At 57.6% G+C, this 43038-nt stretch carries 36 protein-coding genes and 2 pseudogenes (1 of these 38 cut by a window edge); 21 read left to right on the top strand and 17 right to left on the bottom strand.

Annotated features, from left to right (window positions below):
• Positions 1–228: hypothetical protein (locus J2W17_RS25110; protein WP_307341015.1), on the top strand; the 228-nt coding region annotated here is incomplete at its 5' end.
• Here J2W17_RS25110 and J2W17_RS25105 read toward each other — a convergent pair.
• On the bottom strand, positions 225–2816 hold the full coding sequence (locus J2W17_RS25105) for a glycosyltransferase (RefSeq protein WP_307341013.1): 2592 nt from the start codon (positions 2814–2816) through the stop codon (positions 225–227). The genes J2W17_RS25110 and J2W17_RS25105 overlap by 4 nt on opposite strands.
• 270 nt (positions 2817–3086) lie before the next feature.
• Here J2W17_RS25105 and tcdA point away from each other — a divergent pair, with 270 nt between their 5' ends.
• Positions 3087–3905, top strand: a complete 819-nt coding sequence (gene tcdA / locus J2W17_RS25100) for a tRNA cyclic N6-threonylcarbamoyladenosine(37) synthase TcdA (protein WP_150766012.1) — start codon at positions 3087–3089, stop codon at positions 3903–3905.
• A 154-nt stretch (positions 3906–4059) separates the two neighbouring features.
• Here the strand turns inward: tcdA and J2W17_RS25095 are convergent, their stop codons facing one another.
• The 8 genes from J2W17_RS25095 to J2W17_RS25060 are packed head-to-tail and all read right to left on the bottom strand — an operon-like array spanning position 4060 to position 12675.
• The gene (locus J2W17_RS25095) at positions 4060–5163 is read right to left on the bottom strand and encodes a DegT/DnrJ/EryC1/StrS family aminotransferase (RefSeq protein WP_307341005.1); all 1104 of its coding nucleotides are present in this window, start codon (positions 5161–5163) and stop codon (positions 4060–4062) included.
• Positions 5150–6388, bottom strand: a complete 1239-nt coding sequence (locus J2W17_RS25090; RefSeq protein WP_307341002.1) for an MFS transporter — start codon at positions 6386–6388, stop codon at positions 5150–5152. The genes J2W17_RS25095 and J2W17_RS25090 overlap by 14 nt, the downstream gene beginning before the upstream one ends.
• The gene (locus J2W17_RS25085) at positions 6385–8649 is read right to left on the bottom strand and encodes a glycosyl hydrolase family 65 protein (RefSeq protein ID WP_307340999.1); all 2265 of its coding nucleotides are present in this window, start codon (positions 8647–8649) and stop codon (positions 6385–6387) included. The genes J2W17_RS25090 and J2W17_RS25085 overlap by 4 nt, the downstream gene beginning before the upstream one ends.
• Positions 8643–9692 carry an NAD-dependent epimerase/dehydratase family protein gene (locus J2W17_RS25080; protein WP_307340995.1) on the bottom strand — a complete coding sequence of 350 codons (1050 nt, stop codon included), beginning with the start codon at positions 9690–9692 and terminating at the stop codon, positions 8643–8645. The genes J2W17_RS25085 and J2W17_RS25080 overlap by 7 nt, the downstream gene beginning before the upstream one ends.
• Before the next feature lie 20 nt (positions 9693–9712).
• A complete protein-coding gene (locus J2W17_RS25075) occupies positions 9713–10363 on the bottom strand; it encodes a hypothetical protein (protein ID WP_307340993.1) in 651 nt (216 codons plus the stop codon).
• 3 nt (positions 10364–10366) lie between these two features.
• Positions 10367–10861 (bottom strand): adenylyltransferase/cytidyltransferase family protein, encoded by a 495-nt coding sequence (locus J2W17_RS25070; RefSeq protein ID WP_307340990.1) that lies wholly within the window; start codon positions 10859–10861, stop codon positions 10367–10369.
• Between the two features lie 7 nt (positions 10862–10868).
• Positions 10869–11372 carry a GNAT family N-acetyltransferase gene (locus tag J2W17_RS25065; protein ID WP_307340987.1) on the bottom strand — a complete coding sequence of 168 codons (504 nt, stop codon included), beginning with the start codon at positions 11370–11372 and terminating at the stop codon, positions 10869–10871.
• Positions 11362–12675, bottom strand: a complete 1314-nt coding sequence (locus J2W17_RS25060; protein WP_307340984.1) for an aspartate aminotransferase family protein — start codon at positions 12673–12675, stop codon at positions 11362–11364. Before J2W17_RS25060 ends, J2W17_RS25065 begins: the two co-directional genes overlap by 11 nt.
• 700 nt (positions 12676–13375) lie before the next feature.
• Here J2W17_RS25060 and J2W17_RS25055 point away from each other — a divergent pair.
• Positions 13376–13651 (top strand): annotated as a pseudogene (locus tag J2W17_RS25055) (tRNA threonylcarbamoyladenosine dehydratase); the annotation flags it as partial.
• A gap of 116 nt (positions 13652–13767) precedes the next feature.
• Here J2W17_RS25055 and J2W17_RS25050 read toward each other — a convergent pair.
• The 4 genes from J2W17_RS25050 to J2W17_RS25035 all read right to left on the bottom strand — a co-directional run bounded on the left by J2W17_RS25050 (position 13768) and on the right by J2W17_RS25035 (position 16934).
• Positions 13768–14172, bottom strand: coding sequence for a SufE family protein (locus tag J2W17_RS25050; RefSeq protein WP_307340982.1), 405 nt, complete (start codon positions 14170–14172; stop codon positions 13768–13770).
• Positions 14169–15374 carry an aminotransferase class V-fold PLP-dependent enzyme gene (locus J2W17_RS25045; protein ID WP_307340979.1) on the bottom strand — a complete coding sequence of 402 codons (1206 nt, stop codon included), beginning with the start codon at positions 15372–15374 and terminating at the stop codon, positions 14169–14171. The genes J2W17_RS25050 and J2W17_RS25045 overlap by 4 nt, the downstream gene beginning before the upstream one ends.
• A gap of 128 nt (positions 15375–15502) precedes the next feature.
• Entirely contained in the window at positions 15503–16537 is a 1035-nt protein-coding gene (gene dapD, locus J2W17_RS25040) for a 2,3,4,5-tetrahydropyridine-2,6-dicarboxylate N-succinyltransferase (protein ID WP_307340974.1), read from the bottom strand.
• A 34-nt stretch (positions 16538–16571) separates the two neighbouring features.
• Positions 16572–16934: an ArsC family reductase gene (locus J2W17_RS25035; protein WP_064676097.1), complete on the bottom strand. Its 363-nt coding sequence runs from the start codon at positions 16932–16934 to the stop codon at positions 16572–16574.
• 89 nt (positions 16935–17023) lie between these two features.
• Between J2W17_RS25035 and J2W17_RS25030 the strand changes: the two are divergent.
• A pseudogene (locus J2W17_RS25030) lies at positions 17024–17302 on the top strand (Na+/H+ antiporter); the annotation flags it as partial.
• An 18-nt stretch (positions 17303–17320) separates the two neighbouring features.
• Here the strand turns inward: J2W17_RS25030 and J2W17_RS25025 are convergent.
• The 4 genes from J2W17_RS25025 to map form a co-directional block, all read right to left on the bottom strand.
• Positions 17321–18025 (bottom strand): M12 family metallopeptidase, encoded by a 705-nt coding sequence (locus tag J2W17_RS25025; RefSeq protein ID WP_307340969.1) that lies wholly within the window; start codon positions 18023–18025, stop codon positions 17321–17323.
• Between the two features lie 187 nt (positions 18026–18212).
• Positions 18213–19412, bottom strand: a complete 1200-nt coding sequence (dapC, locus tag J2W17_RS25020) for a succinyldiaminopimelate transaminase (RefSeq protein WP_307340966.1) — start codon at positions 19410–19412, stop codon at positions 18213–18215.
• Positions 19413–19570: 158 nt separating this feature from the next.
• On the bottom strand, positions 19571–22273 hold the full coding sequence (locus tag J2W17_RS25015) for a [protein-PII] uridylyltransferase (protein ID WP_307340963.1): 2703 nt from the start codon (positions 22271–22273) through the stop codon (positions 19571–19573).
• Between the two features lie 47 nt (positions 22274–22320).
• Complete coding sequence (gene map, locus J2W17_RS25010; RefSeq protein ID WP_307340960.1) at positions 22321–23103, bottom strand: type I methionyl aminopeptidase; 783 nt, start codon at positions 23101–23103, stop codon at positions 22321–22323.
• 377 nt (positions 23104–23480) lie between these two features.
• Here map and rpsB point away from each other — a divergent pair, with 377 nt between their 5' ends.
• The 17 genes from rpsB to J2W17_RS24925 form a co-directional block, all read left to right on the top strand.
• Positions 23481–24218, top strand: a complete 738-nt coding sequence (rpsB, locus tag J2W17_RS25005; RefSeq protein WP_007907989.1) for a 30S ribosomal protein S2 — start codon at positions 23481–23483, stop codon at positions 24216–24218.
• Between the two features lie 193 nt (positions 24219–24411).
• Positions 24412–25275, top strand: coding sequence for a translation elongation factor Ts (gene tsf, locus J2W17_RS25000; protein ID WP_154997187.1), 864 nt, complete (start codon positions 24412–24414; stop codon positions 25273–25275).
• Between the two features lie 211 nt (positions 25276–25486).
• Positions 25487–26230 carry a UMP kinase gene (gene pyrH, locus J2W17_RS24995; protein WP_064676102.1) on the top strand — a complete coding sequence of 248 codons (744 nt, stop codon included), beginning with the start codon at positions 25487–25489 and terminating at the stop codon, positions 26228–26230.
• Positions 26227–26784, top strand: a complete 558-nt coding sequence (gene frr / locus J2W17_RS24990; protein WP_007907979.1) for a ribosome recycling factor — start codon at positions 26227–26229, stop codon at positions 26782–26784. The genes pyrH and frr overlap by 4 nt, the downstream gene beginning before the upstream one ends.
• Before the next feature lie 13 nt (positions 26785–26797).
• Positions 26798–27553, top strand: coding sequence for a polyprenyl diphosphate synthase (uppS, locus tag J2W17_RS24985; RefSeq protein ID WP_307340951.1), 756 nt, complete (start codon positions 26798–26800; stop codon positions 27551–27553).
• Positions 27553–28359: a phosphatidate cytidylyltransferase gene (locus J2W17_RS24980; RefSeq protein ID WP_307340948.1), complete on the top strand. Its 807-nt coding sequence runs from the start codon at positions 27553–27555 to the stop codon at positions 28357–28359. The genes uppS and J2W17_RS24980 overlap by 1 nt, the downstream gene beginning before the upstream one ends.
• Positions 28356–29546, top strand: coding sequence for a 1-deoxy-D-xylulose-5-phosphate reductoisomerase (ispC, locus tag J2W17_RS24975; protein WP_307340945.1), 1191 nt, complete (start codon positions 28356–28358; stop codon positions 29544–29546). Before J2W17_RS24980 ends, ispC begins: the two co-directional genes overlap by 4 nt.
• A 53-nt stretch (positions 29547–29599) precedes the next feature.
• Entirely contained in the window at positions 29600–30952 is a 1353-nt protein-coding gene (rseP, locus tag J2W17_RS24970; protein ID WP_307340943.1) for a sigma E protease regulator RseP, read from the top strand.
• A gap of 74 nt (positions 30953–31026) precedes the next feature.
• Entirely contained in the window at positions 31027–33402 is a 2376-nt protein-coding gene (bamA, locus tag J2W17_RS24965; RefSeq protein ID WP_307340940.1) for an outer membrane protein assembly factor BamA, read from the top strand.
• A 45-nt stretch (positions 33403–33447) separates the two neighbouring features.
• Positions 33448–33951, top strand: a complete 504-nt coding sequence (locus J2W17_RS24960) for an OmpH family outer membrane protein (protein ID WP_064676108.1) — start codon at positions 33448–33450, stop codon at positions 33949–33951.
• A gap of 2 nt (positions 33952–33953) precedes the next feature.
• Positions 33954–35009 carry a UDP-3-O-(3-hydroxymyristoyl)glucosamine N-acyltransferase gene (lpxD, locus tag J2W17_RS24955; RefSeq protein WP_307340934.1) on the top strand — a complete coding sequence of 352 codons (1056 nt, stop codon included), beginning with the start codon at positions 33954–33956 and terminating at the stop codon, positions 35007–35009.
• A gap of 108 nt (positions 35010–35117) precedes the next feature.
• Positions 35118–35558: a 3-hydroxyacyl-ACP dehydratase FabZ gene (gene fabZ, locus J2W17_RS24950; RefSeq protein WP_007907157.1), complete on the top strand. Its 441-nt coding sequence runs from the start codon at positions 35118–35120 to the stop codon at positions 35556–35558.
• Positions 35555–36331 (top strand): acyl-ACP--UDP-N-acetylglucosamine O-acyltransferase, encoded by a 777-nt coding sequence (gene lpxA / locus J2W17_RS24945; protein WP_307340928.1) that lies wholly within the window; start codon positions 35555–35557, stop codon positions 36329–36331. The genes fabZ and lpxA overlap by 4 nt, the downstream gene beginning before the upstream one ends.
• 2 nt (positions 36332–36333) lie before the next feature.
• Positions 36334–37464 (top strand): lipid-A-disaccharide synthase, encoded by a 1131-nt coding sequence (lpxB, locus tag J2W17_RS24940; protein ID WP_307340924.1) that lies wholly within the window; start codon positions 36334–36336, stop codon positions 37462–37464.
• Positions 37465–37475: 11 nt separating this feature from the next.
• Positions 37476–38102: a ribonuclease HII gene (gene rnhB / locus J2W17_RS24935; protein WP_307341032.1), complete on the top strand. Its 627-nt coding sequence runs from the start codon at positions 37476–37478 to the stop codon at positions 38100–38102.
• Between the two features lie 1023 nt (positions 38103–39125).
• Positions 39126–42647 (top strand): DNA polymerase III subunit alpha, encoded by a 3522-nt coding sequence (dnaE, locus tag J2W17_RS24930; protein ID WP_307340921.1) that lies wholly within the window; start codon positions 39126–39128, stop codon positions 42645–42647.
• Between the two features lie 153 nt (positions 42648–42800).
• Positions 42801–43038, top strand: partial view of an acetyl-CoA carboxylase carboxyltransferase subunit alpha gene (locus J2W17_RS24925; protein WP_307340918.1) — the beginning only. It continues 710 nt past the right edge of the window; only the first 238 of its 948 coding nucleotides appear in the window; the start codon lies at positions 42801–42803; its stop codon lies off the right edge, out of view.

The following is a 43038-nucleotide window of genomic DNA, read 5'->3' as shown; positions in this document are numbered from 1 at the left end:
CTACTTGTAAACCTCCGTAAAATTTCAATTTGGCAACGAGCACTTGGGGGCGCGGGCTTGCTCGCGACGATTTTAGCGACCGTGATGCCCCCAACGCTAGAACCCCCGCTCCCACAGTTATTGAGTTCGGCCGTTAAACCGAATTCCGCCGAGCCCCGCAAAATGGCGGTTATCTTAAAGCAAAACGGCAGCCATTGGCCGCCGTTTAGTGCATCCGCAGCGATTTAGACCGCTGGTAGCGGCTCGGCTTCGGCCGAAGGTTTGGGCAGCGAAGACAGGAACGCCATGATCAGCGCGGCCAGGTACGGCAGCGACTGCACCAGCAACATGGTCACCCAGAAGCGCATGTCGTTGCTCGGCATACCGTTCACCAGGAAGATCCCCAGCGCCGCACCCCATAACAGCAGCATGATGAACACTTCTTCGCGCGCTTCCGAAATCGCCACCCAGAAGCCGTGGTTATCGGCGTTTTTCGGCGTGCGGAAGAACGGAATGCTGCTGGTGAAGAAACCGTACAGCACCGCTTTGGCGATGGTGTGCGACAACGCCAGCCCGGCCAGTGCCGCGCAGAACGCATCCTTGAGGTTAACCCCCACCGCGCGACGGTAGAGAAAGATGATCTTGCCGACCTTGAACACGAACAGCGCCAACGGCGGGATAGCGAAAATCAGCAAGGGTGGGTCGACCCGTTGCGGCACGATGATCATTGCCGCCGACCACAACAGGGCGCCGACGGTGAAGAAGATGTTCATGCCATCCGCCACCCACGGCAACCAGCCCGCGAGGAAGTGGTAACGCTGGCCACGGGTCAGTTCGGTGTCCTTGCCGCGCAGCAGGCTGGCGGTGTGACGCTTGATGATCTGAATCGCGCCGTACGCCCAGCGGAACCGCTGTTTCTTGAAGTCGATAAAGGTATCGGGCATCAGGCCTTTGCCGTAGCTGGTGTGGTAATACGCCGCCGACAGGCCTTTTTCGAACACGCGCAGGCCCAGTTCGGCGTCTTCACAGATGCACCAGTCGGCCCAGCCGAGCTCCTCCAGCACCGAGCGCCTTGTCATGGTCATGGTGCCGTGCTGGATGATCGCGTCACGGTCGTTGCGAGTGACCATGCCAATGTGGAAGAAGCCTTTGTATTCCGCGTAGCAGAGCTTCTTGAAGGTGCTCTCGTTCTGGTCGCGATAATCCTGTGGCGACTGCACCACGGCGATTTTCGGATCGGCGAAGTGCGGCACCATATGCTTGAGCCAGTTCGGATCGACGCAGTAGTCCGAGTCGATCACCGCAATCACTTCGGCATCCTTGGCGGTGTGCGGAATCAGGTAGTTCAGCGCGCCCCCCTTGAAGCCAGCCAATGGTGCCACGTGGAAGAACTTGAAGCGCGGGCCGAGGGTTTCGCAATAGGCCTGCACCGGCTCCCAGACCGCCGGGTCCTTGGTGTTGTTGTCGATGATCAGGACTTCGAAGTCCGGATAATCGAGGTTGGCCAGGGCGTTGAGGGTCTGTTTGACCATCTCCGGCGGCTCGTTGTAGCAAGGGACGTGAATCGAGACTTTCGGTCGGTAGTCCGAATCGCCCACTACCGGCAGGAATTCGCGCCGGCGCTTGTGGGTCCAGACCGCTTCGGCCAGTTCGTGGGCCTCGGTCAGCAGCACGATAAACACCCCGAGCGCGCCGAGCCCGAGCAGGAAACCCACGGTCAGGCTGAACCAGGTGCTGTATTGCAGGCTGTAGTCGTAACCGATCCACACCAGCACCGAACCGCAGAGGAACGCGATGAAGGTCAGGAAGGTACGGCCACGTTGACGCAGGGCCGAGCCGTCGATCATCAACAGGGTCAGGGACAGCAGGGCCAGCACCACCGATCCGACAGCCAGCACCCGCCATTGCGGAATCGCGACGACCGGGCCTTCGAAGTTGAATTTCTGCTGGCGCGCGGCGTTGAATACACCCCAATACGCGCCCACCGAACCTTCATCGCTGGCCTTCCAGGGTTGGTCGAACGCTTCGATCACGAAGTAGTTGAAACCCTGGCGATTGAGCTTGTTGACCAGTGTGCGCAGGTAAATCGCCTGGTCTGCCGGTGACGCATCGGCGCCGCCGCGCATACGGCCGTTGCTCGGCCAGCCGACTTCCGACAGCAACAGCGGTTTTTTCGGGAACATTTTCTTCAGGTCGCGGGCGCGGTCGAGTACGAACTGCCCGGACTGCTCCATCGGCACGTGTTCCCAGTAAGGCAGGACGTGCGCGGCGATCAGGTCGACGTGCTTGGCCAGGCCGGGGTTTTCTTCCCAGACGTGCCATTGCTCGGAAGTGGTCACCGGCACTTTCACCGCCGCGCGGACGCGATCGAGAATAATGCTGAGTTCGGGGGCGGTAATTTCCTTACGGAAGATCGCCTCGTTACCGACCACCACGCGTACCACACTGCGCGAGCTGTTGGCGATTTCGATGGCACGCGTGATCTCGCGCTCGTTGCGCTCCTCGTCCGGGCTGATCCAGATCCCGAGGGTGACCCTCAAGCCGAATTCTTCCGCCAGTTTGGGGATGTTTCCCAGGGTGCCATCGACAGAGTAAGTACGGATGTTGTCCGTCAGCTTGCTCAGGATCTCCAGGTCGCGACGCATTTCATCGTCGCTCGGGTATTGCTCTTTCTGCGGGTACTGGCCTTGTTGAAATGGCGAGTACGAAAATCCGGAGATCTGTTCGGGCCAATCGGGGGCGGTGACCGGGCGGTTGATCAGCGCCCAGAAGCCAGTAAACAAGGCGGCGATGGCGAGCACCACCACCAGGTTGAGTCCAAATTTACGCGATGACATAGCTATTTCGGGTTCCAAAGGCTGTGGAACTAAGGACCGGTCGGCGAGAACCAAGGGGCGCGCATCCTACACCGGGCATTCCCTGAGCGTACAGCTGACAGGAAAATGCCCTACATTTGGCACTCCAACTCGACTTAAGTTCTTTCGTTGGCGTTCGTAGGCTAATTCTTGTTTGCGCGTAGCCTGATTAAAGAAACCAGGAGGTCATTCAGAGTCCAGAGATGCTCTTGGCCGTCTTCGGCCCTATAATGCGCGCCGGTTTTTGGGGTAATGGTCATGAGTACAGAAGATCCGCGGTTTGCTGGCATCGCCCGCTTGTATGGCATCGAGGGCCTGGAGCGCTTGCGCGCGGCCCATGTGGCGATCGTCGGCGTCGGCGGCGTCGGCTCCTGGGCGGCGGAAGCCGTTGCCCGGTGTGGCGTGGGCGAAATTTCGCTGTTCGACCTGGACGATGTCTGTGTCAGCAACGCCAATCGTCAGTTGCACGCGCTGGACAGCACCGTCGGCAAGCCCAAGGTCGAGGTGATGGCCGAGCGCCTGCGCGGGATCAACCCGGACTGCACGGTGCACGCGGTGGCGGATTTCGTCACCCGCGAGACCATGGCCGAATACATCACACCGAACATCGACTGCGTGATCGACTGCATCGACAGTGTGAATGCCAAGGCTGCGCTGATTGCGTGGTGCAAACGGCGCAAGATCCAGATCATCACCACCGGCGGGGCGGGCGGGCAGATCGACCCGACGCTGATCCAGGTGTGCGACCTGAATCGTACGTTCAACGATCCGTTGGCCTCGAAAGTACGCTCGACCCTGCGCCGCGATTACAACTTTTCCCGCACCGTGACCCGCCATTACAGCGTGCCCTGCGTGTTTTCCACCGAGCAGCTGCGCTACCCGAAACCGGACGGCAGCATTTGCCTGCAGAAGAGTTTTGTCGGGGATGGGGTGAAGCTGGACTGCGCCGGCGGTTTTGGCGCGGTGATGATGGTAACGGCAACGTTCGGCATGGTCGCGGCGACCAAGGCTGTGGACAAGATTGTGGCTGGGGTGCGGCGGCCGGCGGACAAAGTAAAGCCGATAGCGTAATAGCTTTCAGCAGCTCCTTGTCCGAGCTCGGCAGCAATTGCTGCTGGTTATCGACTAAGTTGTTGCGGACCCTGGTTTGCCTTGACAGTCTTTGGATTATGACAGGCCCCGTGTGCGGGCTTAGCGTATTCGCACTTGATCGCGCCCGCACAAGTCATCGGATTTTCATGAGCTCAAAGCGCTTTATTGCGCCCACGACCTTCTCAACATCACTGTCTGTCAAATGATGGTGGCAAGGAAGAGTGAGCATTTCCCGGGACAAACGCTCTGTATTGGGTAAAACAACCTGAGGTTGGTTCTTTAACCAGGCTTTTTGCCAATGAATAGGCGTAGGGTAGTGAATTGCCGCTTGGATATCATATTCGGTTAGGTAGCGCTGTAGCCTGTCTCGGTGCTTCGACTGCACTACGTAGTGGTAGAAGGACCCGCCGGGCTTGCCACCGCCAAGGTCTACGGCCGTCGCCGTCCCGATAAGGGCCTGATCGTAGAACGCAGCAATTTCCAGTCGCCGCTTCAACCATTGGTCCAAGTACTGAACCTTTATGTTGAGGGCTGACGCCTGTAGCGAATCGAGGCGTGAATTGATTCCGAACAACACGGATTCGTTGCGGGTTTCCAGCCCGTGGTTACGTGCCCTCCTGGCATAGTCCGCGATTTTAGTATTGGTTGTTACCAGCATCCCCCCATCTCCCAAGCCACCGAGCGTCTTTAGTGGATGCATGGAGAAGGCTGATGCATCGCCCCTAGTGCCCACTTGATGCCCGTCGAGGGTAGTACCAATAGCCTGGGCGCAGTCTTCGATTACCGCAACACCGCGAGGGCGACACAAGTCGATTATCGCGTTAACGTTCAATGGACGGCCGCGCAGATAAACCGGTATGACTGCTTTTGTGCGGGCGTTCATGAGAGGCTCGATGGTATCGACGTTGATGAGTTCATCATCGCCCACATCTGCTAGAACGGGTTTGGCGCCGGCGGCAACTATTGCCCCCACCGTTGCGACGAAGGTATTTGCGCAGGTGATAACTTCATCGCCAGGCCCAATTTCAAGGCCCCGCATCGCCAGTAGCAAAGCGTCGGTGCCGGAATTGAGGGAAATGGCATAGGCACCGTTACATCGCTCGGACATCCATGCTTCGAACTTCACGACTTCCTCGCCAAGCACAAAGTCTCCGGCCGCCAAAAGCTCCTGCCAATGTTGCAGAATCAAGGCGGAAAGATCTTGGGCTTGCTCTTGCACATTATTACACTTGATCATTTCGAACACTCCTTGGCATGAACGTAAAGGACGCTAAAACAATTAATAGTGTGCCTACGGCACTGAGGATTGCCGTGAGGGAAAGTGTCTGCGAGTACCCGACCATCCCTCCGACAATTCCACTACCGAGATAAATGAAGGGGTGCACGCCACTGGTAAATAACGTATCGACTGCCACCACTTTGCCGAGGTCCTTCTCGGGAGAAAGTGTCTGCATCGCTGTGGCCCATCCCGTCAGCCAGGACGCTTCGACGATACCCACGAAGGTCGCTCCCAGTATTGCCATCCAAGACGAGCTTCCCATGCCGAGAAGAGCCATCGCGCCAGCCAAGAACAAGCCACAGGTCACAGCAAGACCGATCAGGTGTTTATGCCCGGAAGCGAGCACGGTGATGATTGATCCAATGCATGCGCCGAATCCCGAAGCGGCCAGACACAGCCCCCACATTTCTTCGCTGAAGCGATCGCTGATGGCATAGGGTGCAACGACTAGGAAAATCGGGAAACACAGTACATTCACCACGAGGGTGGCCGCGAAACCAAGCAATAGCGTGGAGTTGCCAGTAATGACGGTAATGCCGTTGATCGCTTCCCGGATCGAGAACTCCTCCTCGAACTCATGGCGCTCCACATTGGGCAGCATCGCCGTATAAATGGCGGCACAGAAGAATGTCAGACCGTCGATCAATATGCCCCAGACCGGATCCCAGAAAATGATGAACACCCCCAGCGTTGCGGGAAACAACACAGCGACCAGGTTATCGACAAAGTTCATCGCACCATTGCCAGCTACCAATGCTTGTTTGGGCAGTAGATTGGCGAGCAATACCTGAGCACACGGACGAGAAATCCCGATGCCGATGCCGAATATCAGATAAGCAATGACCAGGCACCACCAAGGCGAACCGGAGACGAGCAGCGCCACCGCGGCCAGTTGCGCAAATCCCCGCGCCGTATCGGTGTAAATCAGAATTTGCTTCGGTGACTTTCGATCCGCCAGCAAACCGCCGGCCAGAGCCCCAATCACGGTCCCGACCCCGACTGCCGCCATAATAAAACCGAATACGTCTCCTCCGAAGCCGGTCCGAATAAGTGCTATTGGCAGAGCGGCCAGACAAATAGCGTCGCCAGCCATCGAGAGGCTTTGCCCGATGAGCAACTTGCGAAAAGACGAGACACTCAGGGCATCTGTGTAGGGTGACAAACGATCAGCGATAGAGATCATAAGTACTCCTCCTTGAGGCCTATGCTTGCGTCATGGTTGAAGTGTGTGTCGAGCTTTAGTCCCCCTCTCCTGACCACTAGCTCTCCTTGACCGAGGATCGAGACCTTGAGCCGCTGGCCGCGAAAGTAAAGGGTGAAATGGCAGGAGTCCCAATGGAGAGGTAACTGCGGCCGGAAGGACAATCGCCCCTCTTTGATCTCAAGGCCGGCCAAACCCTCGACAAGTCCTTGCCAAGCACCGGCATAGGCGGATAGATGTAATCCATTGCTGTAGTCGACCACGGGAGTGAAGTCCAGGTTATAACGACTTGCCCGTTGTATGAAGTCGACACAAGTTCCCGTATCGCCCAAATGAGCTGCCACTACGGCATGGGGACCATAACTCAACGAAGACTCATGTACCGTACGCGGTTCATAATAGTTAAATGCAATGCGTTTAACGATTTCTGAAAAGTGCTCGGGAAATAGTGACATTAGCAAGACGATGTCTGCTTGCTTTACCAAACGTGAATTGAAGTTTTGCAACTTTTCGGCCTTTTCCCGTTCTGCTTCGTCAACAAACTGAGGGCCCCGTTTTTTATCCACTCTGAGTCGGGCGTCCGGCAGGGAAGCATATCCCTCGAACTCCTCGGGGATAGAAACACCCTGCACCATCATCCAAGGCAGGTAGACGCTATCCGATAAGGTTTGCCAACACTCTATTTCCGCCGCCGGCACAAGTGGGAAACCACAACGTCCCACCAACGACAGCGCGAGCCTGATGCACCACCTGAGCATATAGTTGGTAAAGAAACTATTATCCACATGATAGTGATATTCATCTGGCCCCATCACCGACTTCAGGACATATGCCTGCTTGTGCTCTGACCAGTTGAAAGCCGACGCAGCGAACCTTGCGCTTTCAACAATTATTTGGTATCCCCGTGACTCCATGTAATCATCGTCACCAGTGGCCGCCCAGTATTTATTTAGCGCATAGCAAATATCTGCTGATATATGCAGGACCTCCTTGACACTCCATTCTCGTCTTATTTCCGGATCTGGGTATGACAGCACGTAATGGGGCCCATTTTCGGTGCCCATGTCGTTGGAGGCTTCAGGGTAACGAGCGCCAGCGAAGCCGTTGGCTTTCGCAAACAACCGCGCCTCATCTATGAAATCATAGCGATAGTCGATCAAGGCTTTTGCCTGTACTGGATCGTTCCAGATCCAGAAAATACACTTATGCAACTCAGTATCGAAGAACGTGGCGCCAGAATGATAAGTGCTGGTTAGTCCTCGTGCCGGTGAAATCACGCCTCGATCATTGATCTTCGAGCCGACACCATGTTGCAAAAGTTGGAAAACGGCATATTTCATACCGAGTTCCGCAGGACTGCCTCTTGAACTAATGATGACTTCATGGTCACCCCAAAGGATATTCCACTTTTCCTGATGTGCGCTTTCGATACCAGTCGGGTCGGTTGCGGATGGGAAACACGCAAAAGTCGGATTGGGCGAATCTCGTTTTAATTGCCAGTGAGCAGAAAACTGTTGGTGTCTGGTCGTGGAGAAATCAAAAGTTATCGAGGCGACGCAGTTGCTCTCGTTTGTATCCCAGTAAATAGCGGAGCTGGCGGCCAGATGGGATCTTTCGAGGCGAAGGTTGTAGCCCAATCGGTTTTCTCGCGTTTCCACTATTAAACTTAAATCGCAGTCATCGCAAAGACTCTGCTTGATACTGTAGTGACGAGCAGTCAACCAATCGGAGGCGCCTAGGTATTCATTCAGCGCCGAGTCATCCATGCCAAAGTCCAAGCGTACCCGATGTGGCTTTTTCCAGGCGCCGACCCTGCACAACCCTATGTACGTAGAGGCGGCGGTGACATCAGGCGCATCGATGAATTGTCTCACCGTCAGTTCATATATGGCACTTCCGATCCGCACCCGTTCGGTACTGGTGACGGTTGCCTTGTCGAGCGACAAGACAACCGTCGGAGCGTCCAGCATCTGATGGGCGCGCTCGCCGGTATCGACATCATAGAGTCGGATAATCCTTGGCGCCGGCAGTGAAACTATCTCCCGTGATACCCCAAGCCCGGCAGCATAGATATCTCTAACCAACAACTGTGTGCGTTTCGTTCGCGCCGATGACTCTGGTACATAGGGACGTACCCCTATATGAGCATTGGCAAGGGTCGCCACGCAGGCCACAAAGGCGGAAGATTCTGAGCTGACCTCTACGATCTCTTCGACCTGCTTTCCATAAGTAATGGTTAGCACGATGAGGTGTCTCCGCAAGGCGGAAAGGACCAATCGTTGTGCTGCATGTTTCGAACGTTGTGGTAGCGGGTGTCCGAGAGTACATCAACGCTGTCTGTGAATCTCCCCGACTGCCATTGCTCGCATATCTCCAGGACGGCATCCCGAATCGAGTAAATGAACTCGAACCCGAGTTGCTGCTGGACCCGGCGTGAATCCAGGCGGTACGAGCGGACATCATTACTGGCGGTGGTGGTGATCGGTACGTTGGTCGAAAAGTACTTATCGACGATATCTTTTACCCGGTTAGCGATATCGGTGACTGTATGGTTTTCATAACCGACGTTGATGGCCATGCCACAGACCGAACTCAGAGACTCTCGCTGAACGAGCATCATATAGAGTCGAGTGAGATCACCAATATGAACATTTGGCCGGTACTGACTGCCTCCAAACACGGTGATTTCACCCCGAGCAAGCGCACTTGCAGTCAGGATGTTCACCGTAAGGTCAAGCCGCTGTCGAGGCGACCAGCCGCAAACCGTGGCAGCTCTAACGGCCACGGTCTGGAAAGTTGAATCGGTCAAGTCGAAGAGTATCTTCTCTCCTTGCGCCTTGAATCGATTGTAGTCAGTGATCGGAACGCAGGCTTGGTTCTCATCAACAAAGGGTTTTGCACTGATTCCGTAAACGCTCGCCGACGAGGCGTAAATGAAACGCTGGCAACCTAGTCGCCTTGCGCTGCCCATTAAATGGGGCAGGCAATCAATATTGATTGACTGGCCAAGTTCAGGAGCTGAATTGAAACTCGGATCATTGGCCACTGCGGCAAGATGGACTACGGTCCGAGCGTTCTGTAATGCCTTCTCCACGATCAGTTTGTCACGGATATCACCTTTTATGAATTCCAGGCCAGGGTGACTCATGAGCAACTCAAGCCCATTGGAGAAGAACAGCGCGTCCAAGACCCTGACTTGGTAACCTGCGGCCAGCAGTTTTGGAACTAAGCGGGATCCGATGTAGCCCGCTCCACCAGTTACAAGAACAACCGATTCATTACTCATGTCTATTCTTCCCTAGGCTATTATTTTGGCAATATAAACTCATCGAGTGATGAAATTATCGAGACACGTGGGTCGCCGGCCTTGGGCTCAAGGACGTTGCGGTGAATCTGCCAGGTATGGATTCCAAGGCCGCATGCGAGATCAGCAGCGTATGGGCTATCGTCGATGAGATGGATATCCTTCGCAGCCCGCGTGCCGATCAACTGCTGGAACAACTCGCCTCGACTCTGATTGTCAGATTGCTGAAAAACCATCTTGGGTTGTTTTAGCAATAAAGCTGACTGATGCATGGTCCTATCGAACAAGTCAGAGGCGTTCTGTGAGGCCGTATAGAAGATGACTGTCTGCCGGGCATCGTTAATACGCTCTAGTAGGCGTAGCGCGTCGTTGAAAAGTTTGGTGTTGGCACACAGGCGCTGAAATTCGCCCTGCTTGTAGTCGGCAAGCTCACAGGCATTAAATGAGTGGAGCGTGCCTTGGCTATGAACTTCTCTTTTCAACTTCAGAAGGCGTGAAGCTCCTTCCATTCGGGGACGCCCAGCAATGTGATTGATGTAGTCTTCATGAGTAAGTTCTGTGCCTCCCATTATTAAGGCGGTGTTGCGCCAGGCCTCGAAATGCGGTGTATCGATCAGTGTTCCGTCAAGGTCTATCATTATGAGAGATTGCATTGCTCAATCACCTCGTTGGGCATTTTTGGACATAACTAATTTCGCAATTCGAGTGGTCGAGTCGAATATCCCGTCGTCGGTCAGGACCATACGTCCGCCAGAGCTTTCAACCATGGCTTGTTCTGCCCGTAGTCTCACGTCTGAACTGTCGCTATAGTCCGCTCCCTTGAAATACACATCAGGTCGCAATGTCTTGATCATGTACTCGGCTGTCGGTGTGTTGTTGACAATCACATGATCGCAATAGCGGATGGAGGCAATAAACTCAGCCCGTTTACAGTCAGAGAAAACCGGTCGATCTGGCCCCTTACTGACAAAGTTGTCAGCCGTAATTGACACAAACAAGCGATCGACCATAGTACTGGCTCGCTTGAAATGATAAATGTGTCCGGGATGGACTATGTCAAAACAGCCGTGGCAAAGCCCTACGACGAGACCATTAGCACGACAATGCCTCAGGATATCCTGCAATTCTGCGATGTTGGTTAGAACGCCCATGATAGTGTCACTTCCTTGAAGTCAGAAATTTCGCCATTATGTTCAAGTGTTCGTAGTCGCACCAATAGTCGGGTAGTTGCCCGATAATCTGAAAGCCATTATTCAGATGAAACAGGTAGGCCGCCCGCTCCTTATCTATATTTCCGATGTCCAGGCATAAATAACGCTTGCCACGCTCAAAGGCATATTTTTCGATTTCCGAATACAACAACGAGGCAATTCCACAACGTTGATAGTCGCTATCAACGATCAACCAGTCTGCCCAGAGTGCCTGACTAGATGGAATCGGGCCGCGCGCACAGCCCATGGTTCCGACAACTAGCCCATCCAAAGTCGCGACAAAACGACTTCCTTCATGATCAGGACTCGCGAGTTCGTTGGAAAATTGGATATGTGCAATTTTCGTCAGGTCTTCTGAGGATGCAATTTGAGCAATCAAATTCAGTAATGCTGGTATATCGGCTTCTTTGAAGTGACGAATATAAATATCTTTATTGTATTCACTTTTCATGAAACTTTAACCTCTTCAGCGCCGAGTCCAGGCGATCACAAGCATCTTCGATCATCTTGGGGGTGTGAGCGGCCGATAACGTGACGGGTTCGGGACAATAACTAAGGGGCATCAGGAATCCGTACAGGTTATACTCCCTAGATAATATGTTAAACAATTTCTTGGCGAACTCTACAGGGTAGGAATTCTCTATTTCCCTCATTGTCCGAGGTCGCTCGTACGCGCCAATATGAACCCCGATCCGTCCGCCATAACTGTCGAGATAGCAGGGTATTCCGTGCTTGTCGAAAATATCCCTCAGGCCCTTCTTCAACTGGGACTCCAACGTCGCGATATATCGAAATACATTGCCGTCCGCAAGGTGCTCGATAACAGCAAGAGCAGCGGAAACCGAAAGATAGCGGCCTGTATTGGTACCGCTGACCTGTACAGGTCCCCGGGGGGCAATAATGTCCATGTACTCGGCTTTTCCGGCGATTCCGGCGATCGGCATGCCGCATCCGAACGCTTTACCGTAGGCCGCGATGTCCGGGACGACACCGTAGTCTTTCTGAGCCCCGCCGAGGTTGGCACGAAATCCGGTTAATACCTCATCAAAAATCAATAGAGCGCCATGTTGACTCGTAAGTGCGCGTAACTCCTGCAGGAATCCTTCGTCCGGTCTTATGCAGCCGATATTCAAGGCCACGGGTTCGAGAATGATACCGGCTATATCCTCCTTGTATCGTTCAAACGCCCTCTGAACAGCTTGTGAGTCGTTCCAGGGAATCGGGACAGTCAGCGTGCCGTATTCATCAGGAATACCGACGGTTCCTGAGAGGCGCTCCAACTCGGAACTGGCCAGTATTTGACCTGAGCGCGGAGATGAATCCACATTCCAAGTCAGAGAATCATTGAGTCCATGGAAATGCCCCTCGAACTTCAAGATGATACGTTTCCCGGTCACTGCGCGGGCTATGCGAGTGGCATACATGGTGGCTTCAAGCCCGGAATTGACCAAGCGTAATTTTTCCGCGCACGGCACAGCAGCGCAAAACTTTTCACTCAAAAGTCTATGTTTATCCGTTTCGTATTGCTGAAGAAATCCTTGCGACAAAGAGCTCGTTATAGAATCTTTGATAATGACACTATCGTGCCCTAAAAGACACGAACCCCACCCCATGATATAATCATCGTACCATTCCCCTGTGTCCAGTTGAACGCGCGCACCAGAGGCGTTTTTAATATTAACTGGGCCGACAACCGATAAATGATTCCACCCTGCTAGCACATTTCCTACACGTGTTTCCGTTGTGCATTTCATATATTTTGGCTCCTTCGGATAATCAGTGAACAGTTGGTGAAGGCTGGGCTGCGTGCGGTTCAAAAAATAATAGTCAATTGAAGTTGTGATCTGGTTACTCCTCTAGTCGCGCTTTTTATTGGAGTTTAGCCGACAGATTTGTGTTTTTTGAACCTCAGGTGGTGAGGGATTTAAAAATCGGTGGCCACTCCAGGTTAGCCTTAATTTCTATTTTTTATGGGTCGGTGCTTGCTAGTAAACGCCGCACATGCGGTGTTTTTGCATCAGTGAGTTATTAATGCTCGTGGATTATTTATTTTGCAATCGAATGATGTTGCGAAATTTCCTGTTGTTGCGTGGGCTTTTTCCTACGTGATGGCGGGGTAAATCTTTGATAATTTACACGTATGTTAAAACTTAGAAAGTTTCTATGCTGTTTCAACAGCTTGCAGTGTTTAAACGATTTTGACTTGTTCTCGTTTTTTGGTTCACTGTTTTCAAATATACGCACGCTTAGCCATTCAGGTGGGTGGTGCCTAGCAATGTCGAAAAAGAGTTCGCACCAGTTCATCATTGCGGCAATGATGTGATTGAAGACAATCTCAATAGGCAAGCCAGCGCACAGAGGGTGTCAACTCACGCGCTCTCCAGCTGTACTTGGCGTTCACAGCCAAATACGCGGTTGTCCAGTTCATTCAATGCGGGTAAGCGATCGCCCCGCTTACACCGTGACTACGGCTGCTCCCGCACCGTGACCCGCCATTACAGCGTGCCCTGCGTGTTTTCCACCGAGCAGCTGCGCTACCCGAAACCGGACGGCAGCATTTGCCTGCAGAAGAGTTTTGTCGGGGATGGGGTGAAGCTGGACTGCGCCGGCGGTTTTGGCGCGGTGATGATGGTAACGGCAACGTTCGGCATGGTCGCGGCGACCAAGGCTGTGGACAAGATTGTGGCTGGGGTGCGGCGGCCGGCGGATCGCGTTAAACCTGAGGTTTAACTGTTGCGGCTGAGGGCCCCTTCGCGAGCAAGCCCGCTCCCACATTGGATTTGTGGCGTACCTGGATTTTGTATCCGACACCGATCAAATGTGGGAGCGGGCTTGCTCGAAGGCGATTAACCAGCCAACTCCTTCATCCGATGAAGCACGGCATTCAAGCCATTGCTACGCGACGGGGAAAGCTGGCGGCTCAGCCCCAACTGACTGAACCACTCCGGCAGATCCACCTGTTGCAACTCAGTCGCGGACAACCCATTGACCCGCGCCAGCAACAACGCCACCAACCCGCGAATCAACCGCGCATCGCTGCTCGCGGAAAACTGCCAGTGACCATCTTCCAGCGCGCCCACCAACCACACTTGGCTTTCACAGCCATGCACCCGGTTGGCATCGACCTTATCCACATCGCTCAAGGCCGGCAGTCGGTCGCCCCACTGCATCAGCAACCGCGCCCGCTGTTCCCAGCTCGCAGCCTGCTGAAAGGTATCCAGCGCTAACACAGCATCGGCAGGCAAGTTCACCGCAACAACTCCAGCGCCTGATCCAGCGCATCAAAAAACCGCTCCAGATCTTCGGAATCGTTGTACAGCGCCAGTGAAACCCGAATCGCCCCGGCCAGTTCAAAGCTTTTCAACAGCGGCATGGCGCAATGATGGCCGGCGCGTACGGCGATCCCTTGTTCCGTCAGCAAATGCGCCAGATCGGAGTTATGCACACCCTCGACAACAAAACTGACCAGCGCCAACTGCGGTTTGCCCAACAGTCGAATGCCGGTGCGCGCCTCAAGGCCTTTGAGCAGATAGTCATGCAATGCCGCTTCGTGGGCGGACACGGCTTCCTGATCCAGTCCGGCCAGGTAGTCGAGGGTCGCACCCAGGCCGATCACGCTGGCAATCGGCGGCGTACCGGCCTCAAAACCCAGGGGCGCCGGGCGAAAGCGGGCGTCGTGATAATTGGCATCCATCACCATTTCACCGCCAAATTGCCAGTGACGCAGTTGCGCCAGCGCTTCATCGCGCCCGAACAGCACGCCGAGGCCCTCGGGGCCGTAGAGCTTATGGCTGGAAAACACATAGAAGTCGCACCCCAGCGCCTGAACGTCGTGCCGACCGTGGACTACGCCTTGGGCGCCATCGATCACGGTCAGCGCGTCATGCGCCTGGGCCATCTGCAGCAATGCGGGTAACGGCTGCCAGGCGCCGAGCACGTTGGACAGCTGACTGACCGCCAGCAGGCGTGTACGCGGACCGATCAGTCGAGCGGCGATGTCGAGATCGATCAAACCATCGCCATCCAGCGGCAAGATCACCAGCTTCAGGTCGCGGCGGTGGGCCAGTTGCTGCCATGGCAATAGATTGGCGTGATGCTCCAGGGCGCTGATGACGATTTCATCGCCCGGATTGAACAGGTGTTCCAGGCCATAGGCCAGGAGATTCAGCGCGGAAGTCGCGCCGTGGGTAAAGATGATCTGCCCGCAATCGCCGGCATTGAGCCATTGGGCGACCTTGCGGCGGCTGTCCTCGAACGCCTGGGTGGCATGGGCGCCGGGCAAGTGTTGCGCCCGATGCACGTTGGCCGCGCCGTTGGCGTAGTAATGCGCCAGGGCATCCAGCAGGGCTTGGGGTTTTTGCGTGGTGGCGGCGTTGTCCAGATAAGTCTGGTCCTGCCGTTGCAGAGCGGCGATGGCCGGAAAATCGGCGCGCCAGGGAGAGGGAATCATCATGTGTTCAGCCCTGTGAACTTGGGCGGATGTACACCGGACCTTGTGGGAGCGAGCTTGCTCGCGATGGCGTCCGTAAGGCCGCCAAAAAGCATCGCGAGCAAGCTCGCTCCCACAGGTGCCTGCGGCACTTAGTTGTGAGCGTGCAGCGCTTCGTTCAGTTCGATGGCCGATTTGTGGGTTTTGCATTCCACGGCACCGGTCTGCGAATTGCGGCGGAACAGCAGGTCCGATTGGCCGGCCAGTTCACGGGCTTTCACCACTTGCACCAGCGCATTGTTCTCGTCCAGCAACGCCACCTTGGTACCGGCGGTGATGTACAGGCCCGATTCAACGGTGTTGCGGTCGCCCAACGGAATGCCGATACCGGCGTTGGCGCCGATCAGGCAGCCTTCGCCGACCTTGATCACGATATTACCGCCGCCCGACAGGGTGCCCATGGTCGAGCAACCGCCGCCCAGGTCCGAACCCTTGCCAACGAATACGCCAGCGGAAACGCGACCTTCGATCATGCCCGGGCCTTCGGTGCCGGCGTTGAAGTTGACGAAGCCTTCGTGCATCACGGTGGTGCCTTCGCCGACATAGGCGCCCAGACGCAGACGTGCCGCATCAGCGATACGCACACCGGCTGGCACCACGTAGTCGGTCATTTTCGGGAACTTGTCCACCGAGAACACTTCCAGCAGGTCGCCACGCAGGCGGGCTTCCAGTTGACGCTCGGCCAGTTCGGCCAGGTCGATGGCGCCCTGGCTGGTCCACGCCACGTTCGGCAGCAGCGGGAAAATCCCGGTGAGGTTCAAACCGTGCGGCTTGACCAGGCGATGGGACAGCAAGTGCAGTTTGAGGTAGGCCTCAGGCGTGGAAGACAGTGGCGCATCTTCGGCCACGAGGGTTGCGACCAGCGGCTTGTGGCTTTCAGCCAGACGGGTCAGCAGGGCGGCCTGTACCGCGTCGACGCCTTTGAGCGCGTCGGCCAGTTGCGACGCCTGGGCGACGCTGAATGTGATGGCCTGGTTGCCTTCGGTGTAGCCCAGGATTGGCGCGACGGCGGCAACCAGTTCGGCCGACGGGTTGAGCAGTGGCTGGGCGTAAAACACTTCCAGCCATCCGCCTTGACGGTTTTGAGTGCCGACACCAAAGGCCAGGCTGAACAGGGTAGTGGACATGTAAATACCTCTAACAAAATTGAACGGGGCTGCCTTACTTGAGTGCTGCCGCGTAGATATCTGGCTTGAAGCCAATCAGGGTTCGGTCTCCGAGATCGAGCACCGGGCGCTTGATCATCGAGGGTTGTGCGAGCATCAGTTCGATGGCCTTGCGCTGGTCGAGATCGGCTTTGCGTTCGTCGTCGAGCTTGCGAAAGGTCGTGCCTGCACGGTTCAACACCACTTGCCAGCCGTGCTCGTCGCACCATTGGGTCAGGTGCTCACGGTCGATTCCGGCCGTTTTGTAATCATGGAAGTCATAGCTAACAGCGTGCTCATCGAGCCAGGTGCGCGCCTTTTTCATGGTGTCGCAGGCTTTGATGCCGAAAAGGTGCAACGTTTTACTTGAAACGGTCAAGGAATTGCCCCCTTTGCAGGTGCTGAAAATAAAAGGTGAAAGATTATGCCATGACCCTCGGGCGAAAACCCAAAACCCTGTGGGTGGTTCCTCAGGATGCGGCGCAGGCGGCGCTGGCTGTAGAGCTCAAGGCGCTGATCATGTCCGGGTATCGGCATCAGTTGGAGGTGTTCAACGATTCGGCGTAAGCCCGGGCGCTGGCGTTTCAGACGAACTTGCTGGAACGGCGGCTACGTTTGAAGGCACTGCGGGCGCAGCGCCTGGAGTTGTATAAGCTCAGTCGTCTGCAGCAGATTGGTGATGACGTGCTGCGGGAAGTATTGGGAGAACCAGATTTGAGTGAGGCCAATCTGGGGCAGGTCAAATAAACGCAATATGTATTCGGCTTAGAGCGCCGGATAGATATTGCTTATGTTTATTTTGTCCTGTGCGCTGATTTCTGGATTGATACCCACGAACCAGTCTCCATACGTGAGGAAGTTTGGTATGCAGTAATGCATAACGGAGTTTTTATCATAGTCTCCCAGAAAAATATCAGCGTTGGTTTCCAAGTCAAATAGATTGTGGTCAATATTTTCTCTGCTCCATCCTATATCGTTGGTGTAGTGTTCATAAACTATTTCCCGGTTCCAGGGGATGTTTGCCTGGGGGTGCAAGTGCGCGTGATGCAACCCCAGTGCATGACCGAACTCGTGAAGTATTGTCTGACGAAAAACCATATTGGGATGATCTATCCCTACCACGAGGGTGGGTTCGTCTGGCTGTCGTAGTAGCGCATCAGTCCCAATGGTGGAGTAGCTGTCCTTGCCTCTCATGGCGATTCGTATTTCGCCTTGCCCAGGCTCGACGAATTCGAAGCGCAGACCGACATGAGGTTCCCACTCGCGAATGATTCGCTCAGCGCCACGTTGCATGTCTTTGCGCACATCATCCATGAACGAAATGGTAAGGGTTGTTCCGTTTTTCCAGAACTTGCTGTAATAACCCACCGAACGTTTGCGACGCCCTCCTGGCAAAGTGCTAGCGATATTACTGGCATTTTGTTTGGCCGCCATATCGTATGAGCTTTGCTCGTTTAACGGCTGTTTCATTTAGACAAAGTGATGAGTATGCATGAGTGGTGTCCGTGTTGTTTCTAAGCGTTTATGTCTTTGCGGGGTGTCGGGCTCCAAGTGGTAACGAAGGTAATATACTTGAGAACTGCAGGGTGAATATTGTTGTAACTGGATGATGAATAGAAGTTCCGCCACTGCATTGCGCAGGGCGGAACTAATCTGTTCACTGTTTCGCGGTAATAAAAGCGCGAATCCGTTCAGCAGCCTCGACACACTCAGCCAGTGGCGCGACCAGTGCCATTCGCACACGGCCAGCGCCCGGGTTGACACCATCCACCTCGCGGGACAGGTAAGAACCCGGCACCACGGTCACGTGTTCTTCAACGAACAGGTCACGGCAGAACGCCTCGTCATCGCCATCCACATTCGGCCACAAGTAAAAGCCGCCATCAGGACGCTGCACATCCATCACCGGGCTGAGAATCTCCAGCACCGCGTCGTATTTCTCGCGATACAGCGCACGGTTGGCGCGCACATGCACTTCGTCATTCCAGGCGGCTACGCTGGCCAGCTGGGTCTGAACCGGCATCGCGCAGCCGTGGTAGGTGCGATACAGCAGGAAGCCTTTAAGAATGTCGGCGTCACCGGCGACGAAGCCCGAACGCAGGCCCGGCAGGTTGGAACGCTTGGACAGGCTGTGGAACACCACGCAGCGCTTGAAGTCCTTGCGGCCCAGTTCGACGCAGGCGCTGAGCAGGCCGGCCGGCGGGGTCTGTTCGTCGAAGTAGAGTTCGCTGTAGCACTCGTCGGCGGCGATCACGAAGTCGTATTCGTCGGCCAGGGCGATCAGTTTCTTCAGGGTGTCGACCGGGATCAGCGCGCCGGTTGGATTGCCCGGCGAGCACAGGAACAGGATCTGGCAGCGTTTCCAGATGTCCGCGGATACCGCATCGAAATCCGGGTTGAAGCCGTTTTCATCCAGGCATGGCAGGTAGTGCGGCTTGGCCCCGGCGAGGAACGCCGCGCCTTCGTAGATCTGATAGAAGGGGTTTGGGCTGACCACCAGCGCGTCATCGCCACGGTTGACCACGGTCTGGGTGAAGGCAAACAGTGCCTCGCGGGTGCCGTTGACCGGCAGCACGTTGCGCGCCGGGTCGAGCCAGCCGTTCGGGACGTCGAAGCGGCGCTCGCACCAGGCGGCGATGGCTTCGCGCAGGGCGGGGATGCCCAGGGTGGTCGGGTAGACGGCCATTTGATCCAGGTTGCTGGCCAGGGCTTCGGCGACAAAAGCTGGCGAACGGTGCTTCGGTTCGCCAATGGACAAGGCGATGGCCCTTTTATCCGGATTTGGCGTGACGGCGCCGAGCAAAGCGCGGAGCTTCTCGAACGGGTAGGGCTGCAACTGGTTCAGAGCGTTGTTCATCGATGGATCTCGTTCGGTTTGGGAGCCGACAAACCCCTGTGGGAGCTGGCTTGCCAGCGATGGTCGTTAACGATAACGCGTGCTTACCGGGTAAACGTGGCGCTTTTGAGTCCATCGCTGGCAAGCCAGCTCCTACAGAAGAGCAGGCCGTGGTGAGTTCATATGGTCAGTCGCGACAACGTGATTCCGGGTTCATTGCTGACCGTCAGCTGTTCGACGATCGCATCCTGCAAGCGGCTGCACAGCAAGGGGTCGGACAGTGGATGGTTGTTCGCATCGGTGATGAAGAACACGTCTTCCACGCGCTCGCCGAGGGTGGCGATCTTGGCGTTCTGCAACGACAGGTCGAATTCCAGGAAGATCGTGCCGATCCGTGCGAGCAACCCCGGGCGATCCGGGGCGCTGAGCTCCAGCACGGTGACCGGGCGCTGGGCGTCGTTGTGGATCGTCACCTGGGGCGCAAACGCGAAATGCTTGAGCTGGCGCGGTACCCGACGCTGAATGATGGTCGGGTAGTCGTCCGGGTTGCGCAGCGCTTCGGTCAGGCCGTCGCGAATCTGTTTGACCCGCACCGGATTGTCCCCGATCGAGTCGCCGTCGGTATCGAGCACGATATAGGTGTCGAGGGTGAACTGGCTGGTGGAGGTGATGACCCGGGCGTCGTGGATGTTCAGGTTAAGCTGGTCCATCGCGGCCACGGTCACGGCGAAGAAGTCGTGCTGGTCCGGTGCGTAGATGAAAATCTGCGTGCCGCCCTCGAACTCGCGCTGGGTGGTCTCCTTGATCAGTACCAGTGGCCCGCCATCGGCCGGCTGCTGAAGGATCGCATCACTGTGCCAGGCCACATCGCCGGCAGTGTGACGCAGGAAGTAGTCGTCGCCCAGTTGCGACCAGAGTTGCTCCACGTCATCCAGATCGGTGCCGCCGCGCACCAGGATGTCCAGGGCGGCGCTCTGGGTCTGGCGGATCTGTTCTTCGCGGTCCACCGGGTTTTCCAGGCCTCGGCGCAAGGCGCGCTTGGTCTCGGTATAGAGCTGGCGCAACAGGCTGGCGCGCCAGGAGTTCCATAGCGACGGGTTGGTGGCGTTGATGTCGGCGACCGTCAGTACGTACAGATAATCGAGGTGGGTTTCGTCGCCGGCGGTCTGCGCGAAATCGTGGATCACCTGCGGGTCGGACAAGTCCTTGCGCTGGGCAGTGGTCGACATCAGCAAATGGTTCTGCACCAGCCAGACAATCAGGCGGCTGTCCCACACCGGCAACTGGTGCCGCTGGCAAAAGGCTTCGGCATCCACCGCGCCGATTTCCGAGTGGTCTCCATGCCGGCCCTTGCCGATGTCGTGGTACAACCCCGCCAGGTAGACCAGCTCCGGCTTGGGCAGCTTGCCCATGAGCTTGCTGGCCAACGGGAATTTTTCCGACACCTGGGTGTACTGCAGCTTACGCAAGTGTTTGATCAGGTTCAGGGTGTGGGCGTCGACCGTATAGATGTGAAACAGGTCATGCTGCATCTGGCCGACAATGAAGCCGAATTCCGGCAAGTAACGCCCAAGGATGCCGTAACGGTTCATCCTGCGCAGGTTGCGATGGATGCCGATCTTGCACTTGAACAGCTCGATGAACAGGCTGGTGTTGCGAATATCGTTGCGGAAGTCATCGTCGATCAGGTGCCGGCACTCGCGCAGCAGCCGAATGGTGTCGGCGCGCACGCCTTTTATTTCCGGTTGTTGTGCCATCAGCACGAAGATTTCGAGCATGGCGAACGGCGTACGGCGGAACACGTTGTCGTTGCGCGCTTCGATGTAGCCATCATGCAGCTGGAATCGCGAGTTGATCGGCTGTGGCGGCGCTTCGTCTTCCGGGGCGAGGATGACTTCCTCGAAGTGCTGGATGATCAAGTCGCTGAGCTGGGCAATGCTCATCACCACCCGATAATACTGTTGCATGAAGTTTTCAATGGCTTGCTTGGCGTCATCGCCTGTGAACCCCAGGAGTCCGGCAATGGTGCGCTGGTGGTCGAACAGCAAGCGGTCTTCGCTGCGGCCGGCAAGCATGTGCAGCGCGTAACGCACCTTCCACAGGAATTCCTGGGAGGAGGCCAGCAGGGCGTTTTCGCTCTCGACCAGGAAACCTTCTCCGGCCAGCGCCCGCAGGTTGAGGGTGCCGTACTCGCGGCGGGCCACCCACAGAATCGTCTGAATATCCCGCAGGCCACCGGGCGAGCCTTTGACGTTGGGTTCCAGGTTGTATTCGGTGTCGTTGTATTTGTGGTGACGGGCCTTTTGCTCGGCGCGCTTGGCCAGGAAGAAATCCTTGCTCGGCCACATGTGCGCGGTGCTGGTGACGTCCAGCATGCGCTGGCGCAGGCGCTCGGGGCCGCAAATGGTTCGGCTTTCCATCAGGTTGGTGACGACCGTGAGGTCGGCGCGGGCCTCGACGGCACACTCGTCCACCGAGCGAACGCTCTGGCCGACTTCCAGGCCGATGTCCCACAGCAGCGTCAGAAAACGCTCAATGGAATCACGGAAAATTTCATGGTCGGCGCTGTCGAGCAGGATCAGCAGATCGATATCGGAAAAGGGGTGCAGCTCACCCCGACCGTAGCCGCCAACCGCGACCAGCGCGATGTCGGCGTCCTCGCTCCAGTCGAACTGCTCCCAGGCCTTTTGCAGGATGTTATCGACGAACCAGGCGCGATCCTCGATCAGCCGGCGAATCTCGCGGCCAGCACGAAAGCGCCCGTCGAGCACCTCGCGGGCTTGGCGGATCGCCTTCTTGAAGGCCGCGATCGGGCTTGCCTTCAAGGCCAGTTCCGCCTGGAACTGGCCTCGGTCGAAGAGTTCTGGGTCCACCTGCGGCATCGATTGGCTTTCCTGTCTATAAAAGGCTGGGAGCTGCGCGGGCCGGATCAGGCCGAAACGCGTGGGATGGTGTCATCGGCGCGCAGGGTGAAGATCTCGTAACCGGTGTCGGTCACCAGCAGGGTGTGTTCCCACTGTGCCGAGAGCTTGCGGTCCTTGGTGATCGCGGTCCAGCCGTCGCCCAGCACCTTGGTGTCGGCCTTGCCCTGGTTGATCATCGGCTCGATGGTGAAGGTCATGCCGGCCTTGAGTTCCATGCCGGTGCCGGCACGGCCGTAGTGCAGGATCTGCGGTTCTTCGTGGAAGACCTTGCCGATGCCGTGACCGCAGAACTCGCGAACCACAGAGAAACCGTTCTTTTCCGCGTGTTTCTGGATGATTTCACCGATGTCGCCCAGGCGGCAGCCGGGTTTGACGATTTCGATGGCTTTGTACATGCATTCCTGGGTCACTTGCGACAGGCGCTCGGCCCAGACCGGCACGGTGCCGACGTGGAACATGCGGCTGGTGTCGCCGTGGTAGCCGTCCTTGATGACGGTGACGTCGATGTTCAGGGTGTCGCCATCCTTCAACGGCTTCTCGTTCGGAATGCCGTGGCACACCACGTGATTGATCGAGGTGCAGATCGACTTCGGGTAGCCCTTGTAATTGAGCGGGGCAGGGATGGCCTTCTGCTCATTGACGATGTAGTCGTGGCAGATGCGGTCGAGCTCTTCGGTAGTGACGCCCGGCTTGACATATTCGGCAATCATTTCCAGCACGTCGGCGGCCAGTTTGCCGGCGACACGCATTTTTGCGATGTCCTCCGGGGTTTTTAGGGTGACGGTCATACAGGCTCTCTCTGCGCTCGATGGCGCTTGCTAAAACAAAAATGGGCGTTGCGCGAATCGAATCTCGCGGCCCCGAAAAACCCGATTCTATCAGACGAACAGGGCAAATCCGTGCCTCTGTGCGTCGCTTCTCTCCATGGAAGGGTGCGTTTGCGGCGAAATTCCAGGGCGCGCAATAAAAGGCCTGGCCTGGATTTCAGAATCCGGGTTCCGTTTTTTTGCACCTTGTGGTATAAAATGCGCCGCTTTCCGGGGATCCCCTGAAAAGCCTAAATCCACACACGTGTCGACACGATGACCTGGGTGCCTCAAGCGTAATGCTGGTGGTTGGTCATTGGGATACGTGGAGGCCAAACCCGACTTATTAAGGAACTATCATGTCCCAAGTCAACATGCGCGATATGCTGAAGGCCGGTGTGCACTTCGGTCACCAGACCCGTTACTGGAACCCGAAAATGGGCAAGTACATTTTCGGCGCGCGTAACAAGATCCACATCATCAACCTTGAAAAAACCCTGCCAATGTTCAACGAAGCGCTGACTTTCGTAGAGCGTCTGGCCCAGGGCAAAAACAAGATTCTGTTCGTCGGCACCAAGCGTTCCGCTGGCAAGATCGTTGCTGAAGAAGCAGCACGTTGCGGTTCGCCGTACGTCGATCACCGCTGGTTGGGCGGCATGCTGACCAACTTCAAAACCATCCGTGCTTCCATCAAGCGTCTGCGTGACCTTGAAGTGCAAGCCGAAGACGGTACTTTCGCCAAGCTGACCAAGAAAGAAGCGCTGATGCGCACTCGCGATCTTGAGAAGCTCGATCGTTCCCTGGGTGGTATCAAGGACATGGGCGGTCTGCCAGACGCTCTGTTCGTTATCGACGTTGATCACGAGCGCATCGCGATCACCGAAGCCAACAAGCTGGGCATCCCGGTTATCGGCGTAGTCGATACCAACAGCAGCCCGGAAGGCGTTGACTACATCATCCCAGGCAACGATGACGCAATCCGCGCTATCCAGCTGTACATGGGTTCGATGGCTGACGCAGTCATCCGTGGTCGCAACCACGTTGCTGGCGGTACCGAGCAGTTCGTTGAAGAAGCTCCGGCAGCTGCAGCTGAGTAATTGACGCCCCTGGCGTTGACTCAGTAAGCAAAAAGGGGGCTTGGCCCCCTTTTTGCCACCTCGAAAACCATTTGTGAGCAGCGCAGCTACAGCATTTGTAACGTGCAGCGGCTAACAAGGGTGATTCGGGAAGAATTGAACGCCCGTTCGATCGGGTGGAATGGTTGAAAACCTATCCAAGAGGAATTTTAAAATGGCAGAGATTACTGCAGCGTTGGTCAAAGAACTGCGCGAGCGTACCGGCGAAGGCATGATGGATTGCAAAAAGGCCTTGACCAAGGCCGGCGGCGACATCGAAAAAGCCATTGATGACATGCGTGCTTCGGGCGCCATCAAGGCTGCCAAAAAAGCTGGCAACGTTGCCGCTGAAGGCGCGATCGCTCTTAAAGAAGACGGCAAATCCGCCGTTCTGCTGGAAGTGAACTCGCAGACCGACTTCCTGGCTCTGCAGGACGACTTCAAGGCATTTGTTGCTGCAAGCGTTGAAAAAGCGTTCGCCGACAAGCTGACCGACGTCGCTCCGCTGATCGAAGCTCAAGAAGCCGATCGCCTGGTCCTGGTCGGCAAGGTTGGCGAAAACGTCAACATCCGTCGCCTGGCGCGCGTTGAAGGTGATGTTGTTGGTGGTTACCTGCACGGCAACAAGATCGGTGTTGCGGTTGTCCTGAAGGGCGGCAACGTTGAGCTGGCCAAAGACATCGCCATGCACGTAGCGGCGACCAACCCTGAATTCCTGCTGCCATCGGAAGTTTCCGCTGAAGCGGTCGAGCGTGAGAAGGGCGTGTTCCTGACCCTCAACGCTGACAAGATCGCCGGCAAGCCGGAAAACATCGTTGAAAACATGGTCAAAGGCCGTATCAGCAAGTTCCTGGCTGAAGCGAGCCTGGTTGAGCAGGCGTTCGTCAAGAACCCTGAAATCAAGGTCGGCGAACTGGCCAAGAAAGCCGGCGCTGAAATCGTTTCCTTCACTTACTTCAAAGTAGGCGAAGGCATCGAGAAGCCGGTCGACAACTTCGCTGAAGAAGTTGCTGCCCAGCTGGCTGCCGCCAAGCAATAAGACAGTTTTCAACTGTCGCCCTGAAGAGGCTGCCCGCTCACGCGCGCAGCCTCTTTTCAGATGGGGTGCCAAGTTTTTATTGGTTTCCCTTTGGAACTGGCTTACAAAGCCATGTTCCGATGGCGCTGAGGCAGCGCCACGCTAGAGTGAACAGCCAGCTGTAAACAGCTCGCACAGAATTTTTTTAAATACGCCGCAGGAGAGATTCGCAATGGCTCAGCAGGGCAGTGGTCATCAGGCTCGCTATAAACGCATTCTACTCAAGCTTAGCGGCGAGGCCCTGATGGGCTCGGAAGAGTTCGGGATCGATCCGAAAGTCCTGGATCGCATGGCGCTGGAAGTCGGCCAACTGGTCGGCATCGGTGTGCAGGTCGGTCTGGTGATCGGTGGTGGCAACCTGTTCCGTGGTGCGGCGCTGAGCGCGGCCGGCATGGATCGGGTCACTGGCGACCACATGGGCATGCTGGCTACCGTGATGAATGCCCTGGCCATGCGCGATGCGCTGGAGCGTGCCAATATCTCGGCCATCGTGATGTCGGCCATTTCCATGGTCGGCGTGACCGATCACTATGATCGCCGCAAAGCCATGCGCCACCTGAACGCCAAGGAAGTCGTGATTTTTGCGGCGGGCACCGGTAACCCGTTCTTCACCACGGATTCGGCGGCCTGCCTGCGTGCAATCGAAATCGATGCCGATGTGGTGCTCAAGGCGACCAAGGTCGATGGCGTGTACACCGCTGATCCATTCAAGGACCCGCATGCCGAGAAGTTCGATCATCTGACGTACGATGAAGTGCTGGATCGCAAGCTGGGCGTGATGGATCTGACGGCCATTTGCCTGTGTCGCGACCATAAGATGCCGTTGCGCGTATTTAACATGAACAAGCCCGGCGCCCTGCTGAACATTGTGCACGGCGGCGCTGAAGGGACCCTGATCGAGGAAGGCCAACAATGATCAACGAAATCAAGAAAGACGCTCAAGAGCGCATGAAAAAATCCGTGGAATCGCTGGCGCACAACTTCGGCCGTATTCGTACCGGCCAGGCGCATCCGAGCATTCTTGAAGGCGTGATGGTGCCGTATTACGGTTCCGATACGCCGATCAAGCAGGTCGCGAACATCACCGTCAAGGACGCCCGTACCCTGCAAGTGGTTGCCTTTGAGCGCAATATGCTGGGTGCTGTCGATAAAGCCATCGGCAGCGCAGGCCTGAACCTCAACCCGACCAACCTGGGTGAGTTGCTGCTGATTTCCATGCCGGCCCTGACCGAAGAAACCCGTAAGGGCTTCACCAAGCAGGCGCGCGATGTTGCTGAAGACGCTCGTGTTGCGGTGCGCAACATCCGCCGTGATGCGAATAGCCAGCTCAAGGATCTGGTCAAGGAGAAGGAAATCAGCGAAGACGAGGAGCGTCGTGCCACTGGCGAGATCGATGATCTGACCAAAAAGTACGTGGCTGAAATCGACGCGAATCTGGCGCAGAAAGAAAAAGACCTGATGGCCGTATAAGGGTCGCGTTGTCATGGATAAGATCAAGCAGAGTGCGCCGACCGCGGTGCCGCGCCATGTCGCGATCATCATGGATGGTAATAATCGTTGGGCGAAAAAACGCTTTATGCCGGGTGTCGCCGGGCATAAAGCGGGTGTGGACGCCGTTCGGGCAGTGATCGAGGTGTGCGCCGAGGCCAAGGTCGAGGTGCTGACGCTGTTCGCTTTCTCCAGTGAGAACTGGCAGCGTCCGGCAGCCGAAGTCAGCGCCTTGATGGATCTGTTCTTCCGGGCGCTGCGACGTGAAGCCAAGCGCCTGAACGAGAACAACATCAGTTTGCGCATCATTGGCGACCGTTCTCGCTTTCATCCGGAGCTGCAGGCTGCCATGCGTGAGGCCGAGGCCATGACGGTGGGGGCCAATCGCATGATCCTGCAGATCGCCGCCAACTACGGCGGTCAGTGGGATATCGCGCAAGCCGCGCAGCGTCTGGCACGGGAAGTTCAGGCCGGGCATCTGCGTCCGGAAGATATCACCCCGCAACTGCTGCAAACCTGCCTGGTCACCGGCGACCAGCCGTTGCCGGACTTGTGTATCCGTACCGGTGGCGAACATCGCATCAGTAACTTCCTGCTGTGGCAGCTGGCTTACGCCGAGTTGTACTTTTCCGACCTGTTCTGGCCGGACTTCAAACACGATGCCATGCGTAACGCGCTGGCCGATTACGCTTCTCGCCAGCGCCGCTTCGGTAAAACGAGCGAGCAGGTCGAGTCTGGAGCCCGGGTTTAATGCTTAAACAACGAATCATCACTGCACTGATCCTGCTACCGATCGCGTTGTGCGGGTTTTTCCTGCTCGAAGGCTTCGGGTTTGCGCTGTTCATCGGGCTGGTCGTGACCCTGGGGGCCTGGGAATGGGCGCGCCTGGCGGGTTTCGTCGAGCAGCCGATCCGCATCGCCTATGCGGTGGTGGTCGCGTTGATGTTGTTTGTCATGTACATCGTGCCGGGGCTGGCGCCGTGGGTGTTGGGCGCTTCGGTGCTCTGGTGGGGGGTTGCGACCTGGCTGGTACTGACCTACCCGCGCTCCAGCCAGCATTGGGCCAGCGCCGCCTGCAAGCTGACCATCGGTCTGCTGGTTCTGTTGCCGGCCTGGCAAGGTCTGGTCCAGATCAAGCAGCAACCCCTGGGTAACTGGCTGATCATGGCGGTGATGGTGCTGGTCTGGGGCGCCGATATCGGTGCTTACTTTTCCGGTCGCGCGTTCGGCAAGCGCAAGCTGGCCCCCCAGGTCAGTCCCGGCAAAAGCTGGGAAGGCGTGTATGGCGGGTTGGCGGCGAGCCTGGTGATCACGGCAATCGTCGGGATCGTTCGCGACTGGAGTTTCGCGCAAATGCTGATCGGTCTGATCTGCGCCGCGGTGATCGTGTTTATCTCGGTGGTGGGTGACCTCACCGAAAGCATGTTCAAGCGTCAATCCGGGATCAAGGACAGCAGCAACCTGCTGCCGGGTCACGGTGGTGTGCTCGATCGCATCGACAGCCTTACGGCGGCGATTCCAGTGTTTGCCGTGTTGCTGTGGATGGCCGCATCGTGAGCCGCCCTCAGCAGATTACCGTGCTGGGCGCGACCGGCTCGATAGGCTTGAGCACCCTCGATGTCATCGCGCGTCACCCTGAGCGTTACCAGGTATTTGCCTTGAGCGGCTTCACCCGCTTGAGCGAGTTGCGGGCGCTGTGCGTGCGTCATGCGCCGCGGTTTGCCGTGGTGCCCGAGGCGAGCGCTGCGCGAGGCTTGCAGGACGATTTGCATGCGGCTGGCCTGTCGACCCGCGTGCTGGTTGGGGAGGAGGGGTTGTGCCAGGTGGCGGCCGACCCTGAAGTCGATGCCGTGATGGCGGCTATCGTCGGCGCGGCGGGCTTGCGTCCGACCCTGGCGGCGGTCGAAGCCGGCAAGAAAATCCTCCTGGCCAACAAAGAAGCGCTGGTGATGTCCGGTGCGCTGTTCATGCAGGCCGTGCGTAAAAGCGGTTCGGTGCTGCTGCCGATCGACAGTGAGCACAACGCGATTTTCCAGTGCATGCCAGGGGATTTTGCCCGTGGTCTGGGGGCCGTCGGTGTGCGTCGGATTTTACTTACAGCCTCGGGTGGTCCGTTCCGACAGACACCGATGGCTGAACTGGTGCATGTTACCCCTGATCAGGCGTGTGCTCATCCCAACTGGTCCATGGGGCGCAAGATTTCAGTGGATTCGGCCAGCATGATGAACAAGGGGCTCGAGTTGATCGAAGCCTGCTGGCTGTTCGATGCCAAACCATCCCAGGTCGAGGTGGTGATTCACCCGCAGAGTGTGATTCATTCGTTGGTCGATTACATCGATGGTTCGGTGCTGGCCCAACTGGGCAATCCGGACATGCGCACGCCCATCGCCAATGCGCTGGCCTGGCCAGAGCGGATCGACTCGGGCGTACCGCCGCTGGATCTGTTTGCGATCGCGCGCCTGGATTTCCAGGCGCCCGATGAAGATCGCTTCCCTTGCCTGCGCCTTGCGCGCCAGGCGGCGGAAGCGGGTAACAGTGCGCCGGCCATGCTCAATGCGGCGAATGAGGTGGCAGTCGCGGCCTTTCTCGACGGACGGGTTCGTTACCCGGAAATCGCGAGTATCATCGAGGAAGTGTTGAATCTCGAGCCGGTGGTTGCGGTGGACGATCTCGACGCTGTGTTCACGGCGGACACCAAGGCCCGTGTGCTGGCCGGGCAATGGTTGAGTCGTCACGGGCGGTAAGTGCTGCAATACGTCGGCCCATGCAGCAACGAACAGGATTGCGGAGAAAGTAGATGAGCGCGCTCTATATGATTGTCGGCACCCTGATAGCCTTGGGTGTGCTGGTCACCTTCCACGAGTTCGGCCATTTCTGGGTCGCACGTCGCTGTGGGGTCAAGGTGCTGCGTTTTTCCGTGGGCTTCGGCATGCCGCTGCTGCGCTGGCACGACAAGCAAGGCACTGAGTTCGTGGTCGCCGCCATCCCCCTGGGCGGCTATGTGAAAATGCTGGATGAGCGCGAGGGCGAAGTACCTGCCGATCAGGTCGGGCAATCCTTCAATCGCAAATCCGTCCGTCAGCGCATCGCAATCGTCGCGGCCGGTCCGATCGCCAACTTTTTCCTGGCGATGTTTTTTTTCTGGGTCGTCGCCATGCTCGGCAGCGAGCAGATACGACCTGTCATCGGTGCCGTCGAGTCCGGCAGTATCGCCGCCAAGGCAGGTCTGAGCGCCGGTCAGGAAATCATTGCCATCGATGGCGAGCCCACTTCGGGCTGGGCGGCGGTCAATCTGCAGCTGGTGCGTCGCCTGGGCGAGAGCGGTGCCCTGCAGTTGCTGGTGCGCGAACAGGACTCCACGGCGGAGTCGCCTCGGGAGCTGGTGCTGGACAAATGGCTCAAGGGGGCCGATGAGCCGGACCCGATTCGCTCGCTGGGTATTCGTCCCTGGCGTCCGGCCCTGCCACCGGTGCTGGCCGAACTCGATCCAAAAGGCCCGGCCCAGGCTGCCGGCCTGAAGACCGGTGATCGATTGCTCGCCCTGGACGGCAAGGCTCTGGATGACTGGCAGCAAGTGGTCGATATCGTCCGCCTGCGCCCCGACAGTAAAATCGTCCTGCGCATCGAGCGCGACACTGCTCAGCTCGACGTCCCGGTGACACTGGCGGCGCGTGGCGAGAAGAAGGCACCCAGTGGTTATCTGGGCGCCGGGGTAAAAGCAGTCGATTGGCCGCCCGAGATGATTCGGGAGGTCAGTTACGGTCCGGTGGCAGCAATCGGGGAGGGTGCTCGACGCACCTGGACCATGAGTGTGCTGACCCTGGATTCGCTCAAGAAAATGTTGTTCGGCGAGCTCTCGGTAAAAAACTTGAGTGGACCGATAACCATTGCTAAAGTGGCGGGCGCTTCTGCCCAGTCGGGTGTCGCTGATTTCCTGAATTTCCTTGCTTATCTGAGTATTAGCCTGGGTGTTCTGAATTTGTTGCCTATTCCGGTACTGGATGGGGGGCATCTGTTGTTTTATCTGATCGAGTGGGTGCGTGGTCGCCCCTTGTCGGATCGGGTGCAGGGTTGGGGGATACAGATCGGTATCAGTTTGGTGGTCGGGGTGATGTTGCTTGCTCTGGTCAATGATCTGGGTCGACTGTAACGCTTCGCTGAATTGCGAATCTGCCGCATTTTGCGGCAGTTTGTTTATTGCCAGTTGGAATAAGAAAGGACTTCATGAAACGTCTGCTGCTAACTGCGGTTCTCTCCGTATTGATGATCGCCGAAGTTCACGCCGAGTCCTTCACCATCTCTGATATTCGCGTCAATGGCCTCCAGCGGGTCTCCGCGGGTAGTGTCTTTGGTGCCTTGCCGTTGAACGTCGGTGAACAGGCGGACGATCGTCGCCTGGTGGAATCCACTCGTGCATTATTTAAAACCGGTTTCTTCCAGGATATCCAGTTGGGCCGTGACGGCAACGTCCTGGTCATTACTGTAGTCGAGCGTCCTTCGGTTGCCAGTATCGAGATCGAAGGTAACAAGGCGATCTCCACTGAAGACCTGATGAAGGGCCTCAAGCAATCCGGTCTGGCCGAAGGCGAGATCTTCCAGCGCGCCACTCTTGAAGGTGTACGTAACGAACTGCAGCGCCAGTACGTCGCCCAGGGTCGCTACTCGGCCTCCGTCGACACCGAAGTGGTGCCGCAGCCGCGTAACCGCGTTGCGCTGAAGGTCAACATCAACGAAGGCACCGTCGCGGCTATCCAGCACATCAACGTGGTGGGCAACACGGTTTTTGCCGACGAAGACCTGATCGACCTGTTCGAACTCAAGACCAGCAACTGGTTGTCGTTCTTCAAGAACGACGACAAGTACGCCCGCGAAAAACTGTCCGGCGACCTGGAGCGTCTGCGTTCCTATTATCTGGACCGTGGCTATATCAACATGGATATCGCCTCGACCCAGGTGTCCATCACCCCGGACAAGAAGCACGTCTATATCACCGTCAACGTCAACGAAGGCGAGAAGTACACCGTTCGCGACGTCAAGCTCAGCGGCGACCTGAAAGTCCCTGAAGACCAGGTCAAGTCCCTGTTGCTGGTGCAGAAAGGCCAGGTGTTCTCGCGCAAGCTGATGACCACCACGTCGGAACTGATCACCCGCCGCCTGGGTAACGAGGGTTACACCTTCGCCAACGTCAACGGCGTGCCTCAGCCTCACGATGACGATCACACGGTAGACATCACGTTCGCCGTCGATCCGGGCAAGCGTGCCTACGTCAACCGCATCAACTTCCGTGGCAACACCAAGTCCGAAGACGAAGTGCTGCGCCGTGAAATGCGTCAGATGGAAGGCGGCTGGGCTTCGACCTACCTGATCGACCAATCCAAGACCCGCCTCGAGCGCCTGGGCTTCTTCAAGGAAGTCAACGTCGAAACGCCGGCCGTGCCGGGCGTCGATGACCAGGTCGATGTGAACTACAGCGTCGAAGAACAGGCTTCCGGTTCGATTACCGCCAGCGTCGGTTTCGCGCAGAGCGCCGGTCTGATCCTCGGTGGTTCGATCACCCAGAACAACTTCCTGGGTACCGGTAACAAGGTCAGCGTCGGTTTGACCCGCAGTGAATACCAGAGCCGCTATAACTTCGGTTATGTCGACCCGTACTGGACTGCCGATGGCGTGAGCCTGGGTTACAACGCGTTCTATCGCACCACCGACTACGACGATCTCGACGTCGACGTGGCCAGCTATGCCGTGGACAGCCTGGGTGCTGGCGTGAGCGTCGGCTACCCGATCAGCGAGACTTCGCGCCTGACCTTCGGCCTGACTGCGCAACAAGACAAGATCAAGACCGGCGTCTACACCGTTGACGAGATCTTCGACTTCGTGAACAAGGAAGGCGACAACTACCTGAACTTCAAGGCCTCCGCCGGCTGGTCCGAGTCCACCCTGAACAAGGGCGTACTCGCCACCCGTGGCCGTTCCCAGAGCCTGGTACTGGAAACCACCACCCCTGGCAGCGACCTGTCGTTCTTCAAGCTCGATTACCGTGGCCAGGTGTTCCAGCCATTGAGCGAAAACTACACCATGCGCCTGCACACCGAATTGGGTTATGGCGACGGTTACGGTTCGACCGATGGCTTGCCATTCTATGAAAACTACTATGCTGGTGGTTTCAACTCGGTTCGTGGCTTCAAGGACAGCACCCTGGGTCCGCGCAGTACGCCTAGTCGTGGTACGAACCCGGGTACGTTGGCCGATCCGGACCAGGATCCGCTGCCGTTTGGTGGCAACGTCCTGATCCAGGGTGGTGTGGAGCTTCTGTTCCCTCTGCCGTTCGTCAAGGATCAGCGTTCCCTGCGTACTTCGGTATTCTGGGATGTGGGTAACGTCTTCGACTCGAAGTGTGAAGACACCACCAACGCCAACGGTTCGTCGTCCAATACCAAGTGCAACGACATCAGTCTGAGCAACATGGCCAGTTCCGTCGGTGTCGGCGTGACCTGGGTCACCGCGCTGGGTCCGCTGAGTTTCGCGTTGGCCATGCCGGTCAAGAAACCTGATGACGCTGAGACTCAAGTGTTCCAATTCTCCCTCGGCCAGACGTTCTAAGCGTCTGACCCAAGATAACGACAATGGATTTTGTAGGAGTGCATCGTGCGTAAGTTGACTCAATTGGTTCTCCTGGCGACCGTACTGGTAGCAGGTCCGGCTTTTGCCGACATGAAAATTGCCGTTCTGAACTATCAGATGGCCCTGCTGGAATCCAACGCAGCAAAGAAATACGCGGTGGATGCAGAGAAAAAATTCGGCCCTCAGCTGACCAAGCTCAAGACCCTGGAAAGCAGTGCCAAAGGCATTCAGGATCGTCTGATGGCGGGCGGCGACAAGATGCAGCAAGGCGAGCGTGAACGCCTGGAACTCGAGTTCAAGCAAAAGGCCCGTGACTTCCAGTTCCAGTCCAAGGAACTGAACGAAGCCAAAGCCGTCGCCGACCGTGAAATGCTCAAGCAGCTCAAGCCGAAACTGGACAGCGCTGTTGAAGAAGTCATCAAGAAAGGTGCTTTTGACCTGGTCTTCGAGCGTGGCGCAGTGATTGATGTCAAGCCTCAGTACGACATCACTCGCCAAGTTATCGAGCGCATGAATCAGCTGAAGTAATCATGACAGCGACCATGAAACTCGGCCAGCTGGCCGAGTTCCTCGGCGCCACCCTGAGTGGCGACGCGGAGAAGGAAATTACTGGGCTAGCCACTTTGCAAGAGGCTGGCCCAGCTCAGTTGAGCTTTCTGGCAAACCCTCAATACCGCAAATACCTGGCTGACAGCCGGGCCGCAGCCGTGTTGCTGAAGGCCGCCGATGCTGAAGGTTTTGTCGGTGATGCACTGGTGGTGGCCGATCCGTACCTGGCCTACGCCCGTATTTCCCACCTGTTCGATCCCAAGCCCAAGGCGGTCGCCGGGATTCACCCGACGGCAATCGTGGCGGCGGATGCGGTGGTCGATCCGGCGGCGAGTATCGGGGCCTTTGCCGTGATCGAAAGCGCGGCCCGCATTGCCGCCGGCGTGACCGTCGGCGCCCATTGCTTTATCGGCGCCCGCAGCGAGATTGGTGAAGGTGGGTGGTTGGCCCCGCGGGTCACGCTGTATCACGACGTGCGCATCGGCAAGCGGGTGGTGATTCAATCCGGTGCCGTGCTGGGTGGGGAGGGCTTCGGTTTTGCCAACGAGAAGGGTGTCTGGCAGAAGATCGCGCAGATCGGCGGAGTGCTGGTCGGCGATGATGTAGAGATCGGCGTGAACACTGCTGTCGATCGCGGTGCATTGGCCGATACGGTCATCGGCAACGGCGTCAAGCTCGACAATCAGATTCAGATCGCCCACAACGTGCAGATTGGTGATCACACCGCCATGGCCGCGTGCGTGGGGATCTCCGGCAGCAGCAAAATCGGCAAGCATTGCATGCTCGCCGGCGGCGTCGGGCTGGTGGGGCATATCGAAATCTGCGACAACGTTTTCATCACCGGGATGACCATGGTGACCCATTCGATTACCGAAAAGGGTTCCTATTCTTCCGGTACGGCCATGCAGCCGGCTGCCGAGTGGCGCAAGAGCGCGGCACGCCTGCGTCAACTCGATGACATCGCGCGGCGACTGCGACAGCTGGAAAAGCGGGTGGGGGAAGTGACCCCTGACGATAATGCTTCATCAGATGGCTGATACCATTTCCATATCAAGTGTGCACAGCCTCTAGACGGCCTCCTTGATTTGCTAGAGGAATGCGCGTCAGTCGCGCGTTCCCAATCTTTACATAGGCTTCCCCCCGAAATGATGGACATCAACGAGATTCGCGAATACCTGCCTCACCGTTACCCGTTCCTGCTGGTGGACCGGGTCGTGGATCTGGATGTGGAAGGCAAGCGCATTCGCGCCTACAAGAATGTCAGCATCAACGAACCTTTCTTCAATGGTCACTTCCCTGCGCATCCAATCATGCCGGGCGTGTTGATCATCGAAGCAATGGCTCAGGCTGCCGGGATCCTTGGTTTCAAAATGCTCGACGTGAAACCGGCCGATGGCACCCTCTATTACTTCGTCGGCTCCGACAAGCTGCGCTTCCGCCAGCCGGTCCTGCCGGGCGACCAGTTGATCCTGGAAGCCAAGTTCCTGAGCTGCAAGCGCCAGATCTGGAAATTCGAGTGCCAGGCTTCGGTCGATGGCAAGCCAGTCTGCTCCGCTGAAATCATCTGCGCGGAACGCAAACTATGAGTTTGATTGACCCTCGCGCAATCATCGATCCGGCGGCCATCCTGGCCGACGACGTCGAGGTCGGCCCCTGGTCGATCATCGGCGCAGGTGTGGAAATCGGCGAGGGGACAGTGATCGGGCCGCATGTGATTCTCAAAGGTCCGACCCGAATCGGTAAGCACAATCGCATCTACCAGTTTTCTTCGGTAGGCGAGGACACGCCCGATCTGAAATACAAAGGTGAAGAGACGCGCCTGGTTATCGGTGACCACAACATCATCCGCGAAGGCGTGACCATTCACCGCGGAACGGTCCAGGACCGTTCGGAAACGACCCTGGGTGATCACAACCTGATCATGGCCTACGCCCACATTGGCCACGACAGCGTCATCGGCAACCACTGCATCCTGGTGAACAACACTGCACTGGCGGGCCATGTGCACGTCCAGGACTGGGCGATCCTGTCCGGCTTTACTCTGGTTCACCAGTATTGCCACATCGGCGCCCACAGCTTTTCCGGCATGGGTACTGCCATTGGCAAGGACGTGCCAGCGTACGTCACGGTGTTCGGCAACCCGGCCGAAGCCCGGAGCATGAACTTCGAAGGCATGCGCCGTCGTGGTTTCAGCGAAGACGCCATCCACGCCTTGCGTCGCGCCTACAAGGTGGTTTACCGCCAGGGCCTGACGGTCGAGCAGGCGCTCGCCGAACTGACCGAACCTTCGGCGCAGTTTCCGGAAGTCGCGGTATTTCGTGATTCCATCCAGTCTTCGACCCGCGGCATCACGCGTTAATCATGGCTAATCTGCGTATTGCGCTGGTGGCCGGTGAGGCTTCCGGTGACATTCTCGGCGCCGGTCTGATGCGCGCGCTCAAGGCTCGGCAGCCAGCGGTGGAGTTCATCGGCGTCGGTGGCCCGTTGATGCAGGCAGAAGGCCTGACCTCGTATTTCCCGATGGAACGACTTTCCGTGATGGGCCTGGTGGAAGTGCTGGGCCGTTTGCGTGAGTTGCTCAAGCGCCGCAAGCAGCTGGTCGCCGACCTGATCGCCGAGAAGCCGGACGTGTTCATCGGCATCGATGCCCCGGACTTCACCCTCAACATCGAGCTCAAGCTACGTCAGGCCGGGATCAAGACCGTGCATTACGTCAGCCCGTCGGTCTGGGCCTGGCGACAGAAGCGGGTGCTGAAGATTCGCGAAGGTTGCGACCTGATGCTGACGCTGTTCCCGTTCGAAGCGAAATTCTACGAAGAGAAGGGCGTGCCGGTCCGGTTTGTCGGGCACTCCCTGGCCGATGCGATCCCGCTCGAAGCGGATCGCGCCGCCGCACGTGCCGAACTCGGCCTGCCGGACGGACCGCTGGTCGCACTGATGCCCGGCAGTCGCGGTGGCGAGGTGGGGCGTCTGGGGGCGTTGTTCCTCGATACCGCCCAGCGTCTGCGGGCCCTGCGCCCTGGCGTGCGCTTCGTCCTGCCTTGCGCCAGCCCCGAGCGGCGCAGGCAACTCGAGGAATTGCTCACCGGTCGCGATCTGCCGCTGACCCTGCTCGACGGCAAGTCCCATCTGGCCCTGGCGGCCTGCGACGCGGTGTTGATTGCCTCGGGTACGGCAACCCTTGAAGCCTTGCTGTACAAGCGGCCGATGGTGGTTGCCTACCGCCTGGCGCCACTGACGTTCTGGATCCTCAAACGCATGGTGAAAAGCCCGTACGTGTCCTTGCCGAACCTGCTGGCCCAGCGCCTGCTGGTGCCCGAGCTGTTGCAGGACGATGCGACGGTCGAAGCGCTGGCCCAGACCCTGTCGCCGCTGATCGAGGGTGGCGAAGAGCAGACCCGCGGTTTTGACCAGATTCACCGGACCCTTCGTCTGGATGCCTCCAACCAGGCTGCGGATGCAGTGCTGAACCTGATCGGTCAAGTACAATGAAAAAAACAAGCATGCAAATGGGGCTGGATTTCAACTTGGTCGCTGAAGTCGAAGAGTTGGTTGCCGGTGTCGACGAAGTGGGTCGAGGGCCGCTCTGTGGCGCCGTGGTCACCGCTGCGGTTATCCTCGATCCAAGCCGACCGATCCTGGGGCTGAACGACTCGAAGAAACTGACCGAAGCCCGTCGTGAAAAGCTTTATGACGAAATCTGCGAAAAAGCCCTCAGCTGGTGCATCGCGCGCGCCGAAGTCGAAGAAATCGACCAGTTGAACATCCTTCACGCCACCATGCTGGCCATGCAGCGCGCCGTTGAAGGCCTGCACATCACGCCAAGACTGGCGATGATCGACGGCAACCGTTGCCCGAAACTGTCGATGCGCGCCGAAGCGGTGATTCAGGGTGACGCCCTGGTACCGGCCATCGCCGCGGCATCGATTCTGGCCAAGGTCAGTCGCGACCGTGAAATGGCTGCTTTCGAATTGGTTTACCCGGGGTACGGCATCGGTGGCCACAAAGGCTACCCGACTCCCGTTCATCTGGAAGCCCTGGCCCGCCTGGGGCCGACCCCCATCCACCGACGCTCCTTCGCTCCGGTACGCCTGGCTTACGAGGCGCGGGCAACCCTGATCGTGGGTTAGTCCGAGACGGCTTGTATTTTGTGATTGTGTATATATCCGTTTCTGCGGTAACGGCTACTTACGGTTCCGCTCTTACAGCGGGTCACTTTGGAAGAGCCTGCGCGGCCCGGCGCAAAGTAACCAAAACGCTTGGCCCCTGACGTCCGGTGCCTCGCCTAGGCTCGGCATGCCCTCGCTCCGGTCCTGCTCCGTGGGCCCGCCGCCATCGGCCATCCATGGCCGGGGGCGGCTAACCCGGCATCCATGCCGGGTTGCCCACTGCGCAGAACCTCCACTCGGCCTCACGACGGGGCAGATCAAGATCAAAAGCCGCAGGCGAGCTAACGCTCGGCCTGTTGAGTGGTGAAAAGCAAAAGCCCTACGCCAATCTTCCGTAGGAGCTGGCTTGCCGGCGAAGGCGTCCGTTCAGTCCAAAAATTTTACAGCTGACCCACCGCTTTCGCTGCGGTGCGGCGATCCGACAAGCCAGCTCCTACAGTTGATCGTGTGATGCCCGGCACCGGGTTCGCTGAAGTTGCTGTTGCTGTTGCTGTTGCTGTTGCCGTTGCTGTTGCTGTTGCCGTTGCTTTGGCTTTGGCTTTGGCTTCAGATCTGCCGCCCCTTTCCCAGAGGCCGAACGCAGGCGTTGCGCAGGGGGCACCGCGGCAAGGATGCCGCGGTAGCCGCCCCCGGCCATGGATGGCCGATGGCGGCGGGCCCCCGGAGCAATGCCGGAGTGAGGGCATGCCGAGCCTAGGCGAGGCACCGAATGGCGGGGCAAAAGCCCTTGGTTACTTGGGGCTCTTCCAAGTGACCCGCCGTAAGGGCGGAACCATAAGAAGCCGTTACCGCAGCAACGGATATGTACCCACCCAACACAGCCAACACACCCAATCCCCCCGCCGTTACCGCAAAACCAGCCACACACTCACTCACACAATCAAAAAGTCCCGCCGACCATCAGGCCGCCACCCATTTTCTTAAGTGAACAGCATTACGGTACAATCCGGGCCTTGTTGTTTTTCATGTTTAGACAGGATCACCATGCCGGCTTCATTCGTTCACCTACGCCTGCACACTGAATATTCCCTGGTCGACGGTCTGGTGCGGATCAAACCGCTGGTCAAGACCCTCGTCGGCATGAACATGCCTGCCGTAGCGGTCACCGACCAGAACAACATGTGTTCCCTGGTCAAATTCTACAAAGCGGCCATGGGCGCAGGGATCAAGCCGATCTGCGGCGCCGACCTGTGGTTGTCGAACAAGGATCCGGATAACGCCCTGAGCCGGATCAGCCTGCTGGCCATGAACGCCGTGGGTTATCGCAACCTCACCGAACTGATCTCCCGTGGCTTCATCGACGGCCAGCGCAATGGCTCGGTCATCATCGAGCGCGAGTGGGTGGCCGAAGCCAGCGAAGGCTTGATCATGCTGTCGGCGGCAAAAGAAGGTGAGATCGGCCTGGCCATGCTCAGCGGCAACCCGGCCGAGGCGGAAAACCTGGCGCGGGAATGGATGGCGGTGTTCCCGGATCGTTTTTACCTGGAAATTCAGCGCACCCATCGTCCCAACGATGAAGAACAGTTGCACGGCGCCGTGGCGCTGGCCGAGAAGATCGGTGCGCCGCTGGTAGCCACCAACGACGTGCGCTTCATCAAGCAGGAAGACTTCGCCGCTCACGAAACCCGCGTCTGCATCGGTGAAGGCCGCGCCCTCGACGATCCGCGGCGCTCGAAGAACTACAGCGATCAGCAATACCTCAAAAGCGCAGAGGAAATGGCCGAGCTGTTCAGCGACATTCCCGAGGCGCTGGCCAACACCGTCGAGATCGCCAAGCGCTGCAACATCGAAGTGAAGCTGGGCACTCACTTCCTGCCCAACTTCCCGATCCCCGATGGCATGACCATCGACGAATATTTTCGCAAGGTTTCGTTCGACGGACTGGAAGAGCGCCTCAGCGTACTGCTGCCCAGAGACACCACTGAAGACTACGAAGCAAAGCGTCAGGTGTATGTCGACAGGTTGAATTTCGAGCTGGATATCATCATCCAGATGGGCTTCCCCGGTTACTTCCTGATCGTGATGGACTTTATCCAGTGGGCCAAGAGCAACGGGGTGCCGGTGGGGCCGGGCCGGGGGTCGGGTGCCGGATCGCTGGTGGCCTATGTGCAGAAGATCACCGACCTCGATCCGCTGGAATATGACTTGCTGTTCGAACGTTTCCTTAACCCGGAACGGGTATCGATGCCCGACTTCGACGTCGACTTCTGCATGGATGGCCGCGATCGCGTGATCGACTACGTGGCAGAGAAATACGGCCGCAACGCGGTGAGCCAGATCATCACCTTCGGTTCCATGGCGGCCAAGGCTGTGGTCCGTGACGTGGCGCGGGTGCAGGGCAAGTCCTACGGTTTGGCGGATCGTCTGTCGAAGATGATCCCGTTCGAAGTCGGCATGACCCTGGAAAAGGCCTACGAACAGGAAGAAATCCTGCGGGACTTCATCAAGGTCGATGAAGAGGCCGCGGAAATCTGGGAGATGGCGCGCAAGCTCGAAGGCGTCGTGCGTAACGTCGGCAAGCACGCCGGTGGTGTGGTGATCGCGCCGACCAAGCTGACCGACTTTTCGCCTATCTATTGCGATGAAGCCGGTGACGGCCTGGTGACCCAGTTCGACAAGGACGACGTTGAAGCCGCCGGCCTGGTGAAGTTCGACTTCCTTGGTCTGCGAACCCTGACGGTCATCGATTGGGCGCTGAAAACCATCAACCGCGACCGGGCGAAGGTCGATGAGCCGCCGCTGGACATCGCGTTCATCCCGCTGGATGACAAACCGACTTACCAGTTGCTGCAAAAAGCTGAAACCACCGCGGTGTTCCAGCTCGAGTCCCGGGGCATGAAGGAGCTGATCAAAAAGCTCAAGCCCGACTGCCTGGAAGACTTGATCGCGCTGGTGGCCCTGTTCCGTCCGGGCCCCTTGCAATCGGGCATGGTTGACGACTTCATCAACCGTAAGCACGGTCGCGCCGAACTCGCGTACCCGCACTCGGATTACCAGTACGAAGGCCTCAAGCCGGTGCTGGCGCCGACTTACGGCATCATCCTGTATCAGGAACAGGTGATGCAGATCGCCCAGGTCATGGCCGGTTACACCCTCGGCGGTGCGGACATGCTGCGGCGGGCCATGGGTAAGAAAAAACCCGAAGAAATGGCCAAGCAGCGCGGCGGTTTCATTGACGGTTGCAAGACCAACAATATCGACGCCGACCTGGCCGGTAACATTTTCGACCTGGTGGAAAAATTCGCCGGCTACGGCTTCAACAAATCCCACTCCGCCGCGTATGGCCTGGTCTCGTACCAGACCGCGTGGTTGAAGACGCACTACCCGGCGCCGTTCATGGCCGCGGTACTGTCGGCGGATATGCACAACACCGACAAGGTCGTGACCTTGATCGAAGAAATCCGCAGCATGAAGCTGCGTCTCGACGCGCCGGATGTGAATGCCTCGGAGTTCAAGTTCACGGTAAACGACGAGGGCCGTATCATTTACGGCCTCGGCGCGATCAAGGGCGTTGGCGAAGGGCCGGTCGAGGCGATTACCGAGGCGCGGCAGAACGGGCCGTTCAAGGACCTGTTCGATTTCTGTGCCCGGGTCGACCTCAAGCGGATCAACAAGCGCACACTGGACGGTTTGATCCGCAGTGGTGCGCTGGATCGTCTGGGTCCGTATTTTCATGATGAGCCGAAAGCCTATCAAGCCAGCATCGACCAGAACCGCGCGGTCTTGTTGAATGCGATGGAAGGGGCGATCAAGGCCGCCGAACAAACGGCCCGCACCCACGACAGCGGTCACGCGGACTTGTTTGGCGGGCTGTTCGTCGAGGAAGACGCCGATGTCTACGCCAATCACCGCAAGGCCAAGGAGCTGACCCTCAAGGAACGTCTCAAAGGGGAGAAAGACACCCTGGGCCTGTACCTGACCGGTCACCCGATCGACGAATATGAAGGCGAAATCCGTCGTTTCGCCCGTCAGCGCATCATCGACCTGAAACCGGCCCGGGATACCCAGACAGTCGCGGGCATGATCATCGCCCTGCGCGTGATGAAGAACAAAAAGGGCGACAAGATGGGGTTCATCACCCTGGACGACCGCTCTGGCCGGATCGAAGCCTCGCTGTTCGCCGACGCGTTCCATTCCGCGCAGTCGCTGCTGCAGACCGACGCGATGGTGGTAGTCGAAGGCGAAGTCAGCAACGACGACTTCTCCGGTGGCCTGCGCCTGCGGGTCAAGCGGGTGATGAGCATGGAAGATGCGCGCACCAACCTTGCAGAAAGCCTGCGCCTGAAGCTGCAGACAAAAGATCTCAAAGGCGATCAGCTGCGCTGGCTGGGTGAGCTGTTCAAGCGTCACCGCGGTGCGTGCCCGATCACCATGGAATACACCAGTCCCGATGCGAAGGCCCTGCTGCAGTTCGGCGAGACCTGGCGGATCGACCCGGCGGATGCCTTGATTCAAGCCCTGCGTGACCAGTTCGGGCGAGACAACGTCTTCCTCCAATACCGTTGACGGTCAGGCCTCATTCTTCTCCATCCAGAACGCGGCCTGATCTCGACCGAATTATTTAATCTCGACCTGAACGCGCCTGTCCCTTAAGGTAGGGCGCGAATAGACAACCGGCCGGCCCAAGTTCCCTTGGAGGTCGACCCAAGACGGACGCCTATGAACCCGAATTTTCTAGATTTCGAACAGCCGATCGCCGACCTGCAAGCCAAGATCGAAGAGTTGCGCTTGGTCGGTAATGACAATTCGCTGAATATCGGCGATGAGATCTCCCGCCTGCAGGACAAAAGCAGCACGTTGACCGAAGACATCTTCGGCAAGCTGACCAGCTGGCAGATCGCACGTCTGGCGCGTCACCCGAAACGTCCCTATACCCTGGACTACATCGAGCACATCT

This window comes from Pseudomonas lini, from assembly GCF_030812475.1.
Classification (GTDB): Bacteria; Pseudomonadota; Gammaproteobacteria; order Pseudomonadales; family Pseudomonadaceae; genus Aquipseudomonas; species Aquipseudomonas lini_A.
Note: the sequence above shows the minus strand (reverse complement) of the source record. Positions and strands in the feature narration are given on the sequence as shown.

Coding starts and splice junctions, on each gene's coding strand:
- J2W17_RS25105 (WP_307341013.1), bottom strand. CDS start 2,816: ATGTCATCGCGTAAATTTGGACTCAACCTGGTGGTGGTGCTCGCCATC.
- tcdA (WP_150766012.1), top strand. CDS start 3,087: ATGGTCATGAGTACAGAAGATCCGCGGTTTGCTGGCATCGCCCGCTTG.
- J2W17_RS25095 (WP_307341005.1), bottom strand. CDS start 5,163: ATGATCAAGTGTAATAATGTGCAAGAGCAAGCCCAAGATCTTTCCGCC.
- J2W17_RS25090 (WP_307341002.1), bottom strand. CDS start 6,388: ATGATCTCTATCGCTGATCGTTTGTCACCCTACACAGATGCCCTGAGT.
- J2W17_RS25080 (WP_307340995.1), bottom strand. CDS start 9,692: ATGAGTAATGAATCGGTTGTTCTTGTAACTGGTGGAGCGGGCTACATC.
- J2W17_RS25075 (WP_307340993.1), bottom strand. CDS start 10,363: ATGCAATCTCTCATAATGATAGACCTTGACGGAACACTGATCGATACA.
- J2W17_RS25070 (WP_307340990.1), bottom strand. CDS start 10,861: ATGGGCGTTCTAACCAACATCGCAGAATTGCAGGATATCCTGAGGCAT.
- J2W17_RS25065 (WP_307340987.1), bottom strand. CDS start 11,372: ATGAAAAGTGAATACAATAAAGATATTTATATTCGTCACTTCAAAGAA.
- J2W17_RS25060 (WP_307340984.1), bottom strand. CDS start 12,675: ATGAAATGCACAACGGAAACACGTGTAGGAAATGTGCTAGCAGGGTGG.
- J2W17_RS25045 (WP_307340979.1), bottom strand. CDS start 15,374: ATGATGATTCCCTCTCCCTGGCGCGCCGATTTTCCGGCCATCGCCGCT.
- dapD (WP_307340974.1), bottom strand. CDS start 16,537: ATGTCCACTACCCTGTTCAGCCTGGCCTTTGGTGTCGGCACTCAAAAC.
- J2W17_RS25025 (WP_307340969.1), bottom strand. CDS start 18,025: ATGAAACAGCCGTTAAACGAGCAAAGCTCATACGATATGGCGGCCAAA.
- dapC (WP_307340966.1), bottom strand. CDS start 19,412: ATGAACAACGCTCTGAACCAGTTGCAGCCCTACCCGTTCGAGAAGCTC.
- J2W17_RS25015 (WP_307340963.1), bottom strand. CDS start 22,273: ATGCCGCAGGTGGACCCAGAACTCTTCGACCGAGGCCAGTTCCAGGCG.
- map (WP_307340960.1), bottom strand. CDS start 23,103: ATGACCGTCACCCTAAAAACCCCGGAGGACATCGCAAAAATGCGTGTC.
- rpsB (WP_007907989.1), top strand. CDS start 23,481: ATGTCCCAAGTCAACATGCGCGATATGCTGAAGGCCGGTGTGCACTTC.
- tsf (WP_154997187.1), top strand. CDS start 24,412: ATGGCAGAGATTACTGCAGCGTTGGTCAAAGAACTGCGCGAGCGTACC.
- pyrH (WP_064676102.1), top strand. CDS start 25,487: ATGGCTCAGCAGGGCAGTGGTCATCAGGCTCGCTATAAACGCATTCTA.
- frr (WP_007907979.1), top strand. CDS start 26,227: ATGATCAACGAAATCAAGAAAGACGCTCAAGAGCGCATGAAAAAATCC.
- uppS (WP_307340951.1), top strand. CDS start 26,798: ATGGATAAGATCAAGCAGAGTGCGCCGACCGCGGTGCCGCGCCATGTC.
- J2W17_RS24980 (WP_307340948.1), top strand. CDS start 27,553: ATGCTTAAACAACGAATCATCACTGCACTGATCCTGCTACCGATCGCG.
- rseP (WP_307340943.1), top strand. CDS start 29,600: ATGAGCGCGCTCTATATGATTGTCGGCACCCTGATAGCCTTGGGTGTG.
- bamA (WP_307340940.1), top strand. CDS start 31,027: ATGAAACGTCTGCTGCTAACTGCGGTTCTCTCCGTATTGATGATCGCC.
- lpxD (WP_307340934.1), top strand. CDS start 33,954: ATGACAGCGACCATGAAACTCGGCCAGCTGGCCGAGTTCCTCGGCGCC.
- fabZ (WP_007907157.1), top strand. CDS start 35,118: ATGATGGACATCAACGAGATTCGCGAATACCTGCCTCACCGTTACCCG.
- lpxA (WP_307340928.1), top strand. CDS start 35,555: ATGAGTTTGATTGACCCTCGCGCAATCATCGATCCGGCGGCCATCCTG.
- lpxB (WP_307340924.1), top strand. CDS start 36,334: ATGGCTAATCTGCGTATTGCGCTGGTGGCCGGTGAGGCTTCCGGTGAC.
- rnhB (WP_307341032.1), top strand. CDS start 37,476: ATGCAAATGGGGCTGGATTTCAACTTGGTCGCTGAAGTCGAAGAGTTG.
- dnaE (WP_307340921.1), top strand. CDS start 39,126: ATGCCGGCTTCATTCGTTCACCTACGCCTGCACACTGAATATTCCCTG.